35 protein-coding genes, 8 tRNA genes and 3 rRNA genes (2 of these 46 cut by a window edge) are annotated in these 57,671 nt (G+C 47.3%); 6 read left to right on the plus strand and 40 right to left on the minus strand.

Going from position 1 to position 57,671, the window contains the following annotated elements; genetic code table 11:
* From AYR61_RS00220 to AYR61_RS00270, 11 genes are all read right to left on the minus strand, one after another.
* On the minus strand, positions 1-824 hold the beginning of the coding sequence (locus AYR61_RS00220) for a beta strand repeat-containing protein (RefSeq protein ID WP_056987904.1). The gene continues 1,255 nt to the left of window position 1, outside the view; only the first 824 of its 2,079 coding nucleotides appear in the window; its start codon is at positions 822-824; its stop codon lies beyond the left edge, outside the window.
* Between the two features lie 14 nt (positions 825-838).
* Positions 839-2,908 carry a KxYKxGKxW signal peptide domain-containing protein gene (locus AYR61_RS00225; protein ID WP_065900814.1) on the minus strand — a complete coding sequence of 690 codons (2,070 nt, stop codon included), beginning with the start codon at positions 2,906-2,908 and terminating at the stop codon, positions 839-841.
* Positions 2,909-3,386: 478 nt separating this feature from the next.
* The gene (locus tag AYR61_RS00230; protein ID WP_191982265.1) at positions 3,387-4,352 is read right to left on the minus strand and encodes a MucBP domain-containing protein; all 966 of its coding nucleotides are present in this window, start codon (positions 4,350-4,352) and stop codon (positions 3,387-3,389) included.
* 66 nt (positions 4,353-4,418) lie between these two features.
* Positions 4,419-5,921, minus strand: coding sequence for a hypothetical protein (locus AYR61_RS00235; RefSeq protein ID WP_065900819.1), 1,503 nt, complete (start codon positions 5,919-5,921; stop codon positions 4,419-4,421).
* Positions 5,872-8,193 (minus strand): KxYKxGKxW signal peptide domain-containing protein, encoded by a 2,322-nt coding sequence (locus AYR61_RS00240; RefSeq protein ID WP_054709294.1) that lies wholly within the window; start codon positions 8,191-8,193, stop codon positions 5,872-5,874. Before AYR61_RS00240 ends, AYR61_RS00235 begins: the two co-directional genes overlap by 50 nt.
* A 425-nt stretch (positions 8,194-8,618) precedes the next feature.
* Complete coding sequence (locus AYR61_RS00245; protein WP_054709296.1) at positions 8,619-9,338, minus strand: EAL domain-containing protein; 720 nt, start codon at positions 9,336-9,338, stop codon at positions 8,619-8,621.
* A gap of 75 nt (positions 9,339-9,413) precedes the next feature.
* Positions 9,414-9,944, minus strand: coding sequence for a hypothetical protein (locus AYR61_RS00250; protein ID WP_065900822.1), 531 nt, complete (start codon positions 9,942-9,944; stop codon positions 9,414-9,416).
* Positions 9,945-10,281: 337 nt separating this feature from the next.
* Positions 10,282-10,818, minus strand: coding sequence for a TetR/AcrR family transcriptional regulator (locus AYR61_RS00255; protein WP_054709300.1), 537 nt, complete (start codon positions 10,816-10,818; stop codon positions 10,282-10,284).
* A 301-nt stretch (positions 10,819-11,119) separates the two neighbouring features.
* Positions 11,120-11,683: a TetR/AcrR family transcriptional regulator gene (locus tag AYR61_RS00260; protein WP_065900825.1), complete on the minus strand. Its 564-nt coding sequence runs from the start codon at positions 11,681-11,683 to the stop codon at positions 11,120-11,122.
* Between the two features lie 622 nt (positions 11,684-12,305).
* Complete coding sequence (locus AYR61_RS00265) at positions 12,306-13,664, minus strand: IS4 family transposase (protein WP_065900828.1); 1,359 nt, start codon at positions 13,662-13,664, stop codon at positions 12,306-12,308.
* A 324-nt stretch (positions 13,665-13,988) separates the two neighbouring features.
* Entirely contained in the window at positions 13,989-15,893 is a 1,905-nt protein-coding gene (locus tag AYR61_RS00270) for a heavy metal translocating P-type ATPase (protein WP_156770445.1), read from the minus strand.
* A gap of 101 nt (positions 15,894-15,994) precedes the next feature.
* On the opposite strand from AYR61_RS00270, the gene AYR61_RS00275 reads away from it, so the two are divergent.
* Both AYR61_RS00275 and AYR61_RS00280 read left to right on the plus strand, forming a co-directional pair.
* Positions 15,995-16,336: an ArsR/SmtB family transcription factor gene (locus tag AYR61_RS00275; RefSeq protein WP_054709304.1), complete on the plus strand. Its 342-nt coding sequence runs from the start codon at positions 15,995-15,997 to the stop codon at positions 16,334-16,336.
* Positions 16,337-16,992: 656 nt separating this feature from the next.
* The gene (locus AYR61_RS00280; protein WP_054713028.1) at positions 16,993-17,283 is read left to right on the plus strand and encodes a hypothetical protein; all 291 of its coding nucleotides are present in this window, start codon (positions 16,993-16,995) and stop codon (positions 17,281-17,283) included.
* Between the two features lie 77 nt (positions 17,284-17,360).
* Here the strand turns inward: AYR61_RS00280 and AYR61_RS00285 are convergent, their stop codons facing one another.
* Positions 17,361-18,539, minus strand: a complete 1,179-nt coding sequence (locus AYR61_RS00285) for an alpha/beta hydrolase family protein (protein WP_065900834.1) — start codon at positions 18,537-18,539, stop codon at positions 17,361-17,363.
* A 140-nt stretch (positions 18,540-18,679) separates the two neighbouring features.
* Here AYR61_RS00285 and AYR61_RS00290 point away from each other — a divergent pair, with 140 nt between their 5' ends.
* On the plus strand, positions 18,680-19,165 hold the full coding sequence (locus tag AYR61_RS00290) for a MarR family winged helix-turn-helix transcriptional regulator (protein ID WP_065900837.1): 486 nt from the start codon (positions 18,680-18,682) through the stop codon (positions 19,163-19,165).
* Between the two features lie 396 nt (positions 19,166-19,561).
* Here AYR61_RS00290 and AYR61_RS00295 read toward each other — a convergent pair whose 3' ends face one another.
* The 5 genes from AYR61_RS00295 to AYR61_RS00315 all read right to left on the minus strand — a co-directional run bounded on the left by AYR61_RS00295 (position 19,562) and on the right by AYR61_RS00315 (position 24,238).
* A complete protein-coding gene (locus tag AYR61_RS00295) occupies positions 19,562-20,152 on the minus strand; it encodes a TMEM175 family protein (RefSeq protein ID WP_065900839.1) in 591 nt (196 codons plus the stop codon).
* A 63-nt stretch (positions 20,153-20,215) separates the two neighbouring features.
* Entirely contained in the window at positions 20,216-21,100 is an 885-nt protein-coding gene (locus AYR61_RS00300) for a polysaccharide deacetylase family protein (RefSeq protein WP_054712450.1), read from the minus strand.
* Positions 21,081-21,386: a hypothetical protein gene (locus AYR61_RS00305; RefSeq protein ID WP_054712447.1), complete on the minus strand. Its 306-nt coding sequence runs from the start codon at positions 21,384-21,386 to the stop codon at positions 21,081-21,083. Before AYR61_RS00305 ends, AYR61_RS00300 begins: the two co-directional genes overlap by 20 nt.
* A gap of 3 nt (positions 21,387-21,389) precedes the next feature.
* The gene (locus tag AYR61_RS00310; RefSeq protein WP_065900841.1) at positions 21,390-22,604 is read right to left on the minus strand and encodes a glycosyltransferase; all 1,215 of its coding nucleotides are present in this window, start codon (positions 22,602-22,604) and stop codon (positions 21,390-21,392) included.
* Positions 22,605-23,164: 560 nt separating this feature from the next.
* Entirely contained in the window at positions 23,165-24,238 is a 1,074-nt protein-coding gene (locus tag AYR61_RS00315) for a hypothetical protein (protein WP_065900844.1), read from the minus strand.
* 478 nt (positions 24,239-24,716) lie between these two features.
* Between AYR61_RS00315 and AYR61_RS00320 the strand changes: the two genes are divergently transcribed.
* Positions 24,717-25,940, plus strand: coding sequence for an acyltransferase (locus tag AYR61_RS00320; RefSeq protein ID WP_225353333.1), 1,224 nt, complete (start codon positions 24,717-24,719; stop codon positions 25,938-25,940).
* A 74-nt stretch (positions 25,941-26,014) separates the two neighbouring features.
* Here the strand turns inward: AYR61_RS00320 and AYR61_RS00325 are convergent, their stop codons facing one another.
* Both AYR61_RS00325 and AYR61_RS00330 read right to left on the minus strand, forming a co-directional pair.
* The gene (locus AYR61_RS00325; protein WP_083220012.1) at positions 26,015-29,698 is read right to left on the minus strand and encodes a beta strand repeat-containing protein; all 3,684 of its coding nucleotides are present in this window, start codon (positions 29,696-29,698) and stop codon (positions 26,015-26,017) included.
* The gene (locus tag AYR61_RS00330) at positions 29,640-37,583 is read right to left on the minus strand and encodes a mucin-binding protein (protein WP_065900851.1); all 7,944 of its coding nucleotides are present in this window, start codon (positions 37,581-37,583) and stop codon (positions 29,640-29,642) included. The genes AYR61_RS00325 and AYR61_RS00330 overlap by 59 nt, the downstream gene beginning before the upstream one ends.
* A 196-nt stretch (positions 37,584-37,779) precedes the next feature.
* On the opposite strand from AYR61_RS00330, the gene AYR61_RS00335 reads away from it, so the two are divergent.
* Positions 37,780-39,084, plus strand: a complete 1,305-nt coding sequence (locus AYR61_RS00335; RefSeq protein WP_065900857.1) for an IS1380 family transposase — start codon at positions 37,780-37,782, stop codon at positions 39,082-39,084.
* Between the two features lie 393 nt (positions 39,085-39,477).
* Here AYR61_RS00335 and AYR61_RS00340 read toward each other — a convergent pair whose 3' ends face one another.
* From AYR61_RS00340 to AYR61_RS00355, 4 genes are all read right to left on the minus strand, one after another.
* Entirely contained in the window at positions 39,478-39,912 is a 435-nt protein-coding gene (locus AYR61_RS00340; protein WP_054712174.1) for a hypothetical protein, read from the minus strand.
* 60 nt (positions 39,913-39,972) lie between these two features.
* A complete protein-coding gene (locus AYR61_RS00345) occupies positions 39,973-42,630 on the minus strand; it encodes a cation-translocating P-type ATPase (protein ID WP_056987547.1) in 2,658 nt (885 codons plus the stop codon).
* A gap of 214 nt (positions 42,631-42,844) precedes the next feature.
* Positions 42,845-43,669 carry an ammonia-dependent NAD(+) synthetase gene (gene nadE / locus AYR61_RS00350; RefSeq protein WP_056987548.1) on the minus strand — a complete coding sequence of 275 codons (825 nt, stop codon included), beginning with the start codon at positions 43,667-43,669 and terminating at the stop codon, positions 42,845-42,847.
* Between the two features lie 51 nt (positions 43,670-43,720).
* Positions 43,721-45,193, minus strand: a complete 1,473-nt coding sequence (locus AYR61_RS00355) for a nicotinate phosphoribosyltransferase (protein WP_065900863.1) — start codon at positions 45,191-45,193, stop codon at positions 43,721-43,723.
* A gap of 109 nt (positions 45,194-45,302) precedes the next feature.
* Here AYR61_RS00355 and AYR61_RS00360 point away from each other — a divergent pair, with 109 nt between their 5' ends.
* A complete protein-coding gene (locus tag AYR61_RS00360) occupies positions 45,303-46,040 on the plus strand; it encodes a WecB/TagA/CpsF family glycosyltransferase (protein WP_054712171.1) in 738 nt (245 codons plus the stop codon).
* 263 nt (positions 46,041-46,303) lie between these two features.
* Here AYR61_RS00360 and AYR61_RS00365 read toward each other — a convergent pair whose 3' ends face one another.
* The 17 genes from AYR61_RS00365 to AYR61_RS00445 form a co-directional block, all read right to left on the minus strand.
* Complete coding sequence (locus tag AYR61_RS00365) at positions 46,304-47,005, minus strand: GntR family transcriptional regulator (RefSeq protein ID WP_056987550.1); 702 nt, start codon at positions 47,003-47,005, stop codon at positions 46,304-46,306.
* Positions 47,006-47,030: 25 nt separating this feature from the next.
* Positions 47,031-48,176: an N-acetylglucosamine-6-phosphate deacetylase gene (gene nagA, locus AYR61_RS00370; protein WP_054712169.1), complete on the minus strand. Its 1,146-nt coding sequence runs from the start codon at positions 48,174-48,176 to the stop codon at positions 47,031-47,033.
* Between the two features lie 71 nt (positions 48,177-48,247).
* Complete coding sequence (proC, locus tag AYR61_RS00375) at positions 48,248-49,042, minus strand: pyrroline-5-carboxylate reductase (RefSeq protein ID WP_065900868.1); 795 nt, start codon at positions 49,040-49,042, stop codon at positions 48,248-48,250.
* A 254-nt stretch (positions 49,043-49,296) separates the two neighbouring features.
* Positions 49,297-49,368, minus strand: a tRNA-Gln gene (locus tag AYR61_RS00380).
* Positions 49,369-49,377: 9 nt separating this feature from the next.
* A tRNA-Tyr gene (locus tag AYR61_RS00385) sits at positions 49,378-49,460 on the minus strand.
* A gap of 75 nt (positions 49,461-49,535) precedes the next feature.
* Positions 49,536-49,607 (minus strand) — tRNA-Gln (locus tag AYR61_RS00390).
* Positions 49,608-49,614: 7 nt separating this feature from the next.
* Positions 49,615-49,697: transfer RNA gene (locus AYR61_RS00395), tRNA-Tyr, on the minus strand.
* A gap of 84 nt (positions 49,698-49,781) precedes the next feature.
* The gene (locus AYR61_RS00400) at positions 49,782-50,600 is read right to left on the minus strand and encodes a metallophosphoesterase (RefSeq protein WP_065900872.1); all 819 of its coding nucleotides are present in this window, start codon (positions 50,598-50,600) and stop codon (positions 49,782-49,784) included.
* 118 nt (positions 50,601-50,718) lie between these two features.
* Positions 50,719-52,197 (minus strand): peptide MFS transporter, encoded by a 1,479-nt coding sequence (locus AYR61_RS00405; protein WP_083215436.1) that lies wholly within the window; start codon positions 52,195-52,197, stop codon positions 50,719-50,721.
* Between the two features lie 237 nt (positions 52,198-52,434).
* Complete coding sequence (locus tag AYR61_RS00410; RefSeq protein WP_054712158.1) at positions 52,435-52,746, minus strand: PTS sugar transporter subunit IIB; 312 nt, start codon at positions 52,744-52,746, stop codon at positions 52,435-52,437.
* A 226-nt stretch (positions 52,747-52,972) separates the two neighbouring features.
* Positions 52,973-53,045 (minus strand) — tRNA-Thr (locus AYR61_RS00415).
* Between the two features lie 16 nt (positions 53,046-53,061).
* Positions 53,062-53,134: transfer RNA gene (locus tag AYR61_RS00420), tRNA-Asn, on the minus strand.
* A 10-nt stretch (positions 53,135-53,144) separates the two neighbouring features.
* Positions 53,145-53,261 (minus strand): 5S ribosomal RNA (gene rrf, locus AYR61_RS00425).
* A gap of 68 nt (positions 53,262-53,329) precedes the next feature.
* Positions 53,330-56,249: ribosomal RNA gene (locus AYR61_RS00430) — 23S ribosomal RNA — on the minus strand.
* A gap of 175 nt (positions 56,250-56,424) precedes the next feature.
* Positions 56,425-56,497: transfer RNA gene (locus AYR61_RS00435), tRNA-Ala, on the minus strand.
* Positions 56,498-56,522: 25 nt separating this feature from the next.
* Positions 56,523-56,596 (minus strand) — tRNA-Ile (locus tag AYR61_RS00440).
* An 82-nt stretch (positions 56,597-56,678) separates the two neighbouring features.
* A 16S ribosomal RNA gene (locus AYR61_RS00445) occupies positions 56,679-57,671 on the minus strand; it runs 571 nt beyond the window's last position.
* The 16S, 23S and 5S rRNA genes sit together here with 4 tRNA genes alongside, the layout of an rRNA operon.

The following is a 57,671-nucleotide window of genomic DNA, read 5'->3' on the forward strand; positions in this document are numbered from 1 at the left end:
GCTGGGGCATCAGCATTGACTACGACCGGGATTGAAATCGACGAATTCTTCAGATAATTATCCAACCCTGAAATACTGATTACTTGTTGGTCACCCAAATTATCTAAATGCGTAATAGTCACAGCATCCGCGCTTGAAGCAATACCGCTCCCATTTGAATTGCCAACTAAGGATGCCGTAATCGTGTCATCTGACGCAAAGGATGTATATTCTGGAGCAATAACGACAACTGTAATTGGATTTGCCTTTTCGTACGCTTCAGCAGTTGCACCGGAATCGCTCACCATCAACCCAACGCCAGTCGAATATAGCGCGCTGTTGACGCTGTTGGCAATAACGGTGGCAGACAACGTTGCCGTATCACCGAGGTTATAATAATTAGTTCCCGCTGGTGTGTTGGAATTCACGATTGATAGGGCATCAGTCCCGTACCCACGGGTTGTCGGAACGGTCTTTGTCGTCACCTGACTGCCGTCCGTGAGCGTGTTTGTTGCGGTTGACGCCGCCGTAACAGTTGTGACACCACTCGTATTATAGGAAGTGAGCCCCACCGTTAATTGTGGTGTGTACTGCGTCGTGGTTACTGGCGTCGTCATTGCAGTATTTTCTTGAATCTGAACACTCGTGACGGGATCGGTATCGGTTCCAATAGAAGTGGCATAAGTCCCGGTTCCAGAAACATACGCAACTGTTTGCGTTGCCCCGCTCGCCGTAGTAAAGATAAACGAGATATCGTTTGAAAGGCCCATTTTAGCTAGATTGGCGTCAGACAGTCCAGAAACGGACTTAATGCCTACTGGCGCATCCGCGTTACTGCTCGTCACGTTCAGATCGGCGTTTAATGTGCCGCCATACGCGTAGCGTTTAATGTGCCGCCATACGCGTAGTTAGAGGAATCTAACACTGTCCAATTTAGCTGCGTACTCCCATTCGCACTGTCGTCAAACGTGCTCAGATCAGAGTTCGAGTTTGAATTAAAACTAAGCGTATCGATGGCTGAAACCGTCTGATTGGTATACTGCAATAACGTTGCCCGTGATGACGGGTTAGAATCCGTCACTGTCACCGTCGATCCATCGACGTTCCAAGTCATTGCCAAATTCGTCCCAGTATAAGTCGTGGTCGTAGTGGGCGTTGTAACGGCGGAAATCGACACTTTTAAATTCCCTGCTAAGCTCGACAGACTCGCAATCGTCATACCTTCCGGATAGGTGACCGTAATGGTATTGCCAGTTTGAGTCACTGTCATCCCCTTAGCGGTCAGCGAACTATCAAGTGACGCCGCGGTCACTTCGACCGTGGATGGCAAGTTGAAGGTTAAAGTCGACGGACTGCTCAATGTCGTAATATTGGAATTGGTCGGAATGGTTGAGTAATCACCAGGATAGCGGTTACCAGACAGATCGACCGTCCAGGTAATATCTTGAACAACTGTCCCGTTTTGAATCAGCCCGCCAGTAATGGTTGTCGAGCTACCAGCATTAAACAGGTGATAGCCAAGGTTAGCTGTTCCATTGTTTGCTGAGTATGTCTTATCCACAACCACTGTATTAGTGGCCACGGTCGAGCCATTCAAGGCCACCGTAACTGGAACGGCATCCTCAGCGTCGCCAGTCGCAAGTGTATTATTTGCGGTGTTATTAAAGGAATAGTAAATATTAAAACTAGCCGCCGAAACGTCACTGTTAAAGGTAACAGTCACTTGCGGTTCAGACACGTTGTTCACCGTAGTGCTACCCGTGGTAGTTGTCGCACCACTCACCGAGGCCACACTGTTAATGGTGAACCCATTTGACCCCATTGTGACCGTCAATACGTCGCCACTGTTAAAGGCGCCGCTCACGTTCACAACCGTCGTCCCGGTTGCCGTGGCAGTCGTGGTGTTGTAAATCACTGTTCCGGATTCATTCGCGGCCCCACCATTGATTGAAGTGCTGACCGCATCAATACTGGTTGCAGCGGGCGTAGCACTAGCCGCTAGGACCCGGGTGATCACAACCGGGGTAGTAGTGGCTTCAAGGCCAGTTACAGAGATCGACTCATCCGCGGCGGCAACAGTGGTGTCCCCGCTCACGTTATCGGCAACGCTGGCCGTTTCATCCGTGCTCAAGTCAGGGGTCACGGTGGCATCATCAGGTGTCGTAGCGGTTGTCCCACTCACGTCAGTTGCCGGAGTCGTCAACGTTGCATCACCGGTGGCTGTTGACCCCGTTGTGTCAGACGCACTAGTGGTGTCACTGCCATTGTTGCTGCTCGTTGTGTCTGTTACCGTACTATCACCATTTGATGACGTGTCGTCAGTGGTTGTTGCAGCTGAAGTGCTGTCATCAGTCGCAGTAGTGGTCTTGTTGGCGGTTTCACTTGAGCTGTCGTTGTTAGATGTCGATGTGCTGTCAGTGCTCGTGGCCGCAGTGGTGTCTGCATCACTCGTCGACGTACTATCAGCAGTCGTTGTCGTAGTGCTATCTGCGTCACTCGTATCCGTCGCCGTGTCAGTATCACTGGCTGTCGTATCCGAGCTGGTGTCAGACGTGTCACTCGTACTATTAGCGGTTGCATCGTTAGCCGAACTCGTGGTGTCACTTGCTGCACCCGAATTTGAATCAGCAGTTGTCGACGCTGCGTCAGCCGTGCTGTCAGTCAAAACAACGCTGTTCGCATCGGTCTCATCATCAGTGTTCGCTGCACCAGCAGTTGCGGCACCCGTAGTCGGTGTTGCAGATTCACTGATCTCATCATCCGCAAACGCGTGCTGCGTTGAGTTTAACGTTGCGGTCACCCCAAACGTCACGGTCGCGATTCCTGCGATCAACCACGTTTTACCTGCCTTGTAAAGGCGGTAGTGCTCCTTGCGGTCGCCTAAACTCCGCTGCAGCCGACGACGCTTCTTCTCGATTGTCTTCTTCATAGAACGTTCCTCCAAATTGATGCCTGTTCACCAGTATGTTTGCTACTATTTCCTCGTTTAAGTTCCCCAAGATAAACGACACTATCGTCGGATGGCTTGTGATTAACTATAAACTGACAAGTCATTACTTATGGTGTATAAAAGAAAAATAGGACAAAACAACTTGTTTATACCGTTAAATATATCAATCTCTATACGCATGTTCAAGCAAGGTGCACTGTGGTTTTACCATCATGTATACAGATAAGGCCTTATTTGTTACTTAATATATTAAGATTTCAAAAAACACTTATTTCTTATTAGTAGATTGCATTTCCAAGCTAAAATTTTTACATTTTTAAACAAGTGTGTTAACAAACATATTATTTTATAAATTACGATTTGTTATCGCTATTTGATCCAAACCAAAAAGCACGTTGAGAGGTCTCTTTGATCTCTTAACGTGCTTTTTTATTCGTATGAGTGACTTAATGAACGCTTAGTTGTGTTTCCGCTTCAACCGGAAACCAAACAGTCCGGCTAATAGTGCAAATAGTCCCAACCCAGAAACTTCCGCAAGTTCACTGGCCGAGTCGTTTTCGTTCGTTTGTGGCAACTTGGTCGTCTTGGCCTCGGTTGCACTTGATTGACCTGGTTCAGTATTAGTGGTCGTCCCAGTAGTCAGAGAAGTGCTGTTACTGTCCACCGTTGCATTCGAACCGGCTGTTGCAGCACCATTAGTCCCCGATCCAGCGTTGGCTGAACCAGTCGTTCCAGTACTCTTCGCACCAGTAGTTCCAGAAGCGGCCGCAGTCGTTGTCGAAACGGTATCGCCACCACTTGTACCATTGTTGCCAGTAGTCGTGGCTGCTCCGGTCGTACCAGAGGTAGCGCCAGTCGAGCTGCTGGAAGTTGTTCCAGTACCATTACCGGTTGTCGTACCAGTTGAAGTACCAGTATTACCAGTCGTTGTACCGGTTGAAGTACCCGTGCCGGTTCCAGTATCACCACTTGTGCTACTGTTCAGCGTGTAGTAGTAAATAACAGCTGAATTGTCAGTCCCATAGGTGCCCGTTGCGTTTGCCGGTGTGGTCGTCAGCGTGTACCCAGAAACCGTCGCAGCAGTGCTCGTGTACGCTGTCCCGTACGCACCAGTCAGCGTGGCGTCTGGGGCAACTGACGTGGTCGTCCCGTCAAGGTAGTAGTGAACGGCCACCGTTTCTTGATCTGGCGTGTAGGTCACCGTTGCCGTTTGGGCAGTCGGCGCCGTTGTCGATGTCGTTGGCACATCGCTGAAGGCAGTCGCCGAATCAGCGGTATAACCGGTGATTGTTGGTGTTGTCACGGTTACCGGTGCATCCGCCGTCCACGTATAGGTGTCGGTCGTGGGATCAAGTGTCCCTGTCCAAGTCACGTTATTAACAGTAGCCGCAGGGGTTGCATCACCAGCACCAGTATAGTTCACAGTGTATGACACTGTAGTCGTTTCAGTAGCCGGTGCCGTCACAACGTAATACGTCGTCCCTGCTACTTACCCGTCAGCCGTTTCGTTTTCGACCATGGTCAGTGCAGTCGGGTCAGTGACCATCGTGCCAGCGGACTCATCGTAGTAGCCCACGACCACGTCACCATTTGACGCCGTATCACCAACGGCCAAATTCGTCACGTTCGATGCGCTATAGGTTGTGCCCGTTGTCCCAGCATACGTGCCGACCTCTTCGCCAGCCACATAGTTGCCATCCGAATCCTGGGTTGCAAGATACCAGATATCCGTCAAGTTGTGAACGGCCTGCAAATTCATCGTCGTATCTGTCTCGGTGCCAAGTGCTGTCGCGTCGCCGGCTGCCAGTGTCCCATCGCTGTAAAATTGCACAGCCGTCGTGTATGGCCACTGAATCCCAGTCGTTGTCCCTGCCAAAACGGTGCTATCCACCGTCATCGGGTAGGAGATCGTGACGGTCTCGCCTGTTGAAACAGGTAAATTAGTGACCGTAAAGCTTGCGGCCTGAGTCGGATCCGTTGTTGTGGTCCCTGTCGACGTGTCATACGTAATGGTTGCGGTTGTGATCGTGCTGCCATCACTGGACGTAATCGTTGGTGCGCCAGTCAACGAAATGACCTGCGTGCCATCACTGGCCAAATTGACCGTGGTCGAACTGTCCGTCACGTCAGCATCTGAGCCGTTGTACAACATTGTTTTACCAGTGGCCGTGTCATCATCGGCGTTGATTGTCCCAGTTGTGAGCTGGGCCGCTGCGTCAGCAGATCCCTGAACGGCATCACTCGCCGCAACCGTTTGACTGGCTTCAACGGTTCCGATTATCTGGTCAGGCGTGTCCGTGACGTTGTACAGGTTCCCGGCTGCGTAATCGGCTTCAACACTGCCCAAACTGGTCAGGGTCGTGCCGTCAACACTGATGAGCGCGCTGCTTGGCTCAACGAACACGGTGTCGCTTGATGCAATTGTGGTGCCCGCCGTTGCGTCCGCGTCAACGGTCAATGGAATCGTAATTTGACTGTCAGCAAGATAGTTATCCAGGCCTGAAATAGCGATGGCTTCTTGGCCGTCATAATCGGCTAAATGCGTGATCGTGATTTTATCGGCACTGGTGGCGATACTGCCGCCAGCGTTGGCGTTCATGAGGGCATCGACAATGTCAGCGTCACTGGCAAGTGTCGTGTTCTCGGGCGCAATGACGACAACCGTGAGCGGATTAGCGGCCTCGAAAGCTTGAGCAGCTGCCCCAGAATCAGACAGCATGACACCGGCACTCGTGGTCGATAAATTAGCGTACGCGGCATAGTCCACGTCCAGTGAATTTGAAACGACATTCACGTTCAGGTCATATCCCGTTGACCCGCCTGGGGTGTAAATACTGTCACCTGATGGGGTCCAGGAGTTCACGACTGCAACGCCGTTATCACTGTAGTCGCGTGACGTTGTGACGGGTGTGCCAGCAACAGCAGTGCCGTCTGACTCAACGTTAGTCGTTGTGCTCGTCGCAGTCAGCGTTGTTGGCGCCAGTTGTCCCATACGTTGTGATGGCAACGGTCAGCGGCGTAATATTAGCCGTTGACGCCGCTAGCGTGGTATTCGCCGCATTTTCTGTCAGTTCAACGCTCACAACAGGGTCAGTGGCACTCCCCAGATCAGTGGTATAGGTGTCGGTCCCAGAAGTATAGGTTTGGGTATCCGTTGTGCCGTCTGCCGTTGTAAAGGTCAAGGAAACGTCCGTGTCCAACCCCATATCAGCTAAGTTCGAATCAGTCAAACCGGAAACGGTTTTGACGCCCACGGCCGTGTCGCTGTTGCTGCTGGCAAGAGTCAGGGTTGCGTCCAGTGTGCCACCGTAGTCGTAATTTGACGTGTCCGCAACAGTCCATTGATATTGGTCGCTGCCGGCGTCTCCAGCATCCGTAAAGGTGGTCAGATCAGTGTTAGCCGTTGAAACATACCCAATGCTGCTCGTTGAAGAAACCGCTGAATCAACGTAGGCCAAGGCATCGCCATCATCATTGGTACTGTTGTCGGTCACAGCAACCGTCGTGCCATCAACGTTCCAATTCATCGCAATGCTTGGGGCGGCATAAGTCGTTGCCGTTGTGGGGGCCGTGACAGCAGATAAGGAAACGTTTAAGTCCCCTTCAAGGTTGGCAACGTCAGCCATCGTCATTCCGGCAGGATAAGTGACAGTGATTGTATTATCGGTGGTGCTAACCGTCAATCCAGCATCGGTTAAGGTGCTAGCGAGACTGGCAGTGTCCACCTGTACCGTATCAGGCACTGTGAACACCAAGGTTGATCCGGCATCCGTGGTCGTGATGGTCGACCCCGTTGGAATCGTGGAGTAGTCGCCCGGATACGTGTTGCCAGACAGGTCCAGTGCCCAGGTGATGTCACTCGTGGCTGTCCCATCGCTCACTGTTCCGGCGGTCACTTTGGAATCACCGGTATTAAACAGGTTGTAGGACAGACTCGTGGCGTCGCCGTCATTTGCGGTATAAGATTTTTCCACCGTTAAATTATCAGAATCAGCTGCGACAGTTGCCCCGTCAGCGTTCGTCACTGTGAGCGTTACGGGAACCGTATCGGTTGCATCCCCCGTTGCCAGCGTGCTCGTGTCATCGCCGTTATTATCACTATTGAAACCAAAGTACACGTCAAAACTCGTGCTTGCAACGGTGCTATCAAACGAAATGGTCACAACTGGTTCCGTTGTGCCATCGACCGTTTCAGTCGTGTCCGATTCACTCGCCCCATCAACATCGCTCATGCTGGTGTATGAAAGCGAATTTGTACCCACGTTGATGGTTAATGTTTCGCCAGCAGTAAAGGAACCCGTGACGGTCAGATCAACGGCGCTGTCATTGCTGGCGGTATCACTGTTGTAGGTAACCGTCCCAGTTTCGTCTGAACCGCCACCATTAATGGAGACGGACAACCCATTGGCATTGCTCGTATCAGCGGTGGTGTACGCGGCCGCTACCTGCATTTTAAACTGCGTGTCAGTGGTGGCAGCAGTCGTTGTTGGTAAGGTGTCATTTGTTGTTTGAACCGTTGTATCGGCGGCCAGGTCAGACGTGATGTCGGCCGTTGTGGCTGCATCAGTGTTCGCTGTTGCCGTTGCATTATCTGTGGTCGTTCCGGTGGTTAAACCAGCATCGTCTGCTGAAGCATCGGTGATCGACGCATCCGTTGTGCCAGTGCCATCACTACTTGTTGATGTACTGGTTGTGTCAGTGGTTGATGCAGCGGCACTTGTGGCAGTCTTAGCAGCCGCCTTTGTTGTCGTTGCCTTTTTTGTTGCGCTCGTAGCAGCACTGTCGGCAGTTGATCCAGTTGAAGATGTTGAATCAGCCGAGGTCGAGTTATTGGTTGTTGAATTACTGTCAGAAGTCGTAGTGGCTGCCGTCGAACTACTATCTGAAGCGGTAGTTGACGAAGTGCTGTCCGCATTCGTTGACGCTGTGTTGGAAGCGTCCGTATCAGTAGTGGCTGTGTCACTTGACGCGTTGCTGGACGAGGTACTGTCAGCGGTGGTTGCACTGCTGCTGGTCGATGAAGCGGCAGTCTTCAGCGCTACACTTGATGCAGTCGAACTGGTTGATGACGTACTGTCACTACTTGCGGTTGTGGCATCTGCTAAAACTGGGTGCGCTGTGTGCACAGCTGTGGTCACACCAAACGTCACCGTTGCAATCCCCGCAATGAGCCACGTCTTGCCTGCCTTGTACAGTTTGTAGTGTATTTTCCGGTCACTGAGGCCTTGTTGTAACTGACGATGTTGCTGATTATTCTTTTCCATAGTAATGCTCCTCCAGAAAACCTGCATTTTCACCAGACCGTTTTATATTTTTGTCGGTTAAATTCCCCAAGATAACCGTTTTGTTTAATGGTCGCACTAGGCATAAGCCATTGGTAATCGTTCTAACACTTATGATTACGTTAACAAAAAATAATATAAAATAGCTTGCTTATAGGGTTTAATATAGCAACATCAATTGTATTATTCAAGAGGTTAAATTGTTAAAGGGTGGGTTATAAAACGTTTTCAAATTGAATTTGTACCATAGAATACAGATTTAACCTAATTGATGCCATCTTAATAATTTTTTATAAAATCTCGTTGAGTGTTATGCACCCGAAAAAGGGCAAAAAAAATCACCCGTTACTGATTGGGTGATTTAGTCAAAATCGTTTGTCTTCCTTATTAAAAGCTATTTTTAATTTTTAGTAACAAGAACACCCATCCTGCCGGTCATCGAAAGAAATTTGGTAGTTCAAGGCCGTTTCCTCAAAAATCGGGTGTGGCTTTTGATAAAAATACCCTTGCCGCAGTGGGATGTTAATGGTATTCAGAATTTGCTCGTCTTCAGGTGTTTCGATCCCTTCCACGACCAATCTCAGGGCATAGAGATCAGCAACACCTTTCCATTCTCGCAATTTTTCGGGAATGAGTGCCGCCCGCCCCTCCTGCCGAAAGTTTTGCATCGCAAATTTGATTTCCGTGGTAAATGCAAGCAACGGCCGAATCTGGTTAAGCTGGTTTTCACCAGTGCCAACGTCATCCAAGCTCAGCTGAACACCGCCGCTCGCAAGTAATTCGGCTGACCGCAGGATTGCGTTTCGCGCGTGCGGTGCCAGTAAGACCTGTTCCGTCAATTCAGCAACCAGCTGGGTGCCCCTAAACTCTTGATGAAACATGATCAGTGACCGGATAATGTGAATATTCGTAAACTGTGCGCGATTGAGATTGATGGCAATCGTGCATGAGACCCCTAATGTCTTGATGGCATCTCGAAGAAGGTCCAATTGTGTATCAATGGAAATTGACTCAAAATTCTCTGGTAGACGCCAGTGACCGTCTTGGTCTTGGCGAATCAGCGTTTCAAACCCAACTACTGCGTGTGACAGCTGGTTGATCTGAGGCTGAACAAAATAGCGATACATCAAAAACCCTCCCCTCGTTAGATTGTGTTGTGTGTTCACCACCAATGCCCCTTAACACAGGTGGTTGTTATTCAATTAAAGCATCACTAGGTTATGTAAATACGGACCCATCTGGTGCCGAGTCAACTGTAAACTACCACTGACCCACTGGATCATCACACCGGTTGCCGCATACACGAGATACGATAGCTTGGCAATTGACACCGTACTGATTGGATATTGTTTTGCAATGCCCTTGAGTGATTTTGTGGCCTTGTCTGCAAGTGCCGTGATCAGTTGCCTGCCTTCTGCAGTTTTACATACTAAACGCAGTAGTTCGCGATGCGTATCGCTGTAGGCAAGAAGCGATGAAATGGTTTTCTTAACGCTCACTGGTCCATCTTCCGACTCAGTCTGGGCTGTCTGCATCAATGCCTGTTTAATTGTCGTAAAAATGACATCATTCAACTGACGAACGCTTGAGAAACGCGCATTAAACGCTTCAATCGGCACCTCAGCCACAGTGACGACTTCTTGTGGCGTAATCGTTTCTAATGTGTGACTTTCCAAAAGTGTCAGCAGTGCCAATTCCAGCGTTAATCTCGTTTCATCTTTATCATCAGTCATGACATCATCGCTCCTTTCAATCAAATCGCCATCTACAGAAATGCTAACCGTCATAATACCGCTAAAAAGACGCCCTAATCCCCTTTTTAACGCTATCAGTACATACCACATATACGTCAAGGTGTGAATACGCTTTTACAACTTCATCTTATCGAATCCGAGCGCATGTATCAAGGTACAAAACTGGTATAAAGTGTATATTCTGCAACATAATCATCAATAAGTGTGGCACCGCTATTTTTGATCAGGTATTAGTAAAGTCCCAATACCATGATGGGTTAAACGTTTGCAACAATCCTACACTTTCAACGGTGATTGTTGTTTGGCATTAACCTGATTATGGCTCATAACGTACTGCACTCAGCAATGCAGACAAGACCTGGGCGCGATCAAGATCAAGTTGCCCATATAGCCAATGGTAAAGTATACCGGCCATCCCATGCACACTCATAATGATCAACACATTCGCCTCAGTGTCACTCTGCCGCACGTGAGCGCGCAACCGCCAGAGTTTAATCCCATTTTGAATAATGGCTAATAGTTGCACGTTACCTTCTGGAGTCCGGAAAAAAAGGCGCAAAAGTTCCTGGTTGGCTGTTAAATAATCGATCATCGTCGTCAGTGACTCGGCAAGACCAGCCTTGGTTAGGCCAGTCTCACGGTCCATACGCGACGAAATGTTCGTATTAATATCCGTTGTCACGAGTTGTTTGAGCTCGTACACACTCGTGAAGTAGTTATAAAAGGTATTGCGACTGATCTGAGCCTCATCCGAAATCTCCCGAACGGTGATTTTTTCAACGGGTGCGTCACAAAGCAGTCTTAAAAAAGCGACTTCAATTGTTTGTTTCGTTTTTTGCCTTTGACTTGTCACTGTAATTCCCCCCTGGGAACGTGGTTTAGCAATAACCGCAATTCTCCCCAGATTTGCAGTTATTGCTGTTGTTTTCATTAAGAAACATCGGTATTATAACAATTTCAATAACGGTCGTAGTTGCTTATACAGTACCATAATTTAAGCTGCCGAGAACACTATTTTACCTGTCAAACAATTAAATGAGTCACTTTATACTTTTTGCATGATTCTGGTAAACTATTGGTCCCGTTATCGACCACTAAAAAGCTAAGCAGGTCTTCATCACTGCTTAGCTTTTTAGTCTTTAATTTTAAACAGCCTATTTAAACTTAATCTCCGGCATCTGGCACAGCTTCCTAAAGAGATCCTGTTCCGTAATATCTAGCATCCCGCTGGCCCAGTCCTGCCAAATGCCAATGATGCCGTGGATCCGATAGGTCATCTCTGAAATATAACGCATGTCATCGCCTGGCAACTTATCAATTTGCATGCGCATGTCGATGCACTCATGCGCATAGTCATAAATTAAGCTTCGACCATCATTGGAACGCACCAGATAAGCATACGCCCGCTTGTGGTCAGCGACATAGGTCACAATTTTTTCAACCTCATCCGCAAAGGCTCGCCGACCCGTCTCATCATCCATAGCAGGTACCGCTGGAATTTGGTCCATCCGAATATGATCAATGTACTCTTTAAAAACGAGTTCCCGCAGTGCTGCTATGCTTTTAAAGTGGCGGTAAAACGTTGCTCGGTTCACATTGGCATTCTGTGATACCCGAGAAATCGTCACTTTGTTGATATCTTGTTTCTCTGCCAAGGTGAGCAAAAAAGCTTCCTTTATGGCCTCTTCACTCTTAATAACGCGCCGATCAAGTCCCATCACTTTGTTCCTCCGATTACATTCAATACTTATCCAGCTTTAAACCGACAATCTTTTTAAACCATCAGCAACAGCTACCATCACGTGTTTACTCTCCAGTTAACAGGGAAGGCAGCGCTAAGTTAAACTCTTGATTCAGTCTCGCTATGGTTAATCAGGCTATATTTAATCATTATGTTGATAAATCGTTAATAACAAATCACTTATGACAGTTTATGACGTTTGATACACGTCAATTCCGAACATTCCGTCAAACATGACATAAAATATCACGTTATAACATACACCAATTTACCTTGAGATGGTAGGCTTTCACCCAAAATAATGATAATGAATTTGTTTACGAAACATAATAATCTTTAAACTGTCGCATAATCTGTACAACAGTTCCAACACATCCGTATAAATATAATTATTATGGCATTTATTAATCAATACCAATCGTTCTCAACCTGCAGAACCGATACTTGTCATCTCTGCAGTAATTTAATCTGCAACACACTGTCTCATTTCGTCCCTCAATTATACCATTGTTCCCCCTTATTACCGCACTGAAACTTGAAAGTATGAAGACAGACTGATCCCTTGGTATCACAGGGCATATTTTAATTAATTTAACCATTTAGCTTGCTGTTAACAGCGAAACTAACCGTTTCGGCAAAAATGTGAAGAACTGATTCATCATCTGAATAATTTGGGCTCTTCTTGCATAAACTTCATGATTAATAATCGTTTTTAACGAATTTAGAAGCCATATCAGTGCTTGAGACAACTCAATATCTGGCATGGCTTCGTTCATTATAAAGAATAAATCCCCAATGGTGCGATCATCCTGATTTTGCCGTTCCTGCCAAGCTAATAGGTCATAAGTCATCATGACAATTGCTAAATGGCCACAAAGCCCGTCATAATTTTGAACTTGTGATTTGTCGAGCCGCAAGTATTGCTTGGCAACTTTAAAGTAATTCTCAATTTGCCATCTTCGGGCGTATAGTTGAATGATCTCTTGTGGCTGAAGGCCTAACTGAGTCGTTGCCAGTACTAGGTAGTCATCTTGACGGGCCCGATTAGCCACAAATACCAAGCGAAGCTTGAATTTTTGGTTCCCGACGTGCGCTTCGACAAAGCAGCTGTATTGATAAGCTTGCTTGGGTTGATATTTTGAGGCCTGCAGTCGCTTGTATAATGCTTTAACTGAATATTGCCGTCCGCGATATTGATAGTAAATTTTGCTGGACCGTTTAAGCATGCCCACGCCGTTTAATCCCAACTTGGTTAATTCATAGAACATTTTTGGTGAGCTATACCAGCTATCAAATAACACATAGTCAGCTAGAACGCCATTTGCGAGGGCTTGCTTGACAAGTTGCAATGAAACGAGGTTCATTTTTTGCTGTGCTTGGCGACGTCTCCGGCCAGCAATTGTTCGTTGATCGGTTGTTTTAGCTGATTTTCCAAGGACGTTTTGTGGCTTCTTGGAAGACATTAATGCAAAGTTGATCGGTAAGAATGTATTGGCGTCACTCCAACCCAAAGTTAAAGCCCGGTATCCCTTAATATATAACTGTTTGTCATGGTCAAAGACTCGCGCTAGTAATTCGGTTTGGGTGGCGTACTCACGGGAAAAGAGTGTATCGTCAATGATCAATGCTAACCGCCGCCGGCGGTCAATAAACGGTCGTAAATGCTTGATTAAATGACTCCCAACTTGACAAATCAAGCGTTGCCAATTGATCCGGCCATCGTTCAATTTATTTCTGACGGTGCGACTGGTAAAGTTAGGTGTTTCATGGGCTCGATAAAGCGAGCGTCCCAGGAACTTTGTCGTGAGCAGCCATTCAATGACCTTCATCAAGCTGATTTCTGAATTCCGGCGATAATTCACCAACTTGGTGAGTTTAGATAGACCAATGAGGGAAGTAAATTGATGAACAATATTGTGAAGCTCGTTTTCTGTATTTTTTTGTCTTATAATATTCATGACGTAAGTCTCCTTTGTATCTTGGTTTTGGTCGACTAAAGTATACAACGCAGGAGAGCTTGCGTTTATTTTTTTGCCAAAAAAGCCAATAACCACACGCCTTTGGCGTGATTATTAGCTTTCAAGTTTCAGTTACCGCATAAAATATTCGGTTAATGCCCGCCGTTAACAGCGTTGTATGCGTTTTTTTTAAAGTTTCTTTACCACTTAAAATTGTGGAGGCATCAAAGTGGCAAATAGGCGCGTATTCGCTTACCAAATCGCAAATCAATGACACCACAAAAAAGGCTGACGACAATAATGCCAGCCTTCATTTATTCTATCTTATTTTCTATGCTTTGCAGAGCGCTGAAGCCGCATTGCATTTAAAATTGCAATCAGCGTCACCCCAACGTCCGCAAACACAGCTTCCCACATGCCAGCTAAGCCAATCGCACCAGCAATCAAAAATGCAATCTTCACGCTCAATGCAAAGATGATGTTCTCCCAAACAATCACCTTCGTGTGGCGCGCAATGGTCATTGCTGTCATCACCTTTGAGGGCTGATCATCCATGATGACAACGTCAGCCGCTTCAATGGCCGCGTCAGAACCAAGGCCACCCATGGCGATACCGACATCCGCCCGTGCTAACACCGGTGTATCATTGATACCGTCACCCACAAAGGCCACCTTACCATTCTTAGCATGAGCCGCAGTCGTCAACTGGTCCACAATGCCGACCTTCTGTTCCGGCAACAAGCCTGCCGCAACGTTAGTGACACCGATTTCGGTTCCGATTGCGTCTGCGACTGGTTCACTGTCGCCAGTCAGCATCCATGTCTCGTTAACGCCGTGCTTTTTCAAGTCCGCAATCGCAGTCTGTGCATCCGGTTTCGGTTGATCTGCTACCGTAATGGCCCCAGCGTATACGCCGTCTAAGGCCACATATACTACAGTCTCAACCGTTTGTAGCTCGGAAACAGCGATGCCGTTTGCGTCAAGGGCTTTCGCATTTCCAACCACCACCTGCACCCCATTGATCAGTGCTGCGACGCCATGGCCAGCCGTTTCAGTCGACTGTGTGACCCGGTAGGTCGTTTTATCTACTGGAAACGCACTAACGATAGACTGTGCGATTGGGTGGGTCGACTGCTGTTCCGCGGCGGCCGTATACCCGGTCAACTTTGCTTCGCTGACCCCTGATACTGGCAACACTTGGCTCACTTCGAACTGGCCCTTTGTGAGCGTGCCCGTTTTATCAAACGCGACGACCGACACCTGATTTAAGACTTCCAGGAAGTTACTGCCTTTAACCAAGATGCCGTTTCGCGACGCCGCACTGACGCCACCGAAGAAACTCAGCGGCACAGAGATCACCAACGCACACGGACAACTGATCACCAGAAAGACCAACGCACGGTTGATCCAAGTCGACCAATCCCCCATGCCCACAAACGGTGGTATAATAGCCAACATGACGGCCAGGCCGACCACGACTGGCGTGTAGATCTTTGCAAACCGTTTGATAAACCGTTCCGTGGTCGTTTTCTTGCTGCTGGCGTTTTGAACCAGGTCCAGGATTCGCGCAATTGTCGAGTTTTCATATGGTTTTGTCACCCGCACATCAACTGTGGTACTCTGGTTGATGGACCCGCTTAAAATGGTGTCACCGCGTTGAAGTTCCCGCGGCATTGACTCACCCGTCAGCGCTGACGTATCAACAAGGGTGCTGCTGGTCAGTAATTCACCATCCAGCGGCACGCGTTCGCCGGCCCGAACCACGATGATGTCGCCTGGAACCACGGTTTCGGGTTTGACCGTTTCAGTCGTGTCGCCCCGGCGGACGGTCGCGGTGGTTGCTTTCACCTTAAGCAGCGATGAAATGGAACTTTTCGATCCACTTATGGCGGCGTCTTCAAACAGCTCACCGATTTCAAAGAACAGCATCACGGCAACGGCTTCAGGATACTGCTGTAAGAGCAGCGCCCCAACGGTAGCCACCGTCATCAAAAAGTTTTCGTCAAACAGCTCACCGGCGCCGATATTTTTCACTGAATCGAACAGCACCGGATGGCCGATCACTAAGTAAGCCAGCACGAAGGCAGCAATTTTAAGCGGTGATGCTGGTAACAGGACCGCAATGATCATTAAGAGAATCGTGACCATGATCATTGTGACTCGTCGTTTATCCTTAAACAAACTACGAATTATTGGGTTGTTTTGTCTCGTTGCAAGACTATTTTTCATCAAACTCACCTCATTCATATTTATGTACGCGCATATGTTAATATGTATTATAAAGCCTTTTCACCAAAATTTCAACCCATCACGGAGGTTTACGCACTATTATGGAAGATTCACAACACCTAGAACTCGTTACGCACTTAAAAGATCACCTCGTCCCAACAGCCGAACTGGAGGATCTGGTCAGCCTTTTCAAATCGCTGGGCGACCTCACCCGTCTGCGAATCATCCTCGCGCTGGCACAAACAACGCTAAGTGTATCGGAATTAACCGACATTTTGGGGATGAGTCAGTCAACCATTTCTCACCAACTGGGGTTGCTTAAACAGATGAACCTGGTTAAAGGCACGCGTTCGGGGAAGAACATTCACTATCGATTGGCGGATGAGCATATTTTGACGATCGTTCAGACGGTTAAGGACCATGTTGAGGAGCAGAAGAAGTAAAAATAGGATATATTTTTACATTTCTATGCTGTTTGCAGCGCTTAGTTATGGTTTACCGCAATTGTATTCGGAAGACTATCAGCGGATTGCCCTATTTTTGGGTGGTGGCTGATTTTTTTGTTTGGGTTGGATATTTTGAGGTATGTTTTCGATGTTAGATGATCGTTCGTTGCATTCTGCGGTTTGATACGCCGTGTTGTGCTCGGGATGTGTTCTCTTATTATAATTCAGCAAAATACAGGACTAGTGCGACTACTACCTTTGTTCACAAGCAGTGGTTTGATTTTACTCGGTGGGCATTGCCACGTGGTTCTTCTGTTATATTGCGGAAACGTGTTCAGCAAGACAGAGGGCTACTGCGTAAGCAACTCTGGCCAAAAGTCAGTTGTTCTATTCTACTGATTGGTGCTGGCTATGCGCTCCCTTGTTACATTGCGGAAACGTGTTCAGCACGGGGCTAACGTGTAAGGGACTCTGGGCTAAAAGTCAGGCCCGGACTTTTAGCCCAGAGTCCCTTACACACCGCCCCTAACCCGCCTTGCTTCACACTCTGCTTCACACTCTTATATAACTCTTTACCCTTCCTTCACAAAAACTCAACCTTTTCCTGCCATAATAACGACAATCAAAATCGAATGAAGGAAGAAGGTCCTTTCATGCTCAAGACAATGAACGTCCCTGGATTACCCGTTGAAAATCTCATTATTTGGCAACAACTCTTTCGACAATTCAGTACTGCCCCACTCCCTCGTGATTGGGACACCGCTCAAGATTTCCTTTTAAACCAAGGCGAGGTCTCCGAAATCATTGCCTGCTCCTCACAAGCTGAAGCGCAATGCCTGATTATCGAGGACAATGCCCGCATGGCGCTCTGGCAACAGGAACCCGACGCCTTTCACCTCTTTGGCCTTCAAGACGTCCACAGCTATGTCCTGGTTATCCAATAACCCCTACCGACTACTAATAAACACACAAAAAACGTGCCTGACAGTTCTTTCCGAGCGGAACTGTCAGGCACGCTATTTTAGTTGGTTTGTAAGGTGTCATCTAACCAGTTAAACACGCGCTGGTTAAAATAATTTAAAGCTCCCATTTGGCAGTGTTCCTCAGCCCCATCCTCTGGACCAAACGTCACTAGCGTTTTCGGTGATTGAATTGCGTTGTACAGGTGTTGCGGCTGGCCTTTAAAGAAACCGTCGCCCGCTGCATCACCGATAAAAATTGGACACTGGATCTTATCAGCAATCCCCGCCATTGAATAGGCGGTCGTTTTATTAAAGAGGTCCTCAATCGTTTTCACGCCAAACGTAAATAACCCGTTATCGATCACCCACCGCACGTTTGAGCTCTTCGCCATCAGCATCTTTAGCGTTGGCTCAATGTCTTTAAATGTTGCACCTTCATGCCCGCGAGCGGCGAACGCATCCGCAAAACTAAACGTAAACACGCCGTCGTCGGCAATAACTGCTGCTAGCCGATGGTCAAACGCTGCCGCCCGTGGTGCAAGGAAGCCGCCAAAGCTGATGCCCATTAACGCAATCTTATCCGACTGCACCTCTGCGCGTTGTTCTAGAAAATCAAGTGCTGGCCCCACAACGTTCTCCCAGTCGGGTCGAAATGGCAGGTGCTGTTCACGAATCATGGCACCCTGCCCCGGCCCTTCAAACGTCATGGCGTTATACCCGTGCGCCAGAGCGTCGATCACAACTTGGAAGTAAAGTTCATCGCCAGTAGAATCGTAACCGCCGTGAACCAGAAGTGTCGGCCGCGGTTGGTCGTCAATCGTATAGAGGTAGCCCGGCATCGTTGTGTCCTCATAAGGAATGGCCACAATTTCAGCGCACTGGTTGGAAAGCCGGATTCCCTTTTGAAACGCATCGCGACTCATTGACCAGGTAGCGAGTAGTCGCGGATCATCAGGATTACCATGTAAAAAGAATTCCGCCGAACGATAATAGTTTGACGCTTTCAGATAATTTTGACTGGCACTCAACATGTGCCCCGTTTGTTCAAACGACTTCCCGCGTGCGAACACCCGGTCTGCAAGGGCCAACCAATGGGTGTACCAACTCTCAAAATTGTTTTCTTCAATGGCAGCGGCTGTGGTTAAAACTTCGCTAACGTCTGCCCCGCCGTATGGTGCGTAGGAGAGCGTCCGTAAAGCTTCGTAGGAAAAAGTTGGGTCATCAAACATAAATTTCATCGTAAAAACCTTCTTTTTAATTTAATTAGGGTACTTAATGGATTACATAATAAGGGTCCCTAACTAAAAAGTCAACCATTAAGTTAGGGGCCCTAATAATTTATGGTATACTGATGATATTCATAGAAAGAAGGCATCCCATGACTGACCGACTTACCCAACACGAACTGACAGAAAAATTCTTTGATCTGACGCTGCTCTTTGAACTCGAAATGCAGCAAAAAACAAGTGCGCCACTACTATACCAGGGTCAGGGCAACATCTTAACGGCCCTAGGTGAACGGGATGGTCAGTCGCAAAAAGACCTCGCGCAACGCTTGAAAATTTCCGCACCGTCCACGACTGAATTCGTTTCCAAATTGGTTAAAAAGGGCTTGGTCAAAAAAAAACGCTCCGAAAAAGACAAGCGTGTCACGCTGATATCGCTAACTGACGCGGGTCGGAAAAGTCTCCAAACAGTCGACCAAGCAGACATCTCAGCCTGGCAGTTGCTGACCGAATCCCAACAGGAACAATTCGGGCAATTGATGGACACCTTGATTACGAAGTTAGCTGCACAGTATAGTGATCCGGAAAGTAAACAGCAGTTGGCGGGATTGAGGAGACGATTTGTGAGCAGAGTGTGAAGTAAGGCGGTTAGAGGGCTCCTGTGTAAGCAACTCTGGTCGAAAAAGTCCGGGCCTGACTTTTTTGACCAGAGTTGCTTACACAGGAGCCCTCTGCCTTGCTGAACGCGTTTCGGCTATATAGCATAAACCCACGCTTAACTCCACCAAAGAAGCCCAAGTACACCACAAACCGCATCAACATTCCTAACAACCACAACAAACCAGCCCCACCCGATAGCCTTCTTAGGCGACTGGGTGGGGCTGGTTTTATGAACTTTATAGTCAGATGCTGCTGACTTTCTAGGCCTCGTAGCTGAAACGCGTTCCAGAAGGCAATGGGCTACTGCAGAAGGGACTCTGGTCACAAAAGTCAGACCCGGACTTTTCTGACCAGAGTCCCTTCTGCTCCGCCCCTTAACCGCCTTCTTCCACGCTCTGCCTCGATCTCACCACCGAATTCGCAATCCAAACCACTAGCATCACCATCACCGAAATCAGCCCAATCGGCGCCCACAAAAACGTCAGCGCGCAACAGACCACATTCACACACACCGTCCACTTTAACGATTTTGACGTGCGTTTAACCGCAATCGGCAGTGGTTGCCCTTTTCTTTCAAATTCTTGACGGATACCGACTTCCAACCACAATGTCGCTAGCGTGATCAACAAAAAATTGACCGCGTAACTGAACTCAGCGGGTGCCGCCATTAAATGTTCGCCGACCCACGACGTTGTGAACGGTAACAGCGACAACATCAACAAGTACACTGCATTAAGCCACACGCTATTGATCGGGACGACCTTAAAATACTTAAATAGCTCATGGTGAACCGTCCAAAAATAGTACGTTCCCGTGAAACTCACCACGTAGCTAATGAGAATGAATTTATTATCCAGCAGTCCCTGCCACCCACCAGACACTGGTGTTTTAAGTTCGAGCACCATAATCGTCATGATGATGGCAATCACCCCATCCGACAGCGCCAAGACCCGATTTTTATCCATAAAAAGCCCCTCCTAGTTTACTCTATCAAGTGTAGCACTTTGACTAGGAGGGACCATTTTAAATTATCGCAGCCATTGACTGATACTCTTCCAACTGCTGTTATTCACGATCATCCGCGGCGTCAAACTTAAATTATCGCGTGATGTCACGATTCCGTTATTCAAGGTATAGATCACCTTGAGTGTCGGTTGGGTCATCAAAAAGTTTTCGACCTGGGACGTCCCGCTTCCATACGGATAAGTAAAGATATCAGACGTGTGGCCAGTCTTTTCTAACATCACCTTTTGGCTTGTCGCAAAATCCTGCTTAAAGGCCGTGAAGTTGGGACGCAGGTTGAACGCAGGCGTGCCGTGTTCAAGGTAGTGCATATTGTTGGTGTGAACACCCAGTTCCATCCGATTCCCGGAAGTCCGCTTGAGTTGCAGGATCTGTTTCCAGGTCGCCAACTGTTCGCCACCAAAGTAACGGCCAGTGTTCCCAGTAATAATCGATGCTGTAAACGGATAGTTGTAATGTTTCATCACGGGCGCCGCGTTTTCCACCAGCGTCCGGTCAATGTCATCAAAGGTCAGCACCACGTACTTGCCGTGAACAGTCCGATGCTTCTGGAGCATGGTCACCATTTGTGCGGTCGAGATCACTTTGATGTGGTGCTTTGCCAAGTAAGCCATCTGTTTTTTAAACTGCGACAGGTTGACGTTATAGGCGTGCAGCTGGTTATTGGGGGTTAAGTCCTCAATTGTTTTTACGGCGGCGTTATCGTCCAACACCCGGTGATAGCAGAGGACCATGATGCCGTTTTGTAATTGCTTATCTGAATTCGCTAAGGCAAAGTTCTCACGGTTGCCCAGTTCAAACTTCAGATTTTTCTGGACCGTCACCGTCAGCAGCCCTAAAAACGCGACGACAATAATGCCCAGGATCCACTTACGCATTGTTTTTGTCATTGACTGCCGCCTTTCTCTTTAACCGCCGAATGTGCACGACGCCGTAGATTGAAATGAGTGCGCCAGTCACGAGAATCAGGGTCCCTAACAGACGATAGATGCGAAAGGACAGGTTAAACAACGAGTAGTTGACCACCAGCGCGTCCGAGTAAATGCCGAAAATGAAACAGACGTTCACGATTACGAGGTAGAGGGCAATCACCCAGAGGAGGATGAGCAAAATGGCGCGTCGCAGCCGTGACCCCAGTGACGTTTTCTTGCGAATGATTAATTTATCTTTATCCATGCGCTACACCCCTCGATCAGGACTGGACCAGACACCCTTGCGTTGCGGGTCAAGGAAAAACGACCCCAGCGCCGTGATGCAGCTGATCAGGTTAACGACCCAGTAGAAAATAAAGTACATCGGCAGCAGTAACAGATCCTGCCAATCCACGTATCCTTGCCGCTGTGACGCCGTAAACCCGATGATGAACTGAACGATACTGATAATCGTCAGAACGAACAGGATGCCGCCGTCTAGAATCAGCGCTTGGGCAAAAAAGATCGTCAAAAAGTACAGCAATACTGAGAACGTGCAACAAAGTGCCCAAACATTACTGATGATCATGTCGACCAGCAACCACTGTTCGGCAAGTTTACCCGTAAAAATCAACCGGCGATTCCGAACCAGGACTTCCAGCCCACCACGGGCCCAGCGCCGTCGTTGCCGGATCAATGCCCGGATGTGTTCCGGAACGAGAATCCAGGAGACGGCTTGCGGACAATGGATTACATGCCAGTTTTTTGTATAGAGTTTCCAAGTCATATCGATGTCTTCAGTCAGCGCTTCAACGGTCCAGTGGTTAACAGCTTCGATAGCTTGTTTACGGTACACCACGATAACCCCTGAAACAGTGGTGATGTGGCCGGTAATAAACGCCTGACCACGCTTGATGATGTCGATGATACCAATGTATTCAAGCAGCTGGAGCCGGCCAAGTAACGTGGTTCGATTACGGACAACTGGCCGACCCGCGACGGCACCTGCTTGCGGATCATTGTAAAATTGCAGCATCATGTGTGACAGTGCGTCAGGGTCAATGTAGGAATCCGAATCCAGACAGAGTAAATAATCCCCGTCAGCGTGGGTCAACCCGATGTTTAAGGCGTTTGCCTTACCGCCGTTTTCAACAATTGGCACGACCTTCACGTCGAACTGGTCTTGATACTGTTCCCGCAGTTGATACATGACCTTCAGGGTGTCATCTTGACTGCCGTCATCAATGAGAATCAGCTCAAAATGACGGTAGGTCAGGTTGGCAACTGATTCAACGACTTCGTGAAGGGTATCTTCTTCGTTGTGTCCGGGGATCAAAACGGAGACCAGCGGCGTTGGCTGGTCAGCTGCCGGGTGCTTCAACGGTAATTCATGCTGTTGAACCCCAAAAAACAGTGCTCCAATGATCCAGACGATCGACACAATTAACGGGTATAAAATGACAAATAAACTCAGTAAAAACATAGTTGACTCCCCTGCTAAAATTCAAAAGTGACGGGTTGTATAGTTGTAAGTCATCAATTTTTCCTAGGCTGGCCAATTGATGACGGGTTTTTGTAAATGAAGCTATCTTTTCATAGTTAATAAATCTATGAAAAATTAATCGATTTAATCACGAACTTTGCCATTGTAATGGAGGGAATTCGTGTCGTCAACCCACTAAATTTTTACTAAATTTGTAGTTGATTGGGTTGAACACCTTTTAAACTGCACGTTTTAAGCTGAGATAATGACGTGTTTCAGCCTGGCTTAGTTTCTGAGACAACTGATTTAATAGGATTCTATGCAGGTTATCGAATAATCACGCAGGTGCTAAGTAAAACGCAATCGATTCCTGGATTATTGACTGAGACTATTTTCAATGGTTTTCTATTGTAATAAATGATATGGAAACGTGATAATTATTTCATAAATTAATACCTAACCAGGAACCTGTTCCCTAATTTGCTAGTCAAAAAAGGAGACCTTTTATCAAGGTCTCCTGACATCCTATAGAGACGACTTAACGTCCCAATTAGGTTTATTTATTTCGCCATTTTTTGAAGTTGTTGCCACTGACTGTCCGTAAAGTAGCTCTTATCATCTTTCATTTCATTGAGATAAGACTTCTGGCTCGCCTTTGGTAACTGCTTATACTCCTTTAAAATCGACTGGAACGTTTTGTTGCTCATTTTTGGTTGGATTGCTGCTTCAACGTCCGCTTCAGTGATCGTGTTTGCCTTGGAAGGCACCTTAACGTTTTCCTTGGTGTTCACACTCTTAACCTGGGTTACAACGTTAATGTGTTTGAGGCCATCCGTCTTGTCACTTCCAACAACCTTGACCGTTTCTTTGTTGGACTTAGTGTTATAGCCTAAAGTGATCTTAAAGTTCTTGAGTGCATCCTTCATGTCCTTGATATCAGACTTGGATACCTTATTGTCCTTATAAGACTTCTTGCTCTTTGCCACCTTGTTGTAGGTATTAGATAACGTGGTCACGTCCTTAGCCGTGAGGCGGTGAGTGATCTCGTTGCCATTTTTCTTGAACGTCTTGTTATCAAAGTTGTTAAAGTCTGTCATCCATGCTTTACGAACCGCCTTTGAAAATGCAATATCAGACTTGGAATCGCTTGCCTTAAAGTTAAAGGCATTGTCGGTATCCTTTTCAACAAGGTACTTCCCCTTCAACTTATTCAGGGAAGCTGTGTCAAAGCTCATCCCGCTCTCTGCAGAGCCTGATTCAGCCTTCAATGCAGAAGCAACAAGGTCGCCGCTGATGTAGGCTTTGTCGTTAGCGATAATGACGCCGCCTGCCATCTTCTTATACTTGCCATCTAATGACAACTGGTTCTTTTTTTGGTTCAACAGCATTGTCATACTGATCTTGCCAGTCCCAAAGACCGAGTTTAATGTTTTTTGTGATGTTGCATCCGTTAGACTCAGATTCTTGATGTCCATGGAAAATTGAGTCTTCGTATGGGTCCCCGTTTCCTTAAAATACCCATCCGTAAACGTACTGCGAGCTGACTTACCGCAGCCGCTTAATCCTGCTAGTGCGACTAATGCTAACCCCGCGCCTACAAATTTGATCTGCCAGTGATGTTGATGATGTTGCATGACTGGTGCCCCCTATAAAAATTTAATTGATACAGTGTCTATTCCTTTACCATTTTCGCATACTTGTGTCATTTTTCATTATCAGAAAATAACGAATGAACTGGAATATTGGTCAAAAATTATGGAAAATAATCAAAAAACAGGGATACGTTGGCTTGATTGTTAGATAACTAGCTTCTTATCCTTTACTTACGGTTCTTACTTATCACTTGCTAACACCTACCCAACTGAGCGAAACAAAAAATGATTTAGCCCGAACCTATACCATTCTTGACCACCTGCCGACCCCTTCAACAGCCTTAACAAAATCCTAAAAAAGCCACCGAACAGCCTGTTAATCAACGCCTCGACCAATTCGTCGAACCAACACAATAGTCGTTTAAGTCGTGTTTAAGTTTTCTTCCGTAGCCTGTATCTTGCTTGTTCCACCAGCCCAAAAACGACTGCGTGGCAAAACTGACACGGAAGGTGACTCTACTTGAAAATCGCACGCGCGACACCCATTACAAAGCCGCAACATAAACCACATCTTTACGAAATTGATCTCATGCGACTCCTCTTTATCTGTGGCGTTCTATTGAATCACACTATTAATGAATTTACAGGGTCAATGGCTTCCACAACGGCACTGCCCTACTACACCGTGGAATCCATCCGCCTCATTTTTCACTTCACACGGATGGGCTTTCTCTTCATGAGTGGCCTCGTGCTCATGTTGAACTATTATCACCGCAACGACTGGGGCACGTTTATGAAAAAGCGCTATAACGGCAGTATTTGGCCCTACCTGATCTGGAATTTCATTTTCCTGAGTATTACCACCCTCGTTGGCAGCGGCAGTTTCAACCTCCATGACTTTAGCATGCAATATTTAAGCTATGTCATCCATGGTAACCAGTCCTACATGTACTTTATGCTGATCATTATGCAGTTGTACCTGTTATTCCCGGCCATTGTTTGGTTGTTCCGAAAGTTCGAAGGTCACCATACGCGGCTCCTTATCATGAGTTTCGTCCTCCAATTAGCCATGATGTTCTTCATTAAATTCTACATGCGAAACGTCGATACATCGAACTGGCTATACTGGTTCAAATCCTACAGTATCAATGTGTTCGTCTATCAGTTCTACTTTATCGCGGGCGGCTATACCAGTCTGCATCACGAGGAAGTCTACGCTTTTGTGAAACGACACATCCGCACCATTGCCACAGTGACGGCCATGTTATCGCTTGGGACGATCGTCTACTTCCGCATTTGGAACGAGAAGATTCTCGGCCTCAGCGAAGGGTTATCAGACACACCACACCAACCCTACATGTTCATCTATGATACCTGCATGATCACTGTCATTTTCTTTGTCGGGAAACAGTATGCTGCCTGGCGCGAACACGGGATGCCCGGCTGGCTAGACCGGTTGATCCAACGATTCGCCAAAGTCAGCTTCGGGATGTACCTCAATCAGATTATTGGTCTGACCTTGCTTAAGATCGGTCTGAGCCATTTGGCCGTTTCTGATTTAACACTGATGTTCTTGATTCCAGTAGGTTATCTGTTTGTGCTTGGCTATTCATTTACATTAGCTTGGCTGTGCTACAAGGTCTGGCCATTGGGTATCTTTGTTGGTCGGCCGCAAAAGGTCAACCCATTTAAACGCCATCGTGCTTCAACGTTGGTCTTGAGTGATAAACCCAATCGCAAATAGTCGACGACAACACAAAAGCACCCCCACTTATATATAGTGGAGGTGTCTTTGTGTTCAATTCTTTGTATCAGCGTTTAGTTGTCTTCGTGTTTCTTACGACGTGTGCCCGCAAGGCCAAAGATGCCAAGTATAGCGCCGAGTAAACCGAGTACGCCCGCCTGGTTTGTCGATTCAGACGTCTGTGGTAGATTTTGCTTACCCGTCTGATCAGCAGTATGGGTTGGTTGATCTAATGACTTGTTAGTTGTCGCAACTGATTGACTTGCAGCTTGCGCCGTACTGATGTTGTTCACACCAGCTTCAGTGCTATTGCTGTTCGTGGCAATCGTGTTTGCTCCCTGACCAATTGTGGTTGTTTTAACAGTGTTACTGTGTGCACCAGAATTGGTGGTTGAAACATCCGTTCCAGTTTCTGAACTGCTACCCGTACCAGTCACTGTGCCAGTAGTCCCAGTTTCTCCAGTGGTACCCGTTGTGTTGTTTTCAGTACCTGCATTAGTTCCAGAGTTCCCACTACCAGTTGTGTTGTCGTAGTAGTCTGACGCACTCACTGATGGCGGTGTCGGCACATCACTCTTGGTGTAACTAATCGTACCGTCTGAGGTAACCGTTTCACCAGTCTGACCAGTTGTGTTACCAGTCGTATCTGTACCAGTTCCACCGTGGGTCAACGTGATACCGTTTGGCTCGTTGTTCTGAACCGTGGTTTCACCAGTCTGGCTGGTCTCACCTGGTTGAACCGTGATTGGCGTCAACGATGGCTGCCCACTCGGTGTTTCGGTTGCCGTTGCAGTTCCATTTTGGTCAATCGCAACGTGTGTTTGATCACCATTTGGCCACGTTTTATCAATCGTCGTAACCTCGCCGTTGCCATTCGTGGTCAGCGTCGTGGTGCCACCATTTGGATCATCCGTCGTTGTGGTGACGTAGTAATCACTTGGATCAACGCTAACTGGGTCAGCATTCGCAGTCTTCGTGTAGGTGATTGTGCCAGTGGGTGTGACCGTTTCACCCGTTGTTGAAGGTGCCGTTGGATTACCATCTGAATTCGTCCCAGTCGTGTCATGACTCAACGTCACGCCAGTTGGTTCATTATTCGTGACGGTCGTCTTACCAGTCGTAGTGGTCTCGTTTGACTGTGTCGTTACTGGCGTCAATGGATCTTGACCACTTGGGGTTTCCGTTGTCGTGATCTCATTAGTGCTGGTATCAACATCAACTTGAGTTTGATCACCATCAGACCACGTCTTGTCGATTTTAACAACGTTACCGTTACCATCCTTAGTTGTGGTGGTTGTCCCACCGTCAGGATCAGTAACCGGTTGGCCTGTGACAAAGTAATTACTTGGATCAACACTGACTGCATCCCCGACTGCTGTCTTGAGGTAACTTATTGCGCCAGTTGGCGTCACAGTTTCACCAGTAGTTGAAGGCGCCGTTGGGTTGCCTTCAGTATCGCTACCAGTTATATCATGACTAAGCGTTACGCCGCCATTTGGTTCATTATTCGTAACGGTCGTCTTGCCAGTCGTAGTGGTCTTACCTGGCTGCGTCGTTACTGGCGTCATTGGATCTTGACCGTTTGGTGTTTCCGTAGTCGTGATTTCATTAGTGTCGGTATCAACATCAACCTGCGTTTGGTCACTATCCGGCCACGTCTTGTCGATCTTAACCACGTTACCATTACCATCTTTAGTTGTGGTTGTTGTCCCACCGTCAGGATCAGTTACTGGTTCACCTGTAACAAAGTAATCACTTGGATCAACACTGATTGCATCACCAACCGCTGTCTTGAAGTAGCTGACTGTGCCTGTTGGGGTCACCGTTTCACCAGTTGTTGAAGGTGCCGTTGGGTTGCCAGCCGAATCCGTCCCAGTCGTGTCATGACTCAATGTCACACCATCTGGTTCATCATTGGTAACCGTTGTCTTGCCAGTTGTTGAGGTTTCGCCTGGTTTTGTTGTTACTGGTGCCAATGGATCTTGACCACTTGGTGTTTCGGTAGTTGTGATCTCATTGTTGCTGGTATCAATGTCGACCTGCGTTTTGTCACCATCTGGCCACGTTTTATTGATCTTAGTGACTTTATCATTACCGTCTGTAGTCGTGGTGGTCCCGCCATTTGGATCATCCGTGGTTGTCGTCACAGAGTAATCGCTTGGATCAACACTAACTGGTGCTGCACTAGCCGACTTCGTGTAACTAGTCGTGCCAGTTGATGTGACTGTCTCACCCGTTGTCGCTGAGGTCGGATTACCGTCCGCATCTGTTCCAGTAGTATCATGACTCAGCGTCACACCATCTGGTTCATTGTTAGTCACGGTCGTCTTACCAGTTGTCGCGGTGTCGTTTGGACTGATCGTGACAGGTGCTAATGGTTCTTGCACACTCGGCGTTTCCGTCGTCGTGACCACATTAGTACTGGTATTAACTGCAACCTGCGTCTCATCGCCATCCGGCCAGGTTTTATCGATCTTTGTGACTTGCCCATTACCATTCGTAGTCGTGACAGTTGTGCCGCCGTTTGGATCATCAGTCGTCGTGGAAGCAAAGTAGCCATCTGGGTCAACGTTAACTGGTGCAGCACTTGCCGATTTAGCGTAACTCAACTCACCCTGTGCCGTCACAGTTTCACTAGTTGTAACCGTTACTGGATTTCCATCGGCATCTGTGCCGGTGGTTGTATGACTCAATGTAACGCCATCAGGTTCGCTGTTCGTCACCGTTGTCTTGCCCGTTGTAACGGCTGTATCCGTTGGAACAGATACTGGCCCAACTGGTTCACCGCCATTTGGTGTTTCAGCGGTGGTGACCACAGAGGTGCTTGGTTCAGTGTCATCAGGCGTAATTGAAACCTGCGTCTGGTCACCATCTGCCCATGTCTTATTGATTTGTGTCACATCTCCATTGCCGTTAACGGTCGTGGCAGTTGTGCCACCATCCGGATCCGTGGTCGTTGTCGTGACATAGTAATCACTTGAGTTAACGCTAACCGCATCACCAACTGCTGAATTCTCGTAACTGACCGACCCAGTTGGCGTTACAGTCTCACCGATTGTTGTCGGTGCCGTTGGGTGACCTTCAGCATCCGTTCCAGTGGTGTCGTGGCTCAACGTAACGCCACCCGTTGGTTCATTATTCGTGACCGTAGTCTTCCCTGTTGTCGCGGTATCGCCTTGATTGATTATTACAGGTGTTAGTGGCTCCTGACCATTTGGTGTTTCAGTCGTCGTGATCACATTAGTCTCTGTATTGATTGCGACCTGTGTTTGATCACCATCTGGCCAAGTTTTTTCGATATTTGTGACCTTATCGTTGCCATTTGTTGTCGTAGCAGTGGTGCCACCATCTGGATCATTTGTCGTGGTCGTCACGTAGTAATTACTTGAGGCAACGCTGACCGCATCGCCAGTATCGGACTTAAAGTAGGCCACTGTTCCATCTGGCAGAATCGTCTCACTGGTAGATGAAGGTCCCGACGTCGGATTCCCATCAGTATCAGTTGGCGTTGTGTCGTGAGTCAGCGTGATGCTGTTTGGCTCGCCGTTTGTCACGGTCGTTTTACCAGTAGTCGTTGTCTCACCAGCATCGATGCTGACAGGCGTCAATGCCATTTGGCCGTTCGGTGTTTCTGTGGCTGTTGCAACGTTCGTGTCCGTATCAACAGTAATGTGTGTTTGATCACCATCCGGCCACGTCTTATCGATGCCAACAATGTTGCCGTTTATCATCCGTCGTGGTGGTCGTCGTGCCGCCATCCGGGTCCGTCGTCGTTGACCCAGCGTAAGTGTAAACGACTTGCACTGGGGTCAAGGCAATCGTGGCGTCACTTTGACCCAGTGCCGTTGTGAGGTCACTTGCTGAGACAGCTACGACAGTCGTTGGTGTCACAGTGTAATCCGTTTCTGCGGATGGCGTGTAGGCCGTCAAACCATCAGTACCGGCAACTGTCCAATCCGTGAAGGTCAAAAATTCACCAGTGGTACTATCGAATATTGCGCTTCTTGTGTAGGCGGTCGATTGGTTAGCCAACGTTGTGGTGTCGCCATCCTTCGTCCCGCCAACAAATGACGCATCGATTGCACGGCTGACAGTCTTATTCAAATCAGCATCCGTAATCGTCTTATTTGAAGCTGGCCCATCTGGTGAAACTGGGTCACCGGTGTTGATTGGTGTTGTGACGGTGGCTGTGTCATTTGCGCTGTACGTGATTTTAACATCGGCACTGCCGGCCACAAAGCTGTTGATTTCGTCGTTGGTTGGGGTTACTGCTGCAGCATTGCCTGACGCGGTGTAGCCGAGTACTTTGGGTGACGTTACTGCCGTGAAGCCATCGTTGGTGGCGTTGTCGTCATCACTGGTGGCTAACGTCCAATCGCCATAGCTTAGGAAATCACCAGTTTTTGCATCGATCGTTGCTGTCCGCGTATAGTTACCTGTTTGCACCACTTGTGCTGGTGTATCAGTCCCCGCATTTTCGTACGTAATCGTCCGTGAAATTGACTTATTTAATGCCGTCGCACTGACACCGTCTGGGTATTTAGCCCCATCCGGATTGCTTGAATCAATTGGATCTCCTAGATTCTTTGGATCCGTTGGGTCAATAGTAATTGTTGCATCTTGTGAGTAAATAATCGCAACATCAGCACTCTTGTCCACAAAATTAGAGATGTCATCATTTGTTAGGGAGACTGCTTCTGCGTCACCTGATGAGGTGTAGCCTACTACTTTCGGTGAAGTGACTGCTGTAAATCCGTCGTTTGTGTCGTTGTCGTCATCACTAGTGGTCAGCGTCCAATCGCCGTAGCTTAGAAAGTCACCAGTCTTTGCATCGATTGTTGCTGTCCGCGTATAATCGCCCGTTTGCTTAACACTTGCAGGATCATTTGGTTCTGCTCCTGTGTATGTGATGGTTCGAGAAATTTGTTTGTTCAGATCAGTTTGATCGACACCTTCTGGGTACTTAAGCCCATCCGGGTTGCTTGCATCGATTGGATCTCCAGCATTCTTTGGATCCGTTGGGTCGATTGTGATGGTTGCATCTTGAGCGTAAGTAATCGCCACATCATCACTACCTGCAACAAAGCTACTGATTTCATCATTCGACAATGTTGCCGCAGCGACATCACTTGACGCTGTGTAACCTTTCACTGCCGGTGAAGTAACTGCTGTAAACCCATCGTTGGTATTGTTATCGTCATCAGTAGTGGTCAACGTCCAATCACCATAACTAAGGAAATCGCCAGTCTTTGCATCAATCGTTGCTGTCCGCGTGTAATAACCCGTTTGTGTAACACTTGTCGGATTATTTGGTTCCGCGCCACTATAATTGATTGTCCGTGAAACTGACTTGTTCAATTCAGAATCGCTAACACCATCTGGGTACTTTGGCCCATCAGGATTACTTTGATCAATTAGAGTCCCTGGATTCTGAGGATTCGTTGGGTCAATTGTAATTGTGGCATCTTGTGAGTACGTAACCGAAACATCAGCACTGTGGGCAACGAAATTAGTGATTTCATCGTTCGTTGGCGCTGTCGCTGGTGCATCACCTGATGCAGTGTAGCCAAGGACTTCAGGTGAAGCAACGGCTGTAAACCCATCATTGGTGTCGTTACCATCGTCACTAGTGGTCAACGTCCAATCGCCATAGCCCAGCAATTCACCGGTCTTCTCATCAATTGTGGCGGTCCGAGTGTAGTTACCCGTTTGACTGACACTCGCTGGGTTTCCAGAAATCACACCAGTGTACGTAATCAACCGTGAAATTGATTTATTTAAGCTGGTTTCATCAACACCTTCTGGGTAATTTAGCCCATCTGGGTTGTTGGAATCGATTTGATCACCTGCATTCTTTGGATCTGTCGGGTCGACCGTGATTGTCGGATCTGCAGTGTAAACGACGTTAACGTCCAATGACCCATCCGTGTAGTTGGCAATGACATCTGATGTGACTGCCAAAGCGGGAACATCAGCGATATTAGGTGTGTATCCTTTAATTGTTGGGGTTTCGTAACCATTGAAACTCCCATTTGCATAGTCGATGGGCGCCGTTGGTGAAGTGCTGACTTCCCAGTCTGAATAGCCTAAAAGTGTACCGGTAACCTCATCGACAGTGGCAGTTCTAGTAAATAAAGCACCCTGTCCAATTGTATTGATTGAATCTTGACTACCGGCGTAACTATAGGTAATCGTCCGCATAAGAATCCGGTTAAGGTCGGCGTTGGCAACCCCATCAGGATACGTTGCCCCAGTTGGATTACTGGTATCAATCAACGTTCCTTGCGCATATGGCTTATTCGCATTCACCGTGATTATCTTATGAACTAAATTAACCGAAATCACTTGGTCGGTTTGATCAGTCACAGCATAAGTCACCGTGCTTGCCTGACCATTCGCGAGTGTGTATCCAGCAGGGATCTTAGTCGTTGCATCGTAACTGATTGTCTCGTCTGGAGTACCAGTTGTTGTATCTGTGGCAACCACCTTATCGGCACCATCCGTTGTATCAACATAATTCACCTTGATGGTTTGACTGGTACTTTCTGCGTTGACAGTGTAATTGAGCGAGATCGTCTCACCAGGTGTCGCAGTCTTTAAGGCGTTTGGCACGTCCAAAGCGGTAATATTCATCAGTTGACCACCATTACCAAGCGTTCCGTTGGTAGTCCCCTCGCCTGTATAGGTGACTGCATAACCACTTGCTGCTTTCACAGTTGGCGTCCCCAGAATGGGACCAGCTAGCTTCCAATTAGTGTTAGCTGCATATGTGTACGTCCCAGTCACGTCGTCTTTAATGGCAGACCTCGTATAAACCGCACTTTCGTTACCGTTTGTGATCTGTACTGCGGTTGGATTATCACCCGCAACTACATTGACGTTGACAGTCACATGAGTCGCATTGTAGTCAGCCGTTCCAACAGTCGTATTATCCGGATCAATCGTTTCAGTTGCGTGAACCAAATGGACAACAGCATTATCCGAGTCATCGTCTGTCAATACACCAGTGTAGGCTGCGGCACCGTCAGTAACTGTAACGTTACTATCTTGTGTCGTTGCCAACGCATAACCGGTCGGAATGGCAATTGGTGTGTTCTGTGCCGGATCATCAACGAAGCCAGAAATGGTTTGGGTGTCCGTCAACGCCGTACTGTTGCCATCTGCGTCCTTATCGTCATCGTCGACGAAATCAACGGTGGCGGTTGCTTGAGCGAAGTAGACTACGGCAATTGAAGCGTATTGAAGCAAATCAGACTGGTCTGACTTTTTAATTGTGACTGGACTGCCAAATGTGATCAGCATCCCGTTACCAAACATGTCAGCAAGCATACTGCCGTTACCATTTGTTGCTGGCTTTACAGTGTCTGTTGTGCCATCGTTCATATTTTGAACGGCACTCACAGAAGTCTTTTCATCATTTACAGTTGCGACCACGTTGCTAACGTTTTCATCATTTCTACCGCCAGTTACATACGTATACGTAATTGATTTAATTTGTGATGTTGGATAACCATTAACAGCCACATCCGCTGTACTGGTATTACTGTCCAACGGATCAAGATTAATGGTTTGTGGCGCCGTCAGTGTGTTACCGTTTGTGTCGGTCACTGTGACGGTTACCGTTGCAGTATAGTGCGTCAGGTAAATATCAACCGATTTGCTTGTTCCAAATGTATATGGGATCGAACTTACTTGAGTTGGTCCAAGTTGATACTCGGTACCCGTAGGCCAACCAAATAAATCAACTGCGTAGTTCTGAGCAGAATTATCACTAGCCAAACCAGTTTGTGTCGCCGTATGAACAGTAGTATTTCCATTTTGCGTATCAATATAATTAAACGTAATTGTCGAAGTGGCAGCCGTTCCTGCAACGCTTGTAAACGAATAATTAGGGTTGGCTTGACCAATTTTTGTTAAACCAGCATCGCTCAATGTAACAGTCATCAAATCATTGACATCAGTCAGAGTATAATCAGAACCCTTTGTCAGATCACTGAATTTATAACTTGGTGCCAAGGAAGAACCGCTCGCAATATTAGCGGCACCAGTAACTGCAGGCACGTTGAAACTTAGTGAGACTGCTGGCGTTCCATCCTTAGCAACCGCCGTAATTACTGGCGTGACAGTCGCCGCTCTTGCCGTGACTGTCATTTCGGCAGTCATGTAACTAAAGTTGGCTCCATTCACATCGCCCTTAATATAACTGGCAAAAGTTGTGTTCAACCAAGCAACACCATCAGCGTTTAATTTTTCGATATAAGTCCCAACGTTTTGGTCTCCGCTGATCGGTGTAAAGTCAGACACGCCTGTTTGTCCAGTGATTGTTTTATAACCCGTTAGTACGTTATTTTTTGTGTCATAGTATTTGCCTTCAATTGTCAATTGTGGTGCAACACTAGTCACCGAGGTTCCATCATAGACTTTCGAAATCGGTACAAAAGAAAGTTGATTTTCAATCACAACCTGACTAGTTGCGGCACCACTCGCAAACGAAACTTGATAAAGACCACCCGTAGTCGTGGCAAGCGCACTATTGATTGCATCGATACCCGCTTGTGTCAGCGTATAACTGTACTGGTCGCTTGTTGTGCCATCATTAGCCAGCGTAAAGTACTTACTCAAGTTCGCACTAGTCCCCATGGCAGCCAAGTCATTCACAAAAGCCGTCTTTTGACTCGCACCAGCACCTGCGAAGTATGTTGAAATGGCCGTGTTGTTCCAAGCCAACCATGACAGAGACCCTGTTGTTGCGTTTGTCGCGTCAGAGTATTTTGTGACCCCTGTTGTTAAGAAACCAGAAGCGGTCGTTGTGCCATCATAGTTGGCAACAACTGCCTGACTTAGCGCCATCGCAACTGTTTGAGTGGCCAAGGTATAAGTAACCGTGGCTGTTCCAGTTGCTGTTGCTGATAAGGTCAAAGTCCCATTATTAATGGCTGACTTATAATTTGTGATCGTACCGGCTGTAATGGCAATTGTGTCGCCAGCATGGGCTGAAACGGCTGTCCCGTATGTCCCATTCTGAGCAGTACCACCGTTAACCGTGTAGGTGAAACCCGCAGTACTCCCTGTTGGCGCACCCGTTTGTGTAACTGTAAACGTCTGTGCGATTTGGGTATAGGTAACTGCAGCACTACTAGCCTTGTCTGCAGCTAATGTGATCGTATTGTTGTTAATTGAAGCGTTGTAGTTTGTGATTGCGGTTGGGGTGACGACAATTTTATCGCCAGCATGAGCGCTCACTGCCGTACCATACGTGCCGGTTTGCGCAGTTCCGCCGTTGACCGTGTATGTGTAACCCGCAGTACTCCCTGTTGGCGCACCCGTTTGGCTCACCGTAAACGTCTGCACAGTTTGGCTGTAGGTCACTGCAGCACTACCTGCAGCGGATGCACCAAGCGTGATCGTCCCGTTGTTCACACTGGCGTCGTAATTTGTTATTGTCCCTGGCGTGATGGCAATGGCGTCACCAACATGGGCAGTAACCGCCGTTCCGTATGCGCCAGTTTGGGCGGTGCCGCCATTCACTGTATATGAGTACCCAGTGGTATTTCCGGCAGGTTCACCCGTTTGCGTCACTGTGAATGTCTGTTCATTTGCGGTATAAGCCACTTTAATAACCCCACCCGCAGCCGAAATCACTGGGGTGTTGTTTGTCGTGTCCGTGTCGGTATCGTTAAACGTTGGTGCTGTGTAACCGGCCACCGTTGGTAATTGCGTCGTATCAATTGGCGCGCCGCTGACTCCAGTAATGGCTGCCGTGGCTGTCCCAATGTTGACGCCGTTTGCGTCCGTTGGCTGGATCGTGTAGCTCACCTGCTGGCCATAAGTGACAGTAACCGTGTTGATGGCGTTAACCGTGTCGTCGTAACTCACAGAAGAAGCTGGAGAAACGCTATCCACGTACCCATCTACCGTTGCGGGTGTTACGTTCAACGTGTCGCCATCGGTCAGATCAACTTCGACCCCGGCACCATAACTGACGCCGGTTGCACCATTCACCACTTGACCATTACTGTTGGTCACCGTGTAATCAAACGTTGCGGTACTTGGGGCACCAACTGATTTAACCGTAACTTGCCCAGCGTTAACCGTGACAACTGAATAAGGCACGTAAACCACGCCACCACTTTCAGGAATGGTGATTGAACTGGCGTCGGTTGGCTTCGTGTAGCCGTTAATTGTCGTCGGTAAGTCGATTGCGTCGCCAAAGGAACCGGTTAGGTCAGCACCAGTGCTAGTTGTCGTGATGGCTGAACCAATTGCCGTGTAGTTTGTTTTAACAACCGATCCACTGGCATCTTTGACAATCGTTTCGATAGCGGGTTGTTCGCTGTATGCCAACTCGTTTGAAGAAACGACCTCAGCGTAAAAGCTGACCAGGTAGGCCTGCGTTTGCGGACTGACATAGTTGGCCACATCATGCGGGTTGGTATCCGTTGTATCTGTACCGGTGTAGGTTGTGGTTAACTTATCGCCGTTCGTGTCGGTGAGGTTGTTGCCGCCGACTTCATTCCAAACTTCGTTGAGGTAGGTTGGATCGTCTAAAGTTGTGGTGCTTGTGATTGTCGAGTCAGTAGCAGCATCCGCTACACCTTGATCGTAGAAAGGTTTGATGTAGTGGTAAACATCCCAGACACCTTGTTGAAAGGTTTCAGTCATCACAGTATCGCTTGCTGGTATTGACACATTGAATTTTGAAACATCGATCTGGCTTGGTGTTGTATTATCCGTGATTCCTAATGCTGTCCAAACGGCATCAGGATCTGATGCACTTTCTGAGTACATTGTCTGAATCGCATCATATTTACCGACCATTGCGTAACCATACGCGGCACTGACAATCGCCTTTGAATATGCCAGATAAATTTGGTTAAACATCGAGAAATCAGGAAAAGCAATTGCGTTACCAGACAAGGTAGTATCGTTCCAACCTGTTGTTGTACCAGGTTCTGTTGCACCGACGTATTCCCCTAATGTGTCGTTGGAATTAATACCCACTAAACTCATCATTGCACTTAACAGAGAACCAAGAGAATCTCCCAGATTTTCATACATCGATTCGATATGGGTCACAATTGTGGATAACGAGTATGCGCCATCAATTGTCATTAAAGCATGGACCAGCTCATTGGAATTTTCGTCAATATTATTCAAAATACCCGTCGATGATGTATCTTGCATACCCTGCGTGTCGGACGCAGTATTCACAGCTGGTAAAATTTTCTCCAAAACATATGATTCGGCACCAGGCACAATTTCACTAATATAAGTACTTACAATATTATTAATAAATTCACTATAAATTCCGGACCAAAACTGCGTATTCATTCCTGAAGGCATAGAGTAAGTGGCCATCTGAGTATTTTCAAAACCAACCGAAGCTGCACCATTACCGGATGCGACCATCATAAATTGTGTTGAAAAAACATTTGCGGTCTTTTGGAAAACATCACCCACTGAAGTATCAGCACCGTCACCAAATTCAGTCATGGCTACCTGATCTGCCGTCGTCATATTATCCAAATTATCAACTAATTGATTAATATAACTGTCACTAGAACCATCAAAATAATAGTAAATTTCAGATAAGTAATCCATCAATCCAGCAAAGTCAGCGTCACTCTGATTGTTTAATGCCAAACTTAAACGAACATTACCTTTACCATACTTATTAACCCTGATTTATTCACAAAGATATGCAAAATACCCATCAAACACATGCATCACGCGTTTGATGGGTATTTTGTATTTTCACCTTTTAAGTACACAAAAAGAGCCCCAGCTCTGGTATAGTTAAATTGCTAAACAAAACCACATGAGAGAAGAGGACTCTATATTGAAAACTTTACAGGAAATGGCATTAAATTTCAACAAAAACATTTTAGTATCGCATACGGGTGGTCAATTATCTTCCGATGGCGGGCTAACATTGTGTGTAGAGCTGATGGCAAAATTCCAGTTCACCATCTTGGCCGACAAACTATTGAGGTTCAATGACCAGCGACGATATTGTCAACACAGTAATTCTAGTATCTTAAAACAGTTAATTCTTCAGATTATTGCTGGTTATAGCGCAGATTCTGCGGCAACTTCTTTAGAAAAAGAACCGCTTTTTAAATTATTATTGGATAAACCGTCTTTGGCTTCACAAGCAACAATATCACGTTTTTGGCAACGCTTTGATAAAGATAGTGTTAGCACATTACAGACTTTAAATGAGGCTTTGATCGACCGTGTTCGACTATTAACCAACCAGACAGCCACGATTATTGATATCGATTCGACTCACTCAGACACTTATGGCAAACAGGAAGCCACTAACTACAACGCACATTATGGTACTGAAGGATATCATCCATTACTGGCAACTGATCAAGATGGTAACTTATTGAAAGCTGTCTTGCGTCCTGGAAATGCCTACACCAGCAAAGATGTAAAAGCTTTTTTAACACCACTATTAAAGCATTATCAAACTCAGCTGCCCACGACTGACATTCTGGTTCGTGGTGATAGTGGCTTCGCCACGCCAGAAGTTTACGATGTCTGTGAAGCCAACGATGTGTTTTACATTATTCGACTCAAATGCAATCGAAAATTACAGAATCTAGCTGAAAAGTTCGTCAAGATCAGTGATCAAACCCAGTGGCAAGAGGAAGAGACTCATTACTACTCTGAAATCTATCAATCAGCATCGTGGCCTAAGCCACGGCAGATTTATATTAAATCAACTCGAGTAGCTGGTGAACTGATCTTTTCACATGAATTTATCGTCACTAATCTGACTAATTTAACGGCTGAAACTGCCTTCGAACTGTATCACAAACGCAGCCAAATGGAAAATTACATCAAAGAAGCTAAAACAGGTTTCTTTTTCGATAAGACTGATAGTTCAACGTTTAATGCCAATGCTGCCCGGATGATGGTTAGTGTACTGGCTTACAATATTGTCAACTTTTTAAAGCAGCTAGCACTGACAAAACATGATTCCGGCTTGTGCGTTAGCACATTGCGGATCCGTTTATTCAAAGTTGCGGCACGTGTTGTGCATACTGGCCGACGCATTCAGTTGCGGCTGAGCTCGTATCATGTTTACCATCGGCTGTTCTACCAGGCTCTACAGCGTATCCAGGCTATTGAATAACCGGCAAAATTAAAAAAATCTGTACAACCAAGGGACAAGTGTATCCAAAAGTTCAAAGCAATTCTGAGTTAGTTGAAAGATCTCACTAGCTAGAACTGATAAACATCGTATTTCAGCAAAAGATAAAGACATACCCGTCAGTTTTCGAAAAAATACGAAAACTGACGGGATTTTTATGAACTATGAATAATTCAGGCTTATTTCAATGCACGACCATATTGTCCACCACGATGCAACTACCTTGATTTTAAAGGCCTTAATTGAAATTCTCTCCCCTCAACACTAACTACGCAACACCCGCGCAATCCGCACAAAAAAATCAACTTCCCCAAAAAATAAAAGCCCCCGACACAAGTGCCGAGCAGCTCTCATTCATTTATAAAACGGTTTCGGTTACATCACAGAAGACATGATCCGCTGAGTGGCAGAAGTCACCTTATCCATCATGTTTTCCTGTTCATTTTCTGAAGCGTCGAACGCCTCAGTATCCACAGTTTGTGCTGCTGGATCAATGGCATCAACCATCTTCTGGCAGGCATCCGCATAGTTGCGGTAAGCGGCAACTAACTGCTTGTGTTTGCCAAGTAACCGAACTGGGACACTAGCCTGTTGCAACTGATTCAGATTGTCAGTATAGGCATCAGTCCCCTTTTGGAACGTGGCCTTAATTGCCGTTAACGTTGCTTCATCAAGATCTGCAACCTTATCCTTATCAATCGCATCACTTAGTTTCGTGAAGTCGGGGTTCATCTCGCCACCCGTTTTATCAGTGGCTTCAATAATTTTAGTCAGGGCTTGTAAATAACCCGTCATATTATTTGGTTTCATTGTGTGAATCTCCTTTTTGATCGTGGCCTGCAGCAATTTTCTGGCGTAAACCACGGGGTATTATTCTTGGCCTAATCGACGCTGTACCCATTTTACCACTTCCACGATAAGAATCATGGCAATTCCAGCGCTAAGCACCACAGCCCATTGCACACCATTCAGCGGTGTTAAGTGGAAGATCGTGTTAAACCCTGGTACAACAATGGTTGCCGCCAAGAGGATAAACGCCGTTAGGATGGCCCAGTTAAACGCTTTGTTGCGAAAAAGGCCAACCTTAAAGATCGACTGATGAATGGTCTTTGAGTTAAACGCATGAAACAGCTGGATCAGTCCTAACGTAGCAAACGCCATCGTTAACGCGTCAGCATGCATCATTTCAGAACTCGTGTGGACGGGGAACGTTACGGCCAGCCAGTATACTAGAAGCGTCATGACGCCTTCTAATACCCCCTGGTACCCAATGTTAGCAAACACCCCGCCAGAAAAGAAGTTTGACTGTCTGCCCCGCGGTTTGCGTTTCATAATGTCCGGTTCAGCTGGCTCCAATCCCAACGCGATGGCTGGGAATGTGTCGGTCACCAGGTTGATCCATAAGATCTGAACGGGCGCTAGAATTTGCCAGCCAAGCAGTGTCATCACAAACAAGGTGAGAACTTCCCCAATATTGGCAGACAGTAAATACTGGAGGGATTTTTGGATGTTCGCAAAGACTTTTCGGCCCTCTTCAACCGCAACAACGATCGTCGAGAAATTATCATCCGCGAGCACCATATCACTCGCACCCTTGGAGACCTCAGTCCCGGTGATTCCCATTCCGACCCCAATATCAGCGGTCTTAAGTGCTGGCGCATCGTTCACACCGTCACCAGTCATGGCCACTACTTTACCCTGTTTTTGCCAAGCGTGCACGATTCGGACCTTATGCTCTGGCGCGACCCGCGCATACACTGCGTACTGCCGGACCTGTTTTGCAAAGGCCTCATCAGAGAGTTGGTCTAATTCTGCTCCGGTAATTACGGCGTCATCCGCCGTTGGTGTCTCTGACAAAATGCCCAACCGGACTGCAATGGCCTTAGCCGTGTCCTTATGGTCACCCGTAATCATAATTGGTCGAATGCCGGCTGCCTGTGCTTCAGTAACAGCTTGGGCCACCTCTGGCCGTTCAGGATCAATCATCCCGATCAATCCGATGAAGATCAGATCCTGTTCAGCTGACGCACTCGTGAGTTTTTCAGGAACCGCATCAACCGGGCGATAAGCGAAGGCCAGTACCCGTAATGCCTGAGTAGCCAGATCATGGTTGGTGGCCAAAATTGCTTCCCGGTCCGCATTCGTAATTGCGCGAACCTGCCCACGATCAGCGATTCGGGTCACCCGTTTCAACAGTTGGTCAGGCGCCCCCTTCACGTACTGCGTGAGTTGATGATCGGCTGTTTCATTAAAGGTGGTCATTAATTTCCGTTCAGAATCAAACGGAATTTCAGCGACCCGCGGATGACTCGCAATGGTGGCTAGCGGCTGTTTATTGCGATCGATGTAGTACTGGATCAATGCGGTTTCCGTCGGGTCACCAAGTAAGGTGTCACCGTCCGGCTGCCCATCGTTGTTGAGCACCATCGCCAATGCAATGGGATCTGTCATTGTCACCTTAGCCTCAGCAGCGGGCGTCAGTTGGCCGTTTTCATAGACTTGTTCGACCGTCATCTTATTTTGGGTCAGTGTCCCGGTTTTATCAGACGCAATAATGTCCGTGCTGCCAAGCGTTTCAACTGCTGGTAATTTGCGAATCAGGGCGTGGCGTTTAGCCATCCGCTGCGTACCCAATGCCAGCGTCACCGTTACAATGGCCGGCAATCCTTCTGGAATGGCTGCCACGGCTAACGAAATAGCTGTCAGCAACATGTCGATCATCGTTTCTTGTCCCCGCAGCATGCCGATAACAAAGACTAACACGGCAATGGCAAGAATTAAAATGGTCAGCCATTTCCCAAGCTGCGTTAAGTTCTCCTGTAGCGGCGTCTTGGTTTCTTCTGCTGCGTCCAACATCCCAGCAATTCGACCAACTTCGGTCTGCATCCCAATAGCGACCACGACACCGGTCCCGCGCCCAGTTGTGACGTTGGCGTTCATGTAAGCCATGTTGCTGCGGTCACCTAGCGGCAGATCAGATGCCGTTAAGACGGCGGCCTGTTTTTGAACCGGCACTGACTCTCCCGTCAAAGCAGATTCTTCAACCTTCATGGTGTTGGCGGTACACAACCGCATATCTGCCGGGACAATGTCACCCGCTTCAAGATAAACAATGTCACCCGGCACGAGTTCGTCGCTCTTAACGGTTACTGTTCCACCATTTCGAGCAACATGTGCCATCGGTGCAGCCATTTCCTTTAACGAATTAATTGCTTCTTCAGCTTTAGATTCCTGAAAAACGCCAAACACCGCATTAAGCAGTACCACGGCCAAAATGATGATGGCGTCGACTAATTCACCTGTTGCACCGGCAATCAGTGCTGCGACGATCAACACAATGATCATGAAATCCTTAAATTGGGCACCAAACTTGGCTAAAAGACTGGATTGCTTCTTTGCAGAGAGGCGGTTTTCACCGTATTTTGCTCTCCGCTGAGCCACCTGATCATCAGTTAGCCCCTGTTCGCCCGTGTCGAGTGCCTTAAAAATGTCGTCAGTTTCCCGTTGGTACCATGGTTGGTCTGCCATAAAAATATCCTCCTGTTTAACTTAAACTAGACGTTATAAGTCTCACCGTTTAAGACCTCCCCGGAGATGTTGCATCCCTTGCTGACGGGTCGGTCACAGAAGAATCCTGCTGGTTACTCCCTCATCTTTATTATATCAAAACCGGCTGCAAAAATGGTACGAGCTGCCGTCTTAATGGACAGGGGGTATCTTTTACAACCGGTTGGTTTAAAGTTTATTTCCAAAATGTATCGTAAACGTTAATTGGCAAATGACGTTTGTGACTGGTCTTGACGTACCAGCCTTCAATCGTTTCCGCTGCTTGATCACTGACGGTTTTGCCTTCTAGATAATCGTCAATGTCATCGTACCGAACACCAAGTGCTACCTCGTCAGGCAATGCCGGACGGTCATCTTCCAGATCAGCCGTTGGCACCTTCGTGTAAAGGGTCTCTGGTGCCTTCAGATAGGCTAATAACTGCTTACCCTGGCGTTTATTCAGCCGCCAGAGTGGCGTCACATCCGCGGCACCATCACCAAACTTAGTGTAAAAGCCTGTCACCGCTTCGGCAGCGTGATCCGTGCCAACAACTGCTGCGCCATTGGCACCAGCAATCGCAAACTGCGCTGTCATTCGTTCACGTGCTTTAATATTGCCTTTGTTGAAGTCACTGATCGTTTCTGAATTAGCCTCGACTGCGGTCGTCATTGCGTCCGTGGCGGGTTTAATATCCACCCGTTCCACCTGGTCTGCACCCATGAACTCGATGGCCTTCATGGCGTCTGATTCATCAGCTTGAACACCGTAGGGTAATCGAACAGCAATAAATTTGTAGGCGTCTGATCCAGTTTCCTGACGAAGTTCCGTCATGGCTAGTTCTGATAGTTTACCAGCTAACGTGGAGTCTTGTCCACCAGAAATACCTAAAACTAATCCTTTAAGGCCAGTTTTTTTAAGATAGGCCTTTAAAAAATCCACACTACGCCGGACTTCTGTTTCTGGATCAATTGAAGGACTGACCTTCAACGCGTCGATAATCTCTGCCTGTAATTTTCTCATACTTCGTTACTTCCTTATCTGACTCAGTCTAGGATGGCATCTAACGCCGGGCTAATCGCCAAAGTCCAACTTCTTAACGTACTCGTGAATGCGATTGATCAAGTTCATTTTATTATCCCAACACTTTTGTGACAAGTCGACTGGGTATTTTTGCGGATTAAGATCGCGTTTATACTCTGGCCACAACGATTCTTGATTTTCCTGACAGCCCTCCCGGATGTCATCCAGATCCGGTTGTTGGTAAATGAGACGGCCGTCTTCAAAAATCGGTTGGAGTACTGGCCGCGCATCAAAATCGGTCACCGTCTTGTTGATGTACGTATAGTTAGGATGGAACATGTACAGCGAGTCTTCATTGCGAGGATCTTCATCCCACAGCGCAACGAAATCGCCCTCCGATTTACCATCGGCCTTTTTGGTGATCCGCCAGACCTGCTTACGACCTGGTGTCGACACTTTTTCAACGTTGTTAGACAACTTGATCGTGTCTTTTAACTGACCGTGGTCATCCTCAATCGAGACCATTTTATAAACTGCACCCAAGGCGGGTTGATCAAACGCGGTGATGAGTTTCGTCCCGACACCCCAAACGTCGATCTTAGCCTTCTGCATTTTCAGCGACATGATGGTCTTTTCGTCAAGATCGTTTGACGCATAGATCTTCGCATCTGGAAAACCAGCATCGTCGAGTTGTTCCCGCACGCGCTTAGAGAGATACGCCATATCGCCAGAATCGATCCGGACGCCTTGGAAATTAATCTTGTCGCCCATTTCTTTAGCGACCCGAATGGCTGACGGCACACCGGATTTAATGGTATCGTATGTGTCGACGAGAAAAACGCAATCCCGGTGGGTATCCGCATAGGCTTTAAACGCATCATAATCATTGCCATACGTCTGAACCAGCGCGTGGGCGTGGGTCCCGCTGATCGGAATGCCAAACAGCTTGCCGGCGCGAACGTTCGATGTTGCATCAAATCCGCCGATGTATGCGGCGCGAGTCCCCCAAATGGCCGCATCGAATTCCTGTGCCCGTCGCGTCCCAAACTCCAAAATCCCATCGTTACCCGCAACTGAACGAATTCGAGCAGCCTTCGTTGCAATCAGTGTCTGGTAGTTTACAATGTTTAAAATCGCCGTTTCAACCAGCTGACAGTCAGCCAATGGCCCTTCAATCTGCATGATCGGCTCGTTGTGAAACACTAGCTCGCCTTCGACAGCGGACCGCACCGTGCCCTTGAATTGAAACTGCCTTAAATAATCGAGGAATGCTGGAGAAAAATCCTCGTTTTCTTTTAAATAGTCAATATCACTATCGGTAAAGCGTAAATTTTCGATATAATGAATAATGTGTTCGAGGCCCGCAAAAACGGCGAATCCGTTTTTAAATGGCATATCTCGAAAATACACTTCAAAAATGGCCTTTTTATTTTGAATCCCTTTCTCAAAATAGGTCTGAATCATACTAAGCTCATATGCATCCGTGTGTAATGTGGTACTATCATCTGGATACTGCTTTGCCATGTCTGCTTCTCCTTTATTGCGTTAATTAGTCACTATTTTATCATTAAACACGAGTGTCGTCATTTAAACTGATGAATATCAAACAATATAAAACGAATAGGTGATTTTTTTGGCCACAACATTTAAGACAATTGAAATTTTACAAGTACCTTTCATTAATACGACGCAGCGTCATTTTCTAAAAGCCGTCGAAACACGTGTCTCTCAACGCGAAAATATATTTGTGGTAACGGCCAATCCGGAAATCGTCATGTATGCGCAAACGGATTGCCACTACCTGTCACTCCTCCAAAATGCAGACTACGTGACACCAGACGGCATCGGTATCATCAAGGGTGCTGATATTTTAGGGACAACCCTGCCGGAACGTATTACGGGCTATGATGTGCTTGTTGACTTGCTAAAGTGGGGGAACGACGCGCACAAATCAGCCTACTTTGTTGGTGCCAAGCAGGAAGTGATTGACGCCCTAACCCCCATTATTGCTCACGACTATCCAAATTTAACCGTTAAAGGCATGCGTAACGGGTATTTCAATGACTTCGCACCCATTGCAGCGGATATTGCCGAAACGCAACCTGACATGGTATTTTTGGCTGTGGGCTTTCCTAAACAGGAACAATTAATTGCCGATTATCGCCACCAAAATAACGGTCTGTGGATGGGTGTCGGTGGTAGTTTTGATGTGCTGAGCGGCATGACAAAACGGGCGCCGGAATTCTTCATTAATCATCATATTGAATGGCTTTATCGCCTGTTGAGTGAACCCACGCGGTTTAAACGGATGTTGGCTTTACCACGATATTTGCGAGCCGTTCGGCGGCAGAAGCGTGATGAGCTGGATTGATTGCTGCGTTGACAACAGGGTGTTGTGTTTTGTGGTTATTGTAAAGAAAAAGATTGGGAAAGTGGGTTGCGCTTTCTCAATCTTTTTTTGTTTGGGTTTACTTTTGTTTGATTTATCTGAGTGTATTTCTACTGTTACCGTGCCGAAACGTGCTCCTGAAGACAAAGACCTGCACATAAGGGGAAGTTGGTACAAAGCCAAACCCAGGCTTTATACCAACTTCCCCTTATGCTCCGGTCTTTAACCGTCTTCTTCCACACTCTTTACTTTTCCAAATAAAACTCAAACCTCTCCCCAACATACTGGGTCCGCACATACTCAAATGGTGTGCCATCCTGAAGGTAGGAGATTTGCCAGAGACGCAGAATGGCGTCACCGCGTTTAATATCCAAAAATTCGGCGATTCGTTCTGAGGCCAATGATGCCGACACATTTTGCTTTGCTCGTCCCGGAATCAGATTTTTCTTAGTTTCCAGTGTCCGATACAACGAGTCCGTTACTTCCGGCTTAGATAACCCTTCAACCACCGTTGCTGGAATCGTCGCCACTTCAAAACTAATAGGTGTCCCGTCGCCATAACGGATTCGCTCCATCCGCAAGACCTGATCGCCGTCTTTAAGCTTCAGCTTTTCGGCTTCGCTTAACGAGGGACTCATCACGTGGTAAGAGACCGTCTTACTAGATGGTTTCTTACCCTGAGCCAGCATGACATCCGTAAAGCCGGTCACACCGGACATCTTTTCTTGCACCTTTTGGTTCGCTACGAAGGTCCCCGACCCGACGAATCGTTCAAGGATGCCTTCTTCAACCAATGTTTGAATCGCCTGACGCAACGTCATCCGACTGACGTTAAACTCAACAGCAAGTTCTCGTTCTGAGGGAATGCGGTCGCCAACGGACCACTTACCACTCTCAATTGAGCGCTTAATATCATTATGAATTTGAATATAAACTGGTGATCCCATAAAACCAACGACCTTTCTGATCTCACTAAACAGTTTCGTCGGTTGTAAACTTCCGGCCGAGACTGTAAGTAGTCTGTAGATTAAGGGCCCGGTCAAAAACGTTTAAGTCAGCATCTTTACCTGGTTCAAGCGTTCCCTTTTGTGTCAGGCCGAATTCTTCAGCCTGATTAACGGACGCCATCTGGACGGCATCCGCAATGTCACAGCCGGTAAAGCTCATGATATTGCGGAAGGCATCGTCAAAGCGGAGCACAGAACCCGCTAGATTACCGGATTCCAATCGTGCTTGTTTATCCTTAACAATGACCTTTTGGCCACCAAGTTCACTGATTCCCTCAGGCATCCCTTTCGCCCGCATAGAATCAGTCACTAACTCGATTCGTTCTGGTCCCTTTTGTTCATACGCTAATTTGATCATGTCTGGGACGATATGAAACCCGTCGCAGATCAATTCAGCGTACATATTATCTTCAAGCATTGCGTGGCCGGTAACACCCGGCTCACGGTGTTTAAATTCACGTTGTGCGTTATATAAATGTGTCACGTGGGTTGCACGGCTAGCTAGCATTTGTGCCCGTGTGGCGTTGCTATGGCCAACTGAGGGGACGATTTTGTGTGCAAGACAGTAGTCTTCAAACTTAGCCGCCCCATCGTCCTCTGGCGCGTACGTAATCAATTTAACCAACCCGCCCGACAACTCGTTCCAATGATCAAGCAGTGAAACGTCAGGATCCTTGATATACTTTTCTGGCTGAGCACCCTTGTAAATGGCCGCGATAAACGGCCCCTCCAAGTGGACACCCTGAATCACAGGATTTTTGGCAGCAGCTGCTTTGATTCCTGACATGGCGTGATTAATATTTTCTGTCGACTGGGTCATCGTGGTTGGAAAGACCGTTGTGATGCCTTCCTTAACCATGTCGTTCACCATTTCGTTAATTTGGTCAGCATCGCCATCCATTGCGTCAAAACTGTAACCACCATGAGTATGCACATCAATGAAGCCTGGAACGATCACCTTCCCGTTAACGAAGGTCACCTCATCATTTGGCAGTGCCCGGTACTCGCTCATGGGGCCAACCGCCTCAATTTGTTCATTAAACCGTAAATAACCGTCAGTAATAACGTCCTCACCAGTGTAAATCGTAGCGTGCTTCAACACAGTACTCATATCGTCGTTTCCTCCTAAATCATTCGTCATCAGGTCAACAACTATATTGTACACCGGTATAGACCAAAAGTCTATTCTTCGTTATTCTTACTGATTGTCGCATCGATGCCCTTAACCACGGCGGTCATAAACCCATTTTCCTCCATAGACAGTAATCCGGCCACCGTACTGCCGCCCGGTGACGATACCTGATCGATCAGTGCAAACGGATTTTCATCGGACGCCAAAACCATTTGCGCTGACCCCGTCACCGCCTGTGCGGCAATCTGAGTTGCTTGCGCCTTAGTCAACCCGTATTTAACGCCAGCTCGGCTCAGCGCATCAATGAAAAGGTAAACGTATGCGGGTGAAGACCCAGCAAGGGCAGAAAAGGTCGCAAAATCAGCTTCAGGTAAAACCGTCGTACTCCCAATAGCATCAAACAAACTGATTGCCGTTTGGGCTTTTTCGCCGGTTAATTGCGCATTACCATGAACTGCTGTCATCCCGGCCAAGATAGCCACGTTGAGATTAGGCAACGTCCTTAGAATTGGCAGATCGTAGCCCGCTAATTCTTCGAGACGATTCAGTTCCAATCCAGCAACGATTGAAATCAAAACCTGTTTCTTGGCGTCCAGAACTGGTTCAATGTCATGCAGCACGTCAGCTGCAACGTTCGGTGTGACGGCTAAAACAACATAGTCGCTTTGCTGAACTAACGCGCGATTATCAGTAATAGCGGTGACGCCTTTTTTTGCTGCAACCGTTTTGTACGTCTCGTGGGCGCTGTGCACCAGAATGTCTGATGCAGCAACCGTCCCCTTCTTCAACAGACCTGTGATAATAGCCTGAGCCATACCACCGACCCCGATAAAGCCAATTTTCATGTTCGACCCCTCTTTACTGAGCATGCTCAATGTATTATTGCTAATTCTATTATACCAAAAAAGTGTGGCGACTATCGGCGGTTTGTTCATTAATATAGCGGTTACATAAAACACTGTGCCCGCTCTGTAAAATGCCGTTTGCTTGTATCCAGTTCAGCTGGACCGTTCTGTACCAATTTCGAGCTAGACCACTAGTCTCAATGAGTCACGAAAAAAGGGTAAAAAAAATCAGTCACACACCGTGACTGATCTAGTTGGGATAGCTGGGTTCGAACCAGCGCATCACGGGATCAAAACCCGTTGCCTTACCACTTGGCTATACCCCAATAATAGAATGGATGGGAGTGGATTCGAACCACCGAACCCGAAGGAGCGGATTTACAGTCCGCCGCGTTTAGCCAGACTTCGCTACCCATCCAAAAGAAACTATTAAAAAGAACATTTATAATCATACAATAGTCTGTATAATTAGTCAACCCGAAACCGAATTGAATTGGGATAGCTGGGTTCGAACCAGCGCATCACGGGATCAAAACCCGTTGCCTTACCACTTGGCTATACCCCAATAAAGATGGATGGGAGTGGATTCGAACCACCGAACCCGAAGGAGCGGATTTACAGTCCGCCGCGTTTAGCCAGACTTCGCTACCCATCCATAAGTGATGACCTGAAATAAATCAACTTCATTATAATACCAAAAAACAGGGTTAATCGTCAACCATTTTTTGCAGTTTGCCGGTTAAAGGGTCACAATTCGGGTTCGTAATTGCCACTCTTTAAGGAAACTGTCTGTCAGCCATTCATGCCGCCGCTTTGTCCCGTACCCGACCGCTTGATCATAGTATGTCGTGCCAGTAATCAGCCGTGGCGCAGGATGAATATGCATGTGACCAAATAAAGTGCGTTCAACCCGATATTCAGCCAGGAGATCCCCCAAATGACGACTACCAAGCATGGCAATCATCATATTCCAAAATCGGTCATCCTGCGTAAGATGCAAGTACTCCGGGCGTGGGACAAAGTGCGTCATAAATAACACTCGTTTATGATCGTGAGCAGCCAGCGCCAATTGCGCGCGTACCTGGCCTAAAACAAGCTGCATGCGTTCAGGGTCAGATAATGGTTGTGGAATCGCACTATCTAACCAGTAAGCTCGTTTCCACTGGGCAAATCGGTCCTCGGAGCGATGCAGACTGTCCGCAAAACTATAGTCGTACCAGCCATTGTTACCAACTATCCGCCAATCAGTGCCGCTAATATCCATACTTTGGTTGTGCAAATACGTTGGATCAAGCGGTTGTTCAAGTTCATCGAATGACACGCCATTCACCATATCATGATTCCCCGCAATAAACCGGACCGTAATGTCAGGAACAAACGCCTGCAAGCGTTGCACGTAGTCAAGACTCTTATCGAAGTGGTTAAAGAGGTCCCCCGCAATCAAATAAATGTTGACGCCACGTTGCATCAGCCAGGTTCCCTGTAATTGAATCATCTCAGAAACATCAACTTGATTAATATCAAAATGATTGTCACTTGTGAGTGCTATCTTGACCATTATTGCTCACCTCTCTAGCTTGATAGCCATTGTGTTAACCGCGGTTAATCCGGTTCTTTAGACCGCATAAAAAAAGTTGCGTCACGAAATATCGTAACACAACTCTTTGTGATTTGTATTAATCGACACCTGCCATCAGGCGTTTGATTGGTTTAACCATAAAGAACAGGATAATGGCAAAGACGATAGAGACAATCCCGATGACTGTAAAGTATTGGACTTCAGTCCCTGGGGTGTAATACTTAACTATTTGTGAGTTGACCGCTTGGCCAGCTGAATCAGCTAAGAACCACATACTCATCATTGATGACTGGAATGCCGCCGGCGCTAACTTAGTCGTGACCGACAATCCAATCGGTGAGATCAGTAATTCGGCAATTTCAATGATTGCCCAACTCCCAACCAACCACCATGGACTAACAAGTGCTGACGTCCCATGCATGCTGACTGGAATCACCATGAACAAGTATGAAATACCAGCAAAAATCATCCCGATAGCAAACTTCAGTGGTGATGATGGTTGCTTCTTGCCTAACTTCGTCCAAAGGGTGGCAAAGATTGGGGTGTAGATCAAAATAAATAACGGGTTCAATGATTGATAGTTAGCAGGGTTGATGGTAAACCCACCAATGTGGTTTTGCGTTTGCGACTGGGCAAACATTGCCAACACAACCGAGCCTTGTTCCTCAATTGCCCAGAAAATCGCAGCTGCAATGAACAACGGTACGTAGGCCCAAACACGAGATTTCTCCGTTTTTGTAATCTTCTTGCTCGTCAACATCATTGCGAAGTATGCAACTGGTGTCAAAACGGCAATGATACTCAAGAGCGTAATAAAGTTGGCGATGTTTAAAGCACCAAAGACCTTCATGATCAGGAGAATTAAGATGAACGCGATTGCCCCGATCGTCACTCGGAAGGATAACTTCTTAGCATCCCCTGGTTCCAACGGGTCATCAGGATAAAGTGAATCCTTGCTCAAATACTTATTCCCACCATGCAGGTAGAAAATCAGGCCAAAGAACATCCCGATAGCGGCTAATGAGAAGCCGGCGTGGAAATTAAATGATGTCCACATCTTGCTGACTGCCCATGGCGCAATCAATGACCCTAAGTTGATCCCGAAAACGAAGATGGTAAATCCAGAATCCCGACGAACATCTTCTTCGGTATAGAGAGAACCAACCATTTCAGAAACGTTAGGCTTCAACAAACCGGTCCCAATCGTAATCAAACAAATGGAGATAAACAGAGCAATCTTTCCAAATGGTAAAGCCAGGCAGATATGCCCAAACATAATCAAAACCCCACCATAGAAGACAGTCCGTCGTGAACCCCAAATTCGGTCACTCAGGAAACCACCTAAGACAGAAGACAAATAAACTAAAGAGCCGTATATTGACATCACACTGGCAGCCAGGCCCTTGTCCATGCCAAGGCCACCCTTTGCAATTGAGAAGTACATGTAGTAGATCAGAATTGCTTTCATACCATAATAACTAAACCGTTCCCACATTTCAGTAAAGAACAATGTGGACAGGCCATGCGGTTGGCCAAAGAATGAACGGTCAAGTTTGTTATCGTTTTGGTTTTCCAAACCTGATACCTCCAAACATCTCTCACTTAAGTAAGCCCATTTATTTACCAAAGTGAATAGAAAAAGCCGCGGGTAATCCGCAACTCATAATTTTCTAATTGAAACATACAGAGTATTATACCCTCTTAATGAAGGTAACGCAACGTAGTCTCTCTTAGAAACAAGCCGGATTCCGCGACTTAACGCCGTTAATATGGAATGAAATTTTTTTCGAATTATGGCAATTTAACTGATTAACTATTCATTCACCTTATTTTTATCTAATTCGCGCATGGTAAATTTAACCAGACTTTCACCGTTCAACCAAGCATAAATATCATCAGGAATTTGTTCAACCCGATCATGAGCAGCCGTTAGCTGTTCATAGTGGTAAGAAACTTGAGGTGCGACTAATACCAGGTCGCTATCGTCCATTTCCTGTGGCGCGTTTAAAAAGCTTGTTGACTCAAATGTAATATCTGTATGGTAAGCTTCGGTGGACCGCATTGCAGATTCTTTTAACAGTTGGCTAGAAATGCCGCTACCGCATACAATAAGTACTTTTGTCATGATGATTACCCCCAACAGTTTGTTTATCGTTTATCATTTACGTTTTTGTTCACAAACATAGGGTACCACCAATTTCTATATACCACAAGCTTAAAATCTTAATTAAACCAATAAACAACAGGTTTTCTATATCTATACCAATATTTCAAATGTACTATACCATTTATTCGATTGGCAAACAAAAAAGCCACTAGATTATCTAGTGACTTTCATCAAGTAAATCAAGTGCCGGCTGAGGAGCTCGAATCCCCGACCCTCGGTTTACGATACCGATGCTCTACCAACTGAGCTAAGCCGGCATTACAATATTACTGACTCCGGCAGGCGGGCTCGAACCGTCGACAACCTGATTAACAGTCAGGTGCTCTACCAACTGAGCTATGCCGGAATAATATATAGCGTGGCAACGTCCTATCCTCGCAGGGGGCGATCCCCCAACTACTCTTGGCGTGCTGAAGCTTAACTTCTGTGTTCGGCATGGGAACAGGTGTATCCTTCAGGCTATCGCCACCACACTATTGAGAACTGATGCTCTCAAAACTAGATAATATCGTTTTCCTACCGGAAATCACCGTTTTCTTACTTGGTTAAGTCCTCGACCGATTAGTACTAGTCCGCTCCATCCATCACTGGACTTCCACTTCTAGCCTATCTACCTGATCATCTCTCAGGGGTCTTACTTCCATAAAGGAATGGGAAATCTCATCTTGAGGCGAGTTTCACACTTAGATGCTTTCAGCGTTTATCTCATCCACACATAGCTACTCAGCAATGCGCCTGGCGGCACAACTGATACACCAGCGGTGTGTCCATTCCGGTCCTCTCGTACTAGGAACAGTTCCTCTCAAATTTCCTACGCCCGCGACGGATAGGGACCGAACTGTCTCACGACGTTCTGAACCCAGCTCGCGTACCGCTTTAATGGGCGAACAGCCCAACCCTTGGGACCGACTACAGCCCCAGGATGCGATGAGCCGACATCGAGGTGCCAAACCTCCCCGTCGATGTGGACTCTTGGGGGAGATAAGCCTGTTATCCCCAGGGTAGCTTTTATCCGTTGAGCGATGGCCCTTCCATACGGTACCACCGGATCACTAAGCCCGACTTTCGTCCCTGCTCGACCTGTCTGTCTCGCAGTCAAGCTCCCTTCTGCCTTTACACTCTACGAATGATTTCCAACCATTCTGAGGGAACCTTTGGGCGCCTCCGTTACTTTTTAGGAGGCGACCGCCCCAGTCAAACTGCCCACCTGACACTGTCTCCCACCACGCTAAGTGGTGCGGGTTAGAGTGTTCACACAACAAGGGTCGTATCCCACCAGCGCCTCTGCCGAAACTAGCGTTCCGGCCTCTACGGCTCCGACCTATCCTGTACAAGTTGTGTCAACACCCAATATCAAGCTACAGTAAAGCTCCATGGGGTCTTTCCGTCCTGTCGCGGGTAACCTGCATCTTCACAGGTACTATAATTTCACCGAGTCTCTTGTTGAGACAGTGCTCAGATCGTTACGCCTTTCGTGCGGGTCGGAACTTACCCGACAAGGAATTTCGCTACCTTAGGACCGTTATAGTTACGGCCGCCGTTTACTGGGGCTTCATTTCTGGGCTTCGCCGAAGCTAACTCATCCACTTAACCTTCCAGCACCGGGCAGGCGTCAGCCCCTATACGTCATCTTACGATTTTGCAGAAACCTGTGTTTTTGATAAACAGTCGCCTGAGCCTTTTCACTGCGGCTGCACTTGCGTGCAGCACCCCTTCTCCCGAAGTTACGGGGTCATTTTGCCGAGTTCCTTAACAAGAGTTCACTCGCACACCTTAGGATACTCTCCTCGACTACCTGTGTCGGTTTGCGGTACGGGTAATAAAGTATTCGCTAGAAGCTTTTCTCGGCAGTGTGACGTCGGCCACTTCCCTACTTAAATTCGGTCCTCATCACAGCTTGTCAACCCGGCTGCCAGCATTTAACTGGTAACCTGACTTACTGCTTGAACGCACATTTCCAATCGTGCGCACGGCTTAGCCTCCTGCGTCCCTCCATCGTTCAAACACACTTTACTAGTACAGGAATCTCAACCTGTTAGCCATCGCTTACGCCTCTCGGCCTCAGCTTAGGTCCCGACTAACCCTGGGAGGACGAGCCTTCCCCAGGAAACCTTAGTCATTCGGTGGATCAGATTCTCACTGATCTTTCGCTACTCATACCGGCATTCTCACTTCTAAGCGCTCCACTAGTCCTTACGATCTAGCTTCACCGCCCTTAGAACGCTCTCCTATCACGTGACCTAATGGTCACATCCACAATTTCGGTGGTATCCTTAGCCCCGGTACATTTTCGGCGCAAAATCACTCGGCTAGTGAGCTATTACGCACTCTTTAAATGGTGGCTGCTTCTGAGCCAACATCCTAGCTGTCTATGCAACTTCACCGCCTTTTCCACTTAGGATACACTTAGGGACCTTAATTGGTGGTCTGGGCTGTTCCCCTTTCGACGATGGATCTTATCACTCACCGTCTGACTCCCGGATATAAATCTGTGGCATTCGGAGTTTATCTGAATTCAGTAACCCATGACGGGCCCCTAGTCCAAACAGTGGCTCTACCTCCACGATTCTCAATTCCGAGGCTAGCCCTAAAGCTATTTCGGAGAGAACCAGCTATCTCCAAGTTCGTTTGGAATTTCACCGCTACCCACACCTCATCCCAGCACTTTTCAACGTACACGGGTTCGGGCCTCCAGTGCGTTTTACCGCACCTTCACCCTGGACATGGGTAGGTCACCTGGTTTCGGGTCTACACCAACATACTGAAACGCCCGTTTCAGACTCGCTTTCGCTACGGCTCCGTCTTTTCAACTTAACCTTGCATGTTAGCGTAACTCGCCGGTTCATTCTACAAAAGGCACGCTGTCACCCATTAACGGGCTCCAACTAATTGTAGGCACATGGTTTCAGGAACTATTTCACTCCCCTTCCGGGGTGCTTTTCACCTTTCCCTCACGGTACTGGTTCACTATCGGTCACTAGGGAGTATTTAGCCTTGGAAGATGGTCCTCCCGGATTCCGACCAGGTTTCACGTGTCTGGCCGTACTCAGGATCCTGAACTGAGGGTTATTGGTTTCGTTTACGGGGCTATCACCCTCTTTGGCCAGGCTTCCCAACCTGTTCAACTACCAACAACTTTGGTAACTCAAATGTTCAGTCCTACAACCCCAGGAAGCAAGCTTCCTGGTTTGGGCTGTTCCCACTTCGCTCGCCGCTACTATGGGAATCGCAATTGCTTTCTCTTCCTGTGGGTACTTAGATGTTTCAGTTCCCCACGTCTGCCTTTACTTAGCTATGTATTCACTAAGCAATAACCATCGGTTAAGATGGCTGGGTTTCCCCATTCGGAAATCTCCGGATCAAAGCTTACGTACAGCTCCCCGAAGCATATCGGTGTTAGTCCCGTCCTTCATCGGCTCCTAGTGCCAAGGCATTCACCATGCGCCCTTGTTAACTTAACCTAAATCACTAACGTGATTTCAGTTAATTGAGTATATGCGAAGTAGTTTAACTACTAATAAAAAACTCAAAATAACGCGGTGTTCTCGGCTTAATTAATGAAATTATTAATTAATAAAAGAAAATTGATATTATCTAGTTTTCAAAGAACCAATTCTTATGACTCTTACGAGTCAATGGAGAATAGCGGGATCGAACCGCTGACCCCCTGCTTGCAAAGCAGGTGCTCTCCCATCTGAGCTAATTCCCCATAACAAACCGCTTGATTTGTTGAGTGGGCCTAAATGGACTCGAACCATCGACCTCACGCTTATCAGGCGTGCGCTCTAACCAGCTGAGCTATAGGCCCAAAAGCGTTACGGTTTGAGAGTAGACCTCTCAAAACTAAACAAAGTTTTGTCTCAGTGCAGGGCTTCCGTATTATTCCTTAGAAAGGAGGTGATCCAGCCGCAGGTTCTCCTACGGCTACCTTGTTACGACTTCACCCTAATCATCTGCCCCACCTTAGGCGGCTGGCTCCCGAAGGTTACCGAACCGACTTTGGGTGTTGCAAACTCTCATGGTGTGACGGGCGGTGTGTACAAGGCCCGGGAACGTATTCACCGCGGCATGCTGATCCGCGATTACTAGCGATTCCGACTTCGTGTAGGCGAGTTGCAGCCTACAGTCCGAACTGAGAATGGCTTTAAGAGATTAGCTTGCTCTCGCGAGTTCGCAACTCGTTGTACCATCCATTGTAGCACGTGTGTAGCCCAGGTCATAAGGGGCATGATGACTTGACGTCATCCCCACCTTCCTCCGGTTTGTCACCGGCAGTCTCGCCAGAGTGCCCAACTAAATGCTGGCAACTGACAATAAGGGTTGCGCTCGTTGCGGGACTTAACCCAACATCTCACGACACGAGCTGACGACAGCCATGCACCACCTGTATCTGCGTCCCCGAAGGGAACGCCTAATCTCTTAGGTTAGCACAGTATGTCAAGACCTGGTAAGGTTCTTCGCGTAGCTTCGAATTAAACCACATGCTCCACCGCTTGTGCGGGCCCCCGTCAATTCCTTTGAGTTTCAACCTTGCGGTCGTACTCCCCAGGCGGAATGCTTAATGCGTTAGCTGCGGCACTGAAGGGCGGAAACCCTCCAACACCTAGCATTCATCGTTTACGGCATGGACTACCAGGGTATCTAATCCTGTTCGCTACCCATGCTTTCGAGCCTCAGCGTCAGTTACAGACCAGACAGCCGCCTTCGCCACTGGTGTTCTTCCATATATCTACGCATTTCACCGCTACACATGGAGTTCCACTGTCCTCTTCTGCACTCAAGTTACCCAGTTTCCGATGCACTTCTCCGGTTAAGCCGAAGGCTTTCACATCAGACTTAAGTAACCGCCTGCGCTCGCTTTACGCCCAATAAATCCGGATAAC

Source organism: Secundilactobacillus paracollinoides (assembly GCF_001702155.1).
Taxonomy (GTDB): Bacteria; Bacillota; Bacilli; order Lactobacillales; family Lactobacillaceae; genus Secundilactobacillus; species Secundilactobacillus paracollinoides.

Excerpts from the sequence above, each read along its gene's own strand:
- AYR61_RS00225 (WP_065900814.1), bottom strand. The coding sequence starts at position 2,908 with ATGAAGAAGACAATCGAGAAGAAGCGTCGTCGGCTGCAGCGGAGTTTA.
- AYR61_RS00235 (WP_065900819.1), bottom strand. The coding sequence starts at position 5,921 with ATGGGACAACTGGCGCCAACAACGCTGACTGCGACGAGCACAACGACT.
- AYR61_RS00240 (WP_054709294.1), bottom strand. The coding sequence starts at position 8,193 with ATGGAAAAGAATAATCAGCAACATCGTCAGTTACAACAAGGCCTCAGT.
- AYR61_RS00245 (WP_054709296.1), bottom strand. The coding sequence starts at position 9,338 with ATGTATCGCTATTTTGTTCAGCCTCAGATCAACCAGCTGTCACACGCA.
- AYR61_RS00250 (WP_065900822.1), bottom strand. The coding sequence starts at position 9,944 with ATGACTGATGATAAAGATGAAACGAGATTAACGCTGGAATTGGCACTG.
- AYR61_RS00260 (WP_065900825.1), bottom strand. The coding sequence starts at position 11,683 with ATGGGACTTGATCGGCGCGTTATTAAGAGTGAAGAGGCCATAAAGGAA.
- AYR61_RS00265 (WP_065900828.1), bottom strand. The coding sequence starts at position 13,664 with ATGAATATTATAAGACAAAAAAATACAGAAAACGAGCTTCACAATATT.
- AYR61_RS00270 (WP_156770445.1), bottom strand. The coding sequence starts at position 15,893 with ATGAAAAATAGTCTTGCAACGAGACAAAACAACCCAATAATTCGTAGT.
- AYR61_RS00275 (WP_054709304.1), top strand. The coding sequence starts at position 15,995 with ATGGAAGATTCACAACACCTAGAACTCGTTACGCACTTAAAAGATCAC.
- AYR61_RS00280 (WP_054713028.1), top strand. The coding sequence starts at position 16,993 with ATGCTCAAGACAATGAACGTCCCTGGATTACCCGTTGAAAATCTCATT.
- AYR61_RS00285 (WP_065900834.1), bottom strand. The coding sequence starts at position 18,539 with ATGAAATTTATGTTTGATGACCCAACTTTTTCCTACGAAGCTTTACGG.
- AYR61_RS00290 (WP_065900837.1), top strand. The coding sequence starts at position 18,680 with ATGACTGACCGACTTACCCAACACGAACTGACAGAAAAATTCTTTGAT.
- AYR61_RS00295 (WP_065900839.1), bottom strand. The coding sequence starts at position 20,152 with ATGGATAAAAATCGGGTCTTGGCGCTGTCGGATGGGGTGATTGCCATC.
- AYR61_RS00300 (WP_054712450.1), bottom strand. The coding sequence starts at position 21,100 with ATGACAAAAACAATGCGTAAGTGGATCCTGGGCATTATTGTCGTCGCG.
- AYR61_RS00305 (WP_054712447.1), bottom strand. The coding sequence starts at position 21,386 with ATGGATAAAGATAAATTAATCATTCGCAAGAAAACGTCACTGGGGTCA.
- AYR61_RS00310 (WP_065900841.1), bottom strand. The coding sequence starts at position 22,604 with ATGTTTTTACTGAGTTTATTTGTCATTTTATACCCGTTAATTGTGTCG.
- AYR61_RS00315 (WP_065900844.1), bottom strand. The coding sequence starts at position 24,238 with ATGCAACATCATCAACATCACTGGCAGATCAAATTTGTAGGCGCGGGG.
- AYR61_RS00325 (WP_083220012.1), bottom strand. The coding sequence starts at position 29,698 with ATGGCGGCACGACGACCACCACGACGGATGATAAACGGCAACATTGTT.
- AYR61_RS00340 (WP_054712174.1), bottom strand. The coding sequence starts at position 39,912 with ATGAAACCAAATAATATGACGGGTTATTTACAAGCCCTGACTAAAATT.
- AYR61_RS00345 (WP_056987547.1), bottom strand. The coding sequence starts at position 42,630 with ATGGCAGACCAACCATGGTACCAACGGGAAACTGACGACATTTTTAAG.
- nadE (WP_056987548.1), bottom strand. The coding sequence starts at position 43,669 with ATGAGAAAATTACAGGCAGAGATTATCGACGCGTTGAAGGTCAGTCCT.
- AYR61_RS00355 (WP_065900863.1), bottom strand. The coding sequence starts at position 45,193 with ATGGCAAAGCAGTATCCAGATGATAGTACCACATTACACACGGATGCA.
- AYR61_RS00365 (WP_056987550.1), bottom strand. The coding sequence starts at position 47,005 with ATGGGATCACCAGTTTATATTCAAATTCATAATGATATTAAGCGCTCA.
- nagA (WP_054712169.1), bottom strand. The coding sequence starts at position 48,176 with ATGAGTACTGTGTTGAAGCACGCTACGATTTACACTGGTGAGGACGTT.
- proC (WP_065900868.1), bottom strand. The coding sequence starts at position 49,042 with ATGAAAATTGGCTTTATCGGGGTCGGTGGTATGGCTCAGGCTATTATC.
- AYR61_RS00400 (WP_065900872.1), bottom strand. The coding sequence starts at position 50,600 with ATGGTCAAGATAGCACTCACAAGTGACAATCATTTTGATATTAATCAA.
- AYR61_RS00410 (WP_054712158.1), bottom strand. The coding sequence starts at position 52,746 with ATGACAAAAGTACTTATTGTATGCGGTAGCGGCATTTCTAGCCAACTG.